The sequence below is a fragment of the Modestobacter sp. VKM Ac-2985 genome (genome assembly GCF_026967925.1).
GTDB lineage: Bacteria > Actinomycetota > Actinomycetes > Mycobacteriales > Geodermatophilaceae > Modestobacter.
Map to the genome: position 1 here is coordinate 1,040,258 of NZ_JAPVBI010000003.1, position 57,671 is coordinate 1,097,928.

Annotated in this window: 49 protein-coding genes and 1 pseudogene (2 of these 50 running past the window's edge); 27 read left to right on the forward strand and 23 right to left on the reverse strand. The window is 69.5% G+C overall.

What is annotated here, in order from left to right; translation table 11 throughout:
• On the reverse strand, positions 1–193 hold the 5' portion of the coding sequence (locus O2V61_RS20895; protein WP_269185191.1) for a putative bifunctional diguanylate cyclase/phosphodiesterase. 1,601 nt of this gene lie to the left of the window's left edge; 193 of the gene's 1,794 nt are visible here — the first part of the coding sequence; it begins with the start codon at positions 191–193; the stop codon falls past the left edge of the window.
• Between the two features lie 156 nt (positions 194–349).
• Between O2V61_RS20895 and O2V61_RS20900 the strand changes: the two genes are divergently transcribed.
• The 6 genes from O2V61_RS20900 (at position 350) to O2V61_RS20925 (ending at position 5,249) form a co-directional block, all read left to right on the forward strand.
• The gene (locus tag O2V61_RS20900) at positions 350–1,453 is read left to right on the forward strand and encodes a serine/threonine-protein kinase (protein ID WP_269185192.1); all 1,104 of its coding nucleotides are present in this window, start codon (positions 350–352) and stop codon (positions 1,451–1,453) included.
• Positions 1,454–1,470: 17 nt separating this feature from the next.
• Complete coding sequence (locus O2V61_RS20905) at positions 1,471–1,608, forward strand: hypothetical protein (RefSeq protein ID WP_269185193.1); 138 nt, start codon at positions 1,471–1,473, stop codon at positions 1,606–1,608.
• A 1-nt stretch (position 1,609) separates the two neighbouring features.
• Entirely contained in the window at positions 1,610–2,797 is a 1,188-nt protein-coding gene (locus O2V61_RS20910) for a TRAFAC clade GTPase domain-containing protein (protein ID WP_269185194.1), read from the forward strand.
• A complete protein-coding gene (locus tag O2V61_RS20915) occupies positions 2,794–4,488 on the forward strand; it encodes a GAP1-N2 domain-containing protein (RefSeq protein WP_269185195.1) in 1,695 nt (564 codons plus the stop codon). The genes O2V61_RS20910 and O2V61_RS20915 overlap by 4 nt, the downstream gene beginning before the upstream one ends.
• Positions 4,489–4,671: 183 nt before the next feature.
• On the forward strand, positions 4,672–4,875 hold the full coding sequence (locus O2V61_RS20920; RefSeq protein ID WP_269185196.1) for a ribbon-helix-helix protein, CopG family: 204 nt from the start codon (positions 4,672–4,674) through the stop codon (positions 4,873–4,875).
• Positions 4,872–5,249 carry a type II toxin-antitoxin system death-on-curing family toxin gene (locus tag O2V61_RS20925; RefSeq protein WP_269185197.1) on the forward strand — a complete coding sequence of 126 codons (378 nt, stop codon included), beginning with the start codon at positions 4,872–4,874 and terminating at the stop codon, positions 5,247–5,249. Before O2V61_RS20920 ends, O2V61_RS20925 begins: the two co-directional genes overlap by 4 nt.
• A 270-nt stretch (positions 5,250–5,519) precedes the next feature.
• Here O2V61_RS20925 and O2V61_RS20930 read toward each other — a convergent pair whose 3' ends face one another.
• On the reverse strand, positions 5,520–6,650 hold the full coding sequence (locus O2V61_RS20930) for a thermonuclease family protein (RefSeq protein WP_269185198.1): 1,131 nt from the start codon (positions 6,648–6,650) through the stop codon (positions 5,520–5,522).
• Between the two features lie 227 nt (positions 6,651–6,877).
• Between O2V61_RS20930 and O2V61_RS20935 the strand changes: the two genes are divergently transcribed.
• The 6 genes from O2V61_RS20935 (at position 6,878) to O2V61_RS20960 (ending at position 13,106) form a co-directional block, all read left to right on the forward strand.
• Positions 6,878–8,149 carry a hypothetical protein gene (locus tag O2V61_RS20935; RefSeq protein ID WP_269185199.1) on the forward strand — a complete coding sequence of 424 codons (1,272 nt, stop codon included), beginning with the start codon at positions 6,878–6,880 and terminating at the stop codon, positions 8,147–8,149.
• A gap of 28 nt (positions 8,150–8,177) precedes the next feature.
• On the forward strand, positions 8,178–8,342 hold the full coding sequence (locus O2V61_RS20940) for a hypothetical protein (protein WP_269160095.1): 165 nt from the start codon (positions 8,178–8,180) through the stop codon (positions 8,340–8,342).
• Positions 8,343–8,482: 140 nt separating this feature from the next.
• The gene (locus O2V61_RS20945) at positions 8,483–10,552 is read left to right on the forward strand and encodes a DUF4011 domain-containing protein (protein WP_269185200.1); all 2,070 of its coding nucleotides are present in this window, start codon (positions 8,483–8,485) and stop codon (positions 10,550–10,552) included.
• Between the two features lie 279 nt (positions 10,553–10,831).
• Positions 10,832–11,380, forward strand: a complete 549-nt coding sequence (locus tag O2V61_RS20950; protein ID WP_269185201.1) for a hypothetical protein — start codon at positions 10,832–10,834, stop codon at positions 11,378–11,380.
• Between the two features lie 1,076 nt (positions 11,381–12,456).
• Positions 12,457–12,708 (forward strand): hypothetical protein, encoded by a 252-nt coding sequence (locus O2V61_RS20955; protein ID WP_269185202.1) that lies wholly within the window; start codon positions 12,457–12,459, stop codon positions 12,706–12,708.
• Positions 12,709–12,722: 14 nt separating this feature from the next.
• On the forward strand, positions 12,723–13,106 hold the full coding sequence (locus tag O2V61_RS20960) for a hypothetical protein (protein ID WP_269185203.1): 384 nt from the start codon (positions 12,723–12,725) through the stop codon (positions 13,104–13,106).
• 496 nt (positions 13,107–13,602) lie between these two features.
• On the opposite strand, the gene O2V61_RS22450 is transcribed toward O2V61_RS20960, so the two are convergent.
• From O2V61_RS22450 to O2V61_RS20970, 3 genes are all read right to left on the reverse strand, one after another.
• The gene (locus tag O2V61_RS22450) at positions 13,603–13,758 is read right to left on the reverse strand and encodes a DUF6221 family protein (protein ID WP_442929186.1); all 156 of its coding nucleotides are present in this window, start codon (positions 13,756–13,758) and stop codon (positions 13,603–13,605) included.
• Positions 13,759–14,110: 352 nt separating this feature from the next.
• Positions 14,111–14,434 (reverse strand): hypothetical protein, encoded by a 324-nt coding sequence (locus tag O2V61_RS20965; RefSeq protein ID WP_269185204.1) that lies wholly within the window; start codon positions 14,432–14,434, stop codon positions 14,111–14,113.
• Positions 14,431–14,790, reverse strand: coding sequence for a hypothetical protein (locus O2V61_RS20970; RefSeq protein ID WP_269185205.1), 360 nt, complete (start codon positions 14,788–14,790; stop codon positions 14,431–14,433). Before O2V61_RS20970 ends, O2V61_RS20965 begins: the two co-directional genes overlap by 4 nt.
• A gap of 94 nt (positions 14,791–14,884) precedes the next feature.
• On the opposite strand from O2V61_RS20970, the pseudogene O2V61_RS20975 reads away from it, so the two are divergent.
• Both O2V61_RS20975 and O2V61_RS20980 read left to right on the forward strand, forming a co-directional pair.
• Positions 14,885–15,094: pseudogene (locus O2V61_RS20975) on the forward strand (transposase); the annotation flags it as partial.
• Positions 15,010–16,068: an IS3 family transposase gene (locus O2V61_RS20980; RefSeq protein ID WP_269185386.1), complete on the forward strand. Its 1,059-nt coding sequence runs from the start codon at positions 15,010–15,012 to the stop codon at positions 16,066–16,068. The pseudogene O2V61_RS20975 and the gene O2V61_RS20980, both read left to right, overlap by 85 nt.
• A gap of 101 nt (positions 16,069–16,169) precedes the next feature.
• Here O2V61_RS20980 and O2V61_RS20985 read toward each other — a convergent pair whose 3' ends face one another.
• The 10 genes from O2V61_RS20985 to O2V61_RS21030 all read right to left on the reverse strand — a co-directional run bounded on the left by O2V61_RS20985 (position 16,170) and on the right by O2V61_RS21030 (position 39,509).
• Positions 16,170–18,281: a DEAD/DEAH box helicase gene (locus tag O2V61_RS20985; protein ID WP_269185206.1), complete on the reverse strand. Its 2,112-nt coding sequence runs from the start codon at positions 18,279–18,281 to the stop codon at positions 16,170–16,172.
• Positions 18,278–19,618: a BREX system ATP-binding protein BrxD gene (brxD, locus tag O2V61_RS20990; RefSeq protein WP_269185207.1), complete on the reverse strand. Its 1,341-nt coding sequence runs from the start codon at positions 19,616–19,618 to the stop codon at positions 18,278–18,280. The genes O2V61_RS20985 and brxD overlap by 4 nt, the downstream gene beginning before the upstream one ends.
• Positions 19,615–22,419 (reverse strand): BREX-2 system phosphatase PglZ, encoded by a 2,805-nt coding sequence (pglZ, locus tag O2V61_RS20995; RefSeq protein ID WP_269185208.1) that lies wholly within the window; start codon positions 22,417–22,419, stop codon positions 19,615–19,617. The genes brxD and pglZ overlap by 4 nt, the downstream gene beginning before the upstream one ends.
• On the reverse strand, positions 22,416–26,123 hold the full coding sequence (locus O2V61_RS21000) for a hypothetical protein (RefSeq protein WP_269185209.1): 3,708 nt from the start codon (positions 26,121–26,123) through the stop codon (positions 22,416–22,418). Before O2V61_RS21000 ends, pglZ begins: the two co-directional genes overlap by 4 nt.
• A 73-nt stretch (positions 26,124–26,196) precedes the next feature.
• Positions 26,197–29,766: a BREX-2 system adenine-specific DNA-methyltransferase PglX gene (gene pglX, locus O2V61_RS21005; protein WP_269185210.1), complete on the reverse strand. Its 3,570-nt coding sequence runs from the start codon at positions 29,764–29,766 to the stop codon at positions 26,197–26,199.
• A 112-nt stretch (positions 29,767–29,878) separates the two neighbouring features.
• Positions 29,879–30,568: a hypothetical protein gene (locus tag O2V61_RS21010; RefSeq protein ID WP_269185211.1), complete on the reverse strand. Its 690-nt coding sequence runs from the start codon at positions 30,566–30,568 to the stop codon at positions 29,879–29,881.
• Between the two features lie 120 nt (positions 30,569–30,688).
• Positions 30,689–34,939, reverse strand: a complete 4,251-nt coding sequence (gene pglW, locus O2V61_RS21015; RefSeq protein ID WP_269185212.1) for a BREX system serine/threonine kinase PglW — start codon at positions 34,937–34,939, stop codon at positions 30,689–30,691.
• Positions 34,940–35,010: 71 nt separating this feature from the next.
• Positions 35,011–36,678, reverse strand: a complete 1,668-nt coding sequence (locus tag O2V61_RS21020; protein WP_269185213.1) for a DUF262 domain-containing protein — start codon at positions 36,676–36,678, stop codon at positions 35,011–35,013.
• Positions 36,679–36,802: 124 nt separating this feature from the next.
• Entirely contained in the window at positions 36,803–39,010 is a 2,208-nt protein-coding gene (locus O2V61_RS21025) for a hypothetical protein (RefSeq protein WP_269185214.1), read from the reverse strand.
• A gap of 151 nt (positions 39,011–39,161) precedes the next feature.
• Positions 39,162–39,509, reverse strand: coding sequence for a nucleotide pyrophosphohydrolase (locus O2V61_RS21030; protein ID WP_269185215.1), 348 nt, complete (start codon positions 39,507–39,509; stop codon positions 39,162–39,164).
• Between the two features lie 223 nt (positions 39,510–39,732).
• On the opposite strand from O2V61_RS21030, the gene O2V61_RS21035 reads away from it, so the two are divergent.
• The gene (locus tag O2V61_RS21035; RefSeq protein WP_269185216.1) at positions 39,733–41,505 is read left to right on the forward strand and encodes a DUF2075 domain-containing protein; all 1,773 of its coding nucleotides are present in this window, start codon (positions 39,733–39,735) and stop codon (positions 41,503–41,505) included.
• A gap of 47 nt (positions 41,506–41,552) precedes the next feature.
• Here the strand turns inward: O2V61_RS21035 and O2V61_RS21040 are convergent, their stop codons facing one another.
• The 4 genes from O2V61_RS21040 to O2V61_RS21055 all read right to left on the reverse strand — a co-directional run bounded on the left by O2V61_RS21040 (position 41,553) and on the right by O2V61_RS21055 (position 45,178).
• Positions 41,553–41,870 (reverse strand): hypothetical protein, encoded by a 318-nt coding sequence (locus O2V61_RS21040; RefSeq protein ID WP_269185217.1) that lies wholly within the window; start codon positions 41,868–41,870, stop codon positions 41,553–41,555.
• A gap of 204 nt (positions 41,871–42,074) precedes the next feature.
• Complete coding sequence (locus O2V61_RS21045; protein ID WP_269185218.1) at positions 42,075–42,743, reverse strand: endonuclease/exonuclease/phosphatase family protein; 669 nt, start codon at positions 42,741–42,743, stop codon at positions 42,075–42,077.
• A gap of 589 nt (positions 42,744–43,332) precedes the next feature.
• Positions 43,333–44,439 (reverse strand): hypothetical protein, encoded by a 1,107-nt coding sequence (locus O2V61_RS21050; protein ID WP_269185219.1) that lies wholly within the window; start codon positions 44,437–44,439, stop codon positions 43,333–43,335.
• Positions 44,432–45,178: a hypothetical protein gene (locus tag O2V61_RS21055; RefSeq protein ID WP_269185220.1), complete on the reverse strand. Its 747-nt coding sequence runs from the start codon at positions 45,176–45,178 to the stop codon at positions 44,432–44,434. The genes O2V61_RS21050 and O2V61_RS21055 overlap by 8 nt, the downstream gene beginning before the upstream one ends.
• A 639-nt stretch (positions 45,179–45,817) precedes the next feature.
• Between O2V61_RS21055 and O2V61_RS21060 the strand changes: the two genes are divergently transcribed.
• The 8 genes from O2V61_RS21060 (at position 45,818) to O2V61_RS21095 (ending at position 52,198) form a co-directional block, all read left to right on the forward strand.
• Positions 45,818–46,264 carry a hypothetical protein gene (locus O2V61_RS21060; protein ID WP_269185221.1) on the forward strand — a complete coding sequence of 149 codons (447 nt, stop codon included), beginning with the start codon at positions 45,818–45,820 and terminating at the stop codon, positions 46,262–46,264.
• Positions 46,265–46,543: 279 nt separating this feature from the next.
• The gene (locus tag O2V61_RS21065; protein WP_269185222.1) at positions 46,544–47,209 is read left to right on the forward strand and encodes a nuclease-related domain-containing protein; all 666 of its coding nucleotides are present in this window, start codon (positions 46,544–46,546) and stop codon (positions 47,207–47,209) included.
• A 355-nt stretch (positions 47,210–47,564) separates the two neighbouring features.
• Positions 47,565–48,095 carry a DUF1097 domain-containing protein gene (locus O2V61_RS21070; protein WP_269185223.1) on the forward strand — a complete coding sequence of 177 codons (531 nt, stop codon included), beginning with the start codon at positions 47,565–47,567 and terminating at the stop codon, positions 48,093–48,095.
• On the forward strand, positions 48,092–48,853 hold the full coding sequence (gene nthB, locus O2V61_RS21075) for a nitrile hydratase subunit beta (RefSeq protein ID WP_269185224.1): 762 nt from the start codon (positions 48,092–48,094) through the stop codon (positions 48,851–48,853). The genes O2V61_RS21070 and nthB overlap by 4 nt, the downstream gene beginning before the upstream one ends.
• A complete protein-coding gene (nthA, locus tag O2V61_RS21080; protein WP_269185225.1) occupies positions 48,853–49,479 on the forward strand; it encodes a nitrile hydratase subunit alpha in 627 nt (208 codons plus the stop codon). Before nthB ends, nthA begins: the two co-directional genes overlap by 1 nt.
• Before the next feature lie 14 nt (positions 49,480–49,493).
• The gene (locus O2V61_RS21085; RefSeq protein WP_269185226.1) at positions 49,494–49,889 is read left to right on the forward strand and encodes a nitrile hydratase accessory protein; all 396 of its coding nucleotides are present in this window, start codon (positions 49,494–49,496) and stop codon (positions 49,887–49,889) included.
• Between the two features lie 564 nt (positions 49,890–50,453).
• Entirely contained in the window at positions 50,454–51,746 is a 1,293-nt protein-coding gene (locus O2V61_RS21090; RefSeq protein WP_269185227.1) for a Fic family protein, read from the forward strand.
• Positions 51,747–51,946: 200 nt separating this feature from the next.
• Positions 51,947–52,198, forward strand: a complete 252-nt coding sequence (locus O2V61_RS21095) for a hypothetical protein (protein ID WP_269185228.1) — start codon at positions 51,947–51,949, stop codon at positions 52,196–52,198.
• Between the two features lie 136 nt (positions 52,199–52,334).
• On the opposite strand, the gene O2V61_RS21100 is transcribed toward O2V61_RS21095, so the two are convergent.
• Positions 52,335–52,880, reverse strand: a complete 546-nt coding sequence (locus tag O2V61_RS21100; protein ID WP_269185229.1) for a GIY-YIG nuclease family protein — start codon at positions 52,878–52,880, stop codon at positions 52,335–52,337.
• Positions 52,881–53,033: 153 nt separating this feature from the next.
• On the opposite strand from O2V61_RS21100, the gene O2V61_RS21105 reads away from it, so the two are divergent.
• The 4 genes from O2V61_RS21105 (at position 53,034) to O2V61_RS21120 (ending at position 56,668) form a co-directional block, all read left to right on the forward strand.
• Complete coding sequence (locus O2V61_RS21105) at positions 53,034–54,254, forward strand: NADH:flavin oxidoreductase/NADH oxidase (protein ID WP_269185230.1); 1,221 nt, start codon at positions 53,034–53,036, stop codon at positions 54,252–54,254.
• 626 nt (positions 54,255–54,880) lie between these two features.
• Positions 54,881–55,102, forward strand: coding sequence for a hypothetical protein (locus O2V61_RS21110; RefSeq protein WP_269185231.1), 222 nt, complete (start codon positions 54,881–54,883; stop codon positions 55,100–55,102).
• A complete protein-coding gene (locus O2V61_RS21115; RefSeq protein WP_269185232.1) occupies positions 55,099–55,482 on the forward strand; it encodes a type II toxin-antitoxin system VapC family toxin in 384 nt (127 codons plus the stop codon). The genes O2V61_RS21110 and O2V61_RS21115 overlap by 4 nt, the downstream gene beginning before the upstream one ends.
• Before the next feature lie 76 nt (positions 55,483–55,558).
• Complete coding sequence (locus O2V61_RS21120) at positions 55,559–56,668, forward strand: hypothetical protein (protein ID WP_269185233.1); 1,110 nt, start codon at positions 55,559–55,561, stop codon at positions 56,666–56,668.
• Between the two features lie 3 nt (positions 56,669–56,671).
• Here O2V61_RS21120 and O2V61_RS21125 read toward each other — a convergent pair whose 3' ends face one another.
• From O2V61_RS21125 to O2V61_RS21135, 3 genes are all read right to left on the reverse strand, one after another.
• The gene (locus O2V61_RS21125; protein WP_331254240.1) at positions 56,672–57,025 is read right to left on the reverse strand and encodes a type II toxin-antitoxin system PemK/MazF family toxin; all 354 of its coding nucleotides are present in this window, start codon (positions 57,023–57,025) and stop codon (positions 56,672–56,674) included.
• Positions 57,012–57,242: a ribbon-helix-helix domain-containing protein gene (locus O2V61_RS21130; protein WP_269185234.1), complete on the reverse strand. Its 231-nt coding sequence runs from the start codon at positions 57,240–57,242 to the stop codon at positions 57,012–57,014. Before O2V61_RS21130 ends, O2V61_RS21125 begins: the two co-directional genes overlap by 14 nt.
• Before the next feature lie 266 nt (positions 57,243–57,508).
• A protein-coding gene (locus tag O2V61_RS21135; RefSeq protein WP_269185235.1) for a nuclear transport factor 2 family protein crosses the window boundary here: on the reverse strand, positions 57,509–57,671 show its final stretch. The gene runs 464 nt beyond the window's last position; only the last 163 of its 627 coding nucleotides appear in the window; its start codon lies off the right edge, out of view — the gene reads right to left on this strand; the stop codon is at positions 57,509–57,511.

Genomic DNA, 57,671 nt, shown 5'->3' on the forward strand with positions numbered 1-57,671 from the left:
GCAGCACGACCACCGACATGCCGAGGATCGGCCCTCGGCCCTGCGCACCGGCGCCGGGACCGAGCACGCCGAACAGGCCCGCCACCCCGGCCGCGACGTAGAACGTCCCGAGGATGCGCGCCATCATGCGGGGTGTCGCCACCGCAGGTGCCGTCGACCAGCTCACCCCCCAGTGGTCGGTCCGGTGGTGCACGGAGTTGACGCTGCGTGCTGGACTGGGCGGTCTCGCTACCCCGCGCGGGTGAGACCCCGCGGTCCGGTCGGACGTGCCCGGACCTCATGGTGCCGGCACAGGTCCGGGCTCTACCGTGGGCCCCGGTCGATCCGGCGACGGGAGGGGCGCGGCACGGTGTCAGACGCCTCATCCCCCACCGAGGGCCTGGCCGACGGGCTCGGTTCCCGCCGCCTGCACCCGCTGGAAGCCGGTGACCCGCCGCAGATCGGGCCCTACCGGCTGCTGTGCCGGCTGCCGCGCGGCGGTCAGGGAGCCGACGTCTTCGTCGGGCGGGACGACGCCGCCGACCCGCTGGTGGTCGTGAAGAGCCTGCCGGGCGGCGCCGGGGAGCTGGTCCGGCGGCGGTTCGCCCGCGAGGTGGAGAACGCCGCCCGCATCCGCAGCCCCCGCGTGGCGCAGATCGTCGACCAGGACCTCACCGCGGCCAACCCGTACTACGCGCAGGAGTACGTCGCGGGGACGCCGCTGGACGAGTTCCTCGCCTCCCGGGAGGGCGGGCTCAACGCGGAGGAGCTGCGCCGGATCGCCATCGGGCTGCTGCGGGCGCTGCGGGACGCGCACGCGGCCGGGGTGGTGCACCGCGACGTGAAGCCGGCCAACATCATCATCACCGACCGGGACGTCGTCCTCGTCGACTTCGGCATCAGCCGCTACCTCGGCGCCGAGCGGCCCGCCGGCACGGTCACCACCGCCCTGGCCGGTCTCGGGTCGAAGCTGTTCGCCAGCCCGGAACAGCTGCAGGGGCTGCCGCTGACCCAGGCCAGCGACGTCTACAGCTGGGGCATGGTGATCGCCTACGCGGCCGGGGCCCGGCACCCGGTCGACCCGGACGACGAACTGGCACCCGCCGACTACTGGCTGGAGCTGCAGGCCGGCCGGCTGGACCTCTCCCCCGTGCCACCGAACCTGCTCGACCCGGTGTCGCACGCGCTGCGGGTAACGCCGGAGCGGCGGCCGACGATCGCCGAGCTGGCCCGCGACGTCGAGCAACAGACCCGCTGGCTGGAGCAGCCCTCGGAGATCCCCTCCCCCCGGGCGAGGCTGCAGGACCTGCGGTCGGTCGTCGCCGTCCGTGAGGCGGTCCGGTACCACCTCTCCCGGCTGGAGCGGGCGATCGCCGACACCCCCACCGGCTACGCCGCGGCGATCGTCTGCGCCGTCGTGCTGGGGCTGGTGGCCGCCGTGGTCCTCGGCTTCGTCACCTACATCATCTTCTGATCCCCCGAGGAGGCACGGTGGCCGGTCTGTACCAGCGGGCGAGGGCCCAGCAGGCGCTGGAGGCACGCCGGCACCGGTACCTGCGGCGGCAGCGGGTGCTGCTGCTGGTGTTCGCGGTCACGACGGTGCTCGGCTACCTCTGGGTGGTGGGCTGAGATGCCGAAGAAGGACCTGGTCTGCCCCCGGTGCCTGGAGTCGTTCCCGGTGCCGCTGCTGCGCAGCCCGATCGGCGGGCCGCAGCCGGTGCCGGTCCCGCGGCGCACCGCGTGGCAGCGCTTCAGCGAGGGGCGGTGGGGTGGCCAGCCGGAGCCCGGCCCGTCGTCCCAGGCAAGAGCGGCGGCCTCCGACGCGGTCGACGCCGTGCCGGTCTGCCCGAACGGCCACCGGCTGCCCCCGGACTACGCCACGCGGGCGACCGTCGTCGTCGGCGTGGTGGGCCTGACCGGCGCCTCGAAGAGCACCTTCCTGACGGTGCTGGTCGACGCGCTGCACGCCGGGGCGCTCGCCCCGCTGGGCATCTCGGTCGAGCTGGACGAGAACAGCGCCGACCGGTTCGAGCGGCACTACCACCAGCCGCTGCTGGTCGACCACCGGCAGCTGCCGGCGACCCAGCCACTGCTGGCGCAGGGCGAGTCACCGGAGCCGCTGACGCTGGTGCTGCGGCGGACGATGCAGGGCGGGCCGGAGCGGGCGATGAACGTCGTCCTGTTCGACGCCTCCGGGGAGCAGCTGTACCGGAAGGAGGACCTGGGCCGGTTCGGCAAGTTCCTGTACCGGGCCGACGCCGTGCTCGTCGTCCTCTCGCCGGGGATGTTCCCCGGGCTGCAGTCGGTGGCCGACCCCGGCGAGGCAGCGCTGGGCATGGCCCGGCCGACGCAGATGCTGGTCAACCTGGCTGACCTGCTGCGCTCGGCGCGCGGACTGCGCCGGGACGGCTTCCTGCAGGGGATCTCCGCCGGGGTGGTGCTGAGCAAGGCCGACAAGCTGATCACCCGGCCGGACTTCCCGGCCGACACGCTGCGCAACCCGGAGATCAGCCTCGCCGCGCTGCCCACCCTGTTCGAGGACGTGCGCCACAACAGCGCCCGCCTGGTCGACTTCCTGGAGGCCAACGGCGGCAGCAACCTGCTGACCACGCTGCTGACCCGACTGCCGGACCCGACCGTGCACGCCGTGTCGGCGACCGGGTCGGACGCGAGCGACGGCGCCTACCCCTCGATCGCCCCTGTTGGATGCCTGGAACCGCTGCTGGTGCTGCTCGCGCGGCACGGCTTCCTGCCCAGCGAGGGGCTGGACGCGGACGACGCCGACTTCCGCGCCGCCGGTGATCGGCTGGGCCGATGACCACCTGCCCGCAGCTGGTCTACACCTCGGCGAGCCGGACGCTGGAGGGACCGGGCTTCGGCGTCGTCCAGCTGTCGCCGGACTGGCCCGCGGAGGTCGGCGACAGCCGCGCGACGCTCGGCCCGCTGATCGCACTCGGCGACGGGGAGTCCTTCGGCCTGCGGCACACCGCCGGCGGGCGGATCGCCTACCGCAAGGTCCAGGCTGGGACGGACGCGTTCGGCCGGCCGGGCAACCACCTGGTGCACCTGCTCTGGGACGGCGCCGGCCGGGTCACCCCCCGGGACGTGCTGGCGTTCCGCAGCGGCGGCGGGTTCCTCGACGGGCTCCCCGCCGAGGCCGAACCCTCGCGCGGAGCACCGGCGGTGGAGGTGCCGTCGGCCCGCCGGTCGCTGCCGGCCCTGACCGCGGACGACGTCGACGCCCTCCTGCCGCACGTCGCGGCGGTGCTCGCGGCGGTGGCCGCCGGTGCGGGGGTGGTCGGGCTGCCGGCCCGGACGGCGTCGGGTCGCGACGTCGCCGAGCTGGTCTTCGGCGTGCTGCCACGGGCGCTGGCCTCGGCCGTCGCGCTGCACGTCGGGACGGCGTCCGCCCTGGGCGACGCGGCTGCGGTGCGGGTGCACGTGGGGCCGGAGGTGCCCAACGACCTCCTGTCCGAGGGCCCCGTGCCGGACGGGCAGGACACCGCACGGGCGCGCGCGCTGCTGGAGGCGGCGGCGAAGAAGGAGCTGTGCTCGGACAACGTGCGCAAGCTGGAGACCCTCGACCGGTGGCTGTTCGCCGACACCTGGACGGGGCTGGACCCGGCGTCGCTCACCCCGGTCCAGCTGGTCGCGGTGCTGGAGTCGGAGAAGGCCGGGTGGTGGCTGTCCTCCCCGGACGCCGTGGACGTCGCCTGCGCGGTGGCTGCGTCGTCCCCGGAGGTGGATGCGGCGCTGCGGACGGCGCTGTCCCAGCACCCCGATGCCTGGGACCGGCTGCGCGACCGGGAGCTCGACGCCGCGCTGACCGCCGTCTTCGGTGGCGCCGGGCAGGCGGAGGTGCCGATCGGCTTTACCGGGCTGACCCGGGCGGAGCTGTGCGAGGCGTTCACCGCGGAGCTGGCGCGGGGCCGCCGGCTCGCCGAGGTCGGCGGGGCCGCGGCCACGCTGGTCGAGGAGTCGGTGGCCCTCCCCCAGCCGGTGGCGTTGCTGCAGCTGACCGACGATCTCGCCGGGCTGGCCCGGCTGGCCACGAGCCGGCCGGTGGTGCGGGAGGCACTGGTGCGGGAGTGGGCGGGAGTGGACGAGTGGCCGGCGAGTTCTGCCTCACTGCTCGGGCATCTGCTGCTGGAGGACCCCGACTGGTTCCTGACGCTGGGCGGCGCCGCGCCGGTGTCGGTGGTGCGGGCGGCGCTGCCCTGGGCGGCGGAGCGGCTGGCGGCGTCGATGGTGGAACGACTGGCGCTCACCGTCGCGGCCAGTGAGCTGGCGGGACAGGGCTGGGCGCTGCGGGACGTGTTGTTCCGGTCCGGGCTGCCCGACGAGGAGGTCGCCGCGATCGTGGCCCGCAACTTCCTGGTGCTGGCCGGGGACGACGGCTGGCCGGGCGAGGTCGCCCGGCTCGCCGCTGGTGCGCTCGGCGCGGGTCCCGGCGGGGAATCGGCTGAGGGCCGCCGGAAGACCGGCATGTGGCCGCGGCGCCGCCGGTAGAACTCGCGCACCCGGCATCCGGCACCCGCAGCTCGCCGGCGTTGGTCAGCGACCTGTGGTCGGCGCACGCTCGTGCTCTGGCTGTACTGGCGCGCCAGAGCACGAGCGTCGGGGGACGACGCCTGGACGAACGATGCCGGGATGGCAATGCCGTTCTGATACCACCGACGGTATCTTTGCTGCATGGCCATGACCCTTCGCCTCGATGACCAGGAGACCGACGCGCTGCGCCGCAGGGCCGAGCTCGAGGGCCGATCGATGCAGGAGGTCGCCCGCCAGGCGGTGCGCGACTACATCGAGCGCACCAGCAAGCGGGAACTCCTCGACCGGGTGCTCGACACTGAGCTCCCGCGCTACGCCGAAGCCCTCGAGCGCCTCGGCCAGTGATCTACCTCGATCTCGACGACCTGCTACACGTGGCCGCCCGCACCTTGGGCGAGGTGCAGGTACGCGACGCCGGGCTGCTGGAGTCCGCACTGGCCCGGCCACGCTCGACGGCGTTCGGCGAGGAGGTCTATGTCTCGATCCACGCCAAAGCCGCGGCTCTCCTGCACTCACTGGCCCGCAATCACGCCCTTGTCGACGGCAACAAGCGGCTGGCCCTCGCCGGGACGATCGCGTTCTATGGCGTCAACGGCGTCCGGCTGACCCTCTCGAACGACGAGGCGTACGACGTGATCGTGGCGATCGCAGCGGGCGACATCGACGACGTCGAGTCGATCACCGCCCGACTGTCATCGAGCACCGAGCCCTGGACCTGAGACCCCCGCGCAGGCTGTAGCTCAACGGGTGATGCGCAGGGCCCCGCAACGAGTGCCTCGACGCGGCCACGAATTGCGATGCCCTCGAGCCGCCCGAACCGAGCCTGTACTCGGTCAACGGCTACCTCAACCGCCTGCGCAATCGTTGCTCCGACAACGACAAGGGGGACGAATCGCCCTCACTCCGCCCAGAATTTCGCTTGTCGTTGACGAGACAACGACAAGCCGAGCCGGCCGGGCGTGCACCCGCGACTGCGACGCGGCCAGGAGTCAGGAGCCCGGGCACGGCATCGGGGTCCAGCTCTTGCCGCCGGGCGCGTAGCTCCGGCAGCCGGTGTAGCCACTCGGGCCGGAGTTGCCGGACGTCGGCGGCGGCGGAGCTGCCGTCCTCGGGGCGCTCGACGAGGTCCGGGACGAGCTGGGCGACTGCGCGCGGGCCCGGGTCGCGGCCGCAGCAGCTTCCTCGGCCGCCTTCCGCGCGGCCTCCTCCTCGGCGGCCTTGCGTGCAGCTTCCTCGGCAGCCTGACGCGCCGCCTCTTCCGCAGCCAGGCGCGCGGCTTCCTCCGCGGCTCGCCGGGCCTCTTCCTCCAGCCGCTGCTGCTCGGCGGCCCGGGCCGAGTCGTTGTCGGCGACGGCGGCGTCCAGATCGGTGCGGACGCGCTCCACCCGACTCTGCACACCGCTCAGCCCCCGGCCTGCGAACGGCAGCAGTGGGAAGGCGCGCGGGTCCCCGTCCAGGAGAGCGGCGAGCGTCCGCGCCGCGGTCAGCGCAGCGACCAGCTCACCGGAGTGGGAATCGAACGCGGTCAACTCGGCCGGGGCGACGGGCTGCTCGGCGACCGTGTCGGCCGCCGTCTGCTCGAGGGCGGCCACCTGTGCGGGGACGGTGCACGTCACGTCGGCGGCGTAGAGCCCCCGGCCCGCCGCCCTCGCCTCGTCATGCGCCTGCCGCACGGGCGGGTAGAACTGCGAGTTCGATCCGACCAGCACCGCAACGCCCAAGCCCTGCCGGGCGATGTCGGCGTTCACCAGGTCGTCACCGAGGAAGACCGCGGCCAGTTCGCGGTCGTACCGGTCGTGCTTCTCCTCGTCGTGCTCGAGCCGGACCTCGGTCCCGACGGGGAGGCGGCCCTTCAGGTACTGGGTCGCCTCCGGGGCGAGGCACTCGACCGGCTTGCTCGGGTCCACCGACTCCGGGGTGTCCACGTTGAGCAGTCGCACCCGACGGGTCTCGCCGTCGTACCGGACGTCGATGGTGTCGCCGTCCACCACCTTGGTCACCGTCGCGGTGACGGGTCCGCTCACTGCCTCGTGGACGGCTCCCGCCCCGACCACCAGGGCTCCGGCGGCCACCATCGCAGCGATCTTGTGGGCCCCTACGACAGCGAGCAGGCTCTGCATGCTTCCTCCGACGACCAGGCAACAGGCGTCACCGACGGGCACGCTAGGGAGTCGGCCTGCCACTGGACGTCGGTCAGGTCCGAGCCACCCCCGGAAGGGGCAACGGCCGCGAGCGGCGTCCCCCGATCCGGTGAGAGGCGGTGCCGCGGCGCCGATCTCCGTCGGTGGCCCGTGGTCGCCTTCGTCGCAGGAGCGGGACCGCCCCGCATCCGGTCAGGAGGAGACCCGTGGACCAGGCGACGGAGCTGTTGTGGCGGGCTGCGTTGCGGCGTCCGTGGACGAAGCGGCCACTCAAGACCGACGTCGCGGCGATGGCCGTAGCGCTCGACCCGGGCGACGCCGTCGACGGGGTGTTCCGGGCCAGGTGGACGGAGACGTCCGCCGGCGCACTGGCGATCACGTCCGGTGCCCTGCTCATCGGGCAGGCGCGCCCCCGCCAGCACGTCACCGACCTGCTGCGTGCGGCCAGCCCGGAACACCGCCACGGTCCGCACGCCCTGGCCATTCCCCGCAGCGACATCCGCAAGGTCCAGCTGACGTCGGGAGGCGTCGCCGTCCACACCGATGCCCAGGTCATCGACCTGCGGGTGACGGGCGACCCCGAGCTGCGAACGGCTCTCTTCCGGCTGTCCCCTCGATCTGTAGACGTCGACAACCCGCGAAACCGGACGCGGCTGCTGCCACACGAGGCGCTGTGGAACACCCGCTACCCGCACGGCCGGAACCGGATCGAGCGCAGGGACTGGCCCATCCCGACCGGAGCGCTGTGGAACGCCGGCCACGCGTGGCGGCGCCTCCCGCCGTGGAGCCAGTGGGCGCTGGCGGTGGGCGTCTTCGTCGGGCTGCAGACGTTCGTTGCGCCCGTCGGCGTCCTGTTCGCCATCCTGTTGCTGACGCTGCTGGGGCTCACGGGCGAGGCTGCCGTCGAGCGCCGCCGGCTCGCTCTCACCGGGCCGGAGACCGAACTGGCCGAGGCCGACTGGATCGAGGGGCGGGTGGCCGGTGCGGCCTGCCGGGCGTGGGAGGAGACGCTGCGGGAACCGTCCTGGTCCTCTCCGGCACTCGACGCCACCCGCGCGGCGTTCGACGGCGACCACGAGGTCGACGCCGTCATCGACCTGGCGCTGCGCATCCACGATGCCCGCACCCAACTCGGGGCGATGCCGACCGGGCCGGCGAGGGTGATCTGGCAGCAGCAGTGGACGGCGCTGGACGCGGCCGCCGAGCGGCTGGGCGAGCGCGCCGACGCGCTGATCCGGCACCGCGAGCAGGCCGCGCAGCTGTCCCGGGAGTTGGCTCAGCTGGCCGAGCTGGAACGATTCGAGCGGTCCGCGCTGGTCGTCGACGATCTCACCATCGCCACGTCGGTGGGCGGCGAGCGCGCCGGGCTCAGCCCGGTCGCCGACGACATCGCCGGCACGCGAGCAGCGGTGCGGGAGCTCATCGAGCTGATGACCCACACTCGGGCGCCGCTGGCCACGCCCGTCGACGCCCCGTGACCGAAGACCCTGGAGAAGAGACGTACCGATGATCTGGTTCCTGCTCGGAGTGCTGCTCGTCTCCTCCATCGCGGGCGGACTGGTCGCCTGGCGTGCCCCCGACAACTACATCGCCCTGTCGGTCGCCGGAAGCCTGTTCATGGTGGCCTTGTCAGCGCTCCTCATCCCGTTCGTGCTCACCGTCCTGCAGTAGCGCGGCGCGGCCGTGGCGTGAGCACGCCGTGGCCGTCACCGCCGCAGTGAGACATATCGACTTCGTCCGCTGACGCCCCAGCTGCCACAGCCGCCACAGCCTGACCCGGAGTCGTCGCTGCCGGCCGGTAGACGGGGCGCATGACTGACCCCGCGGAGCTCCAGCCGACGTCCATCGACGGGGCGGCACCGGGGCCGCGGGTCACCGTCGAGGTCACCGCGGTCCCCGTGCTCAGCTACGCGCTCGCGCACAACGGCATCGCCGTCGTCTCCCAGCTGGTGCTGACCGGGCACGACGAGCCGGTGCGGCACGCCAGCGTGCACGTGGCCGTCCGCGACGCCGAGGGCCCGATCGGCGAGGCCGTCGAGATGTTCGCCGACATCGACCCGGGACACACCACGGTGCTCACCGACGTCGGCCTGCGGCTGGACCCGGCGGCGATGCTGCAGGTCGAGGAGCGCCGTCCCGGCTGGCTGTCGGTCCTGGTGGAGAAGGACGGCGAGGTGCTCGGCCGGGCGCGCGTGCCGGTGCAGGTGCTGGCTGCGGCGCAGTGGCTGGCCACTCCGCTGGAGCTGGCGATGGAGATGCTCGCCGCGCACGTCCTGCCCAACCACCCCACGATCCCGGCGTTGGTCGCCGAGGCCGCCGAGCTGCTGGGCACGGAGACCGGCAGCCCGTCGATCCAGGGCTACCAGGCCGGCCCCGAGCGGGTGGACGCCATCGCCGCCGCGATCTGCGCCGCCGTGCAGGCCCGCGCTGTCCGGTACAGCGAGCCGCCGGCCAGCTGGGCCGACGTCGGGCAGAAGGTGCGCACGCCCGGCGAGGTGCTGGACGAGCGGGTCGGCACCTGCCTGGACCTGGTCGTCGTCCTGGCTGCCGCGCTGGAGCAGGCCGGCATCCGGTCGCTGCTGTGGCTGGTCGAGGGGCACGCCTTCCTCGGCTACTGGCGCGAGGAGCTGTCGGCGCAGAGCTCGGCGACCACCGACGTCGCCAGCCTGGTGAACCTGGTCGACCTGGGGCTCATCCGGCTGGTCGAGACCACGATGCTCACCACCCGCACCGAGCCGGTCGGCTTCGACGAGCTGCACCGCCCGCCCTACGCCGCCTGGCTGACCGGCGACCTCGACCGGGTGATCGGCGTCGTCGACGTCTACCGCGCCCGGCGCGACGGCGTCCTCCCGCTGCCAGCCCGCACCCGGGACGCCGACGGCGCCGTGCAGGTGGTCGAGTACCGGCCGGCCGTGCACAGCACGCCGGCCCGCCCGGCCGAGAGCGGGACGGCGGCGGAGCACGAGGCCCGGGAGGTCGCCCCGCCGCGGATCGCGCAGTGGAAGAACGCGCTGCTGGACCTGAGCCTGCGCAACCGGCTGATCAACTACACGCCGCGCGCCGGGATCGCGCTGACCGTCCCCGATGCGCAGCTCGGCGCGTTGGAGGACCTCGTCAACGGCGGGACGGCGCTGACCCTGCTGCCCAGCGACCAGCTGGCCGCCGTCCAGCGCGAACGCGGGCTGCGGTCGGCCCGGGAGCTGCCGCAGGAGCAGCTGACCGAGCTGCTGCTGGACCGCCGCGGGCTGTACGTCGACGTCCCGGAGACCGCGTATCTGACCCGGATGCGGGCGCTGGCCTACAAGGCGAAGACGGTGCTGGAGGAGACCGGCGCCAACAACCTGTACCTGGCGCTGGGCAGCCTGGCCTGGGAGCTCGACGGCCGGCCGCTGCGCTCACCGCTGATCCTGGTGCCCGTCGTGCTCAAGGCCCACTCGCGGTCCGGCGCCTACCGGCTGACCGTGGACGAGTCCGGCACCAGCACGCCCAACTACTGCCTGCTGGAGAAGCTGCGCCAGCTGCACGGCCTGAGCGTGCCCGGCCTGGCCGAGCCGACCGAGGACGGCGCCGGGATCGACCTGGACGCCGCGCTCCAGGCGATGCGGGTCGCGCTGGTCGAGCAGGGGCTGCCGTACCGGGTCGAGCCGACCGCCGACCTGGCGATCCTGGCGTTCGCGAAGTTCCGGCTGTGGAAGGACCTCGACGAGCACTGGGCGACGCTGAGCGAGAACCCGCTGGTCGCCCACCTGGTGCACTCCCCCACCGACCCGTTCGAGGGGGCTCAGCGAACAGCAGATCCGCCGGGGCCTGGCACAGGTCGGCGGCGATGGAGCCGTGCAGCTGCCGGCGCGGGTGGGTGCGGTCTCCGACGGGGCTCGTAGAAGGCGCGCGCCGCGGCGCCCTGGACGCCCCCGCGGTACTGGGAGGGCCGGTCCAGCTGCGGCTTCTGCTGCGACGAGTAGACGGCGTTGAGCCGGTCCATGTCCCCACTGAGCCACGCGGACCACTGCTGGAGGTGGGTGAGGATCCCGGCCAGGGGCGCAGGCGGTCAGGCGGTATCGGACTGAGGGAGTGGCACCGGCGTCTTCCTCACTGTCGCCGGCACGGAGATCTGTCGGTGGCTCGTGCTCTGCTGAGATTTCCGACGAGAGGACGATCCTGTGACCGAGACGCAAGACGCACGGCAGAAGTGGGCAGCTGAGCTCGCCGAGCTGGTAGAGAAGCAGATCAGGGGCCGGCACCTCGCGGCGCACCTGTACGCGCGCCTGGCGCTGCTGCTGCAGACCGAAGAGGTGCGTTTCGCCCAAGTCGCCCTGCAGGAGACCCGCCGCTACGTGAACGGTGACCTGTTCGTCTGGACGGACCGGTACCTGGCGGTCGCCCAATTCAGCACCGTGGCCATCACCTACCCCCAGGAGGAGCGCAGCTTCCTCGAGGACCACCGTGACGCGTCCGTCAGCGTGCGGTTGATACCGCGCGCCACACTCCGCGGCCTCCTGCTCCCGAACCTCGCCGATGGCGTCTCGATCAACGACGGTGCGACCTGGAACTGGAAGATCGAGGGAGGCGACTGGTCATGGCCGCAGGGCGCGTCGCTGTCCCTCGACTATCGCGACTTGGACAAGCCGCTCATGCTGCCCGGCAGCGGAGACGTCGACGCGTTCGAGCGGCTGATCCCGTCGCTGCTCGATGACCTCGCGGCCAACTAGGCCGCGGCCAGCGCCGAGTCGGCGAGGTGCCCGCGCCACAGTGACTCGGTGGTGGCGACGGCGTACCGGCCGGCGTCGAGGGAGTGGTCGGCGGTCTTGATCGGCTTGTCCTCTTCGGCCTTCGGGTGCCAGGCGTAGCCGGTGACCTCGGACAGCCAGCCGGTAGTTGCCGACGACGGTGCTGGCCACGCCGCAGATCAGCGACGGGTCCTGCAGGGGACCGATGACGTTGCGCCACACCGCGTCGCGGGTGCGCACGAACATGACGAGCTCCCCGCCCGTGGGCGGGTCGGCAAGGTGAATCATCCAGCGGAGCAGTGAACCGATGGTCTTCCCGGAGCGGACGGCGCCGTCCCACACGTTGACGCGGCCGGACGCTTCGCGGCTGGAGCGGAGCTGCTTGGGGGAGAGGGTCACGTCCGCTCGGGGCCGGCGACGCCGAGAGCCTCGCCGAGCTGGCGGGGAGGGAGCGTTCGCGTTTGACACCGCCGGTGGCGTCGATGGCATCCATCTTGGTCGCTGAGAGCAGGTGGCGGGAGAGGACCTCGGCGACGTCGCGGCGGTCCCGGGAGGGGATGAACGTCAGCGTGTCCCCGACCTTCGCGCCGTACGCGCCCTTCAGGATCGTCTGCCAGCCGTTGCCGGCGCGCCCGTCCTCGATCGCGGTGAGCACCGCTTCGACCTCGTCGTATAGGCGGGCGACGAGCTTCCCGCGGCGGGCCTTGTTGTCGATGGCGGTGGCTTCGGCGGCCTTCGCGGTGCGGTGCGGTCCCAGGTGAGGCCGAGGTCGGCGGCGCGCTTGTGGACGGAGGACTTGGTCCGGTTGATCTTTTTGGCGATGGAGCGGAGGGAGCGGCCGGCGGCGTGGAGTTCGGCGAGCGCTGGTCTTCGGCGTCGGTCCAGGGGGGGTGCCGGGCATGGTCACCGCCTGCTGGTGTCTGCTGCGGGCGCCTGGCCCGTGTGGTTGTTCACCGCCCCGCCATCGTCTTCCCGTACGGCAAGCGGGGCGGGAGTGTGGCGACACGCCTGCCAAGGTAACTTGCTAGGCCATGGTTGCGGCAAGTAAACTTGCTAGCATGCAGGAGCCGGAGATCCACGAAGCAGCCCGCAAGCACTGGGTTGTCGATGCGGACATGCGGTACGTGTTCGCTAACCCGCTCCGCACTCTGACCGAGCAGGGCGTCTGGGAGCTCACCATGCACGTCGGCTTCACCGAGAACGGCAAGTTGATCGAGGTCGGCTTCGTCACCGCCAGCAACGGCCCGGTCGTCATCCTCCACGCGATGCCCGTCAACCGGCAGCGCGCCCGCAGCAAGTACGGCCTCTGAGGAGAGGTGATCTGATGCCCAAGAGCTACGAAGACATCATGAAGCACGCGGACGAACTGTCCGCGTACATGGAGAATGACTTTACTGGGGTCGAGACCCCGGAGGAAGCGGCGTTGAAGGCTGCTGCCTTCCGGCGCGCGCAGGCTGATGCCGAGGTGCTCCGAGCGGTCAAGGCTGCAGCAGAGGCCGGTCGACCCTGGCGCGTCATCGGCGAAGCGCTCGGAACGACAGGTGAGGCGGCGCGGCAGAGGTATTCCAAGCTCTGCAATCTGCATGGCGGCAAGTTCAAGGATGCAGCTCGCCAACAGCGGACCGCGAATACCAAGGTCTCATCGGTCTCCACGGCGGCAAGGAAGGTCGCAGGGAGTCGTAAGACTGGGACAACGCACAGGATCTAGCTGCTGTGTCCTCGGTCGGCATTCGCGCCGACCGAGGACACGCGCTGTTCAGTTGTCCGGCCGCGCGCGGTCCGATCTGCCGGCCCCCAGGCCTGCGTCGCCCCCGACGACGTGCACCGAGACGTTAGAGGTCGGACGCTGCCCTCCAAGGCGGTGCGCCCGGCTGTCACCTCGGCGATGCCGGGCTTCGGTGACGGGTGGCGCCTTGCCCCGACTCGGGGGCACCGCATTCCGGCCGCTCACGGCGGTCTAGGGGAGTTCGGGCGCCTAGTGACGGTGCTTACAGGCTGGTGGAGAACCAGCGCCACTGCGTTACCGGACGGCAACCGACCGTCACGGGGTGTCGCCCGCAGCTCCTCGAGCTCCGGCACCTCGTCGACGTTCACGGGCAGCCGCAGCCCGTCGCCGTGGTCGCCGATCCGGCCGGCCAGGGCCCAGCGTTGGATCGTGCGGACCGGTACGCCAGTGGCCAGCGAGGCGGTCGCGGGGTCAAGGATCATGGCCGCCACTCCTCGCGGTAGTCCGGGTGGCCGGCGTTGGGATCTGCCATCAGGCAGAGCACGGGCGTGTCGATCGGGTCCTTGCGGAACGAGAAATCCTTTCGAACTTCGGGCCGCGCTCGTGCTCCACGATGCTCCGCTTGGCTTCGCACTCGGCGAGGACACGACCCACGTTGAAGGTGTCGTGGAAGGCCCAGAACTGCGGCGAGCCAAAGTTGCGGTACTCGTGCGCACTGGCGCCTGCTGTGCAGCCCGCTCGTCTTCGTCGATGCGGGCGAGCAGGACGTTGGCGAGGTCAGTCATGGGTCGAGTTCCCCCCGGTCGTCAGCCTTGCGGATGAGGAAGTCGGCGAGCAGGAACGCCTCCCGGGTGGCCTTGGCGAGCAGGTCCCGGACGTTGGGCAAGGTGGTCACGCAGCCACCTGGTCTCGGGCTCGGGGGACCCACAGCTGGATCGTGCGCACCGGGACGCCGGTGGCCAGTAATGCGGTCGCCGGCTCGAGAATCACCGAGCCCGAGCGCCTCTCTCTTCACCGCAGTTCTGACACATGACCCGATTGCGGCCTGCGGAGTCGGTGTAGGGCTGCCACGTGTGGCCACTGCCCCAGCCGCAGAGCCGGCGGGCCGCGCGGATGCGCCCGGACGCGTGGTCGGTCTCGGCCTCGTCAGGCGCCGGGGGGGTCGCAGGGGTGGCGTCATAGCGGGTGCGTTGGTCCGCGAGGGCTCGGGCGAGGATCTCATGCGCGTCCTGGCTGGTGGTCGCGTCCATGATCGCGGCGTACAGGCCGATGGCCTGCTGTCGCTCGGATTCGGTCGGCTCAGCGCTCACGCGCTCATCCTCTCCCGCATCTGCTGGATGTGTCCTCCGATGCGGAGCCAGTCGCGGGTACCCCAGGTGTGGTCCCCGATGTCGCAGGCCATGCGGGCAGGTCGGGTGTCGGCGGGAATGAACGCGCGGATCGTGCCCTGGCAGGCAGCCTCGGGGCAGGCGCCGATGGTGATGATGGCGCGGTGCGCGGGCGCGTCGACCGCACGGGTTGCTTGGGCGTGGGCGTCGAGGATCTCGTCGCAGGCGTCGGGCAGGTTGCCGTGCGCCCGCAGGTCGGGGAGGGCGGCCAGGAGGGCGGTGGCCGCAGTTTGCGCAGTCGAGGTCGCAACGTTCGCCAGGTGGGCTGCCCAACCCATCAGCGCGTCCCGCAGCCCAGCGCCAGCCTCGTGAAGTGACCCCCGTTGGCTGAACACCTCCAAACTTGGCACCAGCCAAGGAGGGAGAGCCCGAATGGGCCGACGGAGCAAGTACCCCGAGGAGTTCCGGCAGCGAGCCGCACAGCTGGTGCTGGACAGCCGCCGCAGCGTCCGAGAGGTCGCCGGCGAGTTGGGGATCAACCACGAGACGCTGCGCAACTGGGTCACCGCCGAGAAGCGTCAGCGAGCCGATGGGCCGGCCGCGCTCAGTGCCGACGAGCGGATGGAGCTGGCCCGGCTGCGGCGCAAGGTCGCCGAGCTGGAGCTCGAGCGGGAGATCTTGAAAAGAGCCGCGGTCTTCTTCGCTCGGGAGACGGGCCGGTGAGCCGCGGACTGGTCTGCGAGTTCATCGCCGCGGAGAAGACCAGCTACGGCGTGCGCCGTCTCTGCCGAGTGTTCCGGATCAGCCCCACCAGCTTCTACGCCTGGGCCGCCCGCGCCGGCGGGCCGACGGCCGCCGAGCTCCACGACGCCTACTCGATCGAGGCCGCCCGCGAAGCCTGGATCGCCCACCGCCGGACCTACGGCGCCCGCCGGCTGACCGCAGAAGTCCGCGACCGCGGGCACGACTGGAACCGGAAACGAGTTGCGCGGCTGATGCGGCTGGGTGCGATCGAGGGCGTGCACCGGCGCCGGCGCGGCAAGTACGGCCGCCGCTCGGTCTCCACCGCGACCGCCCCGGACCGGGTGGAGCGGAACTTCACCGCGGCCGGACCCAACCAGCTGTGGGTCGCCGACATCTCCTACCTGCGCTCCTGGGAAGGCTTCGTCTACCTCGCCGTGGTCGTCGACGCCTTCAGCCGCAAGGTCGTCGGCTGGGCGATGGCCGACCACCTGCGCACCGAACTCGTCCTCGACGCCGTCGGCATGGCCATCACCACCCGCAAGCCGCCGGCCGGAACGGTGCACCACACCGACCGCGGCAGCCAGTACACGTCCTATGAGTTCGGCAAGGCGCTGCGCGTCTCCGGGGTACTGGCCTCGATGGGGCGGGTTGGCTCGGCGTTCGACAACGCGATGGCCGAATCGGTGTTCGCCACGCTGAAGACCGAACTGATCTACCGCCGCTCCTGGCCCACCCGCCACGAACTGGAGATGGAGGTCTTCTCCTACCTCGAAGGCTTCTACAACACCCGCCGCCGGCACTCCCGGCTCGGCAACCTCAGCCCCACCGACTACGAGAACATGCACCTGACACAGAACGAGGTGTCCGCCTGACGGGGGTCACTTCACCTGAGCCTTTCCGTGGGTCGTCAGCTGCTGCACCACCGACCTCACGAGCAACGGATTGAGCATCAGACGGTAAGCAATTCGCCAGCTCAGCTGACAGGGCGACGGAGTACCTGTGAGGCTCCGTCGCGGTCAGCCGACCGCTGTCCCAACGTCGCACTGGCGAGTTCGGGTGGCAGCAGGTCGGCGAACTTCAGCTGCTTGAGCGCCTCATCAGAAACGGTCAGCTGCACTTCGGTCAGGTCATCACCGAATCGGCGCCGGACCTCGCCGACCGCATCCCGCACCGCGCCGGGGGTCGCGTCACCCCGCAGCTTGATGTAGCGGTTGTCGTACCGGTCCAGCTCGTCGACCAACCCGGACTTCACCTGCGTGAGCGCGGCCGCAAGCGTCCCGTTGGCCCGGCCACCAGCCCACGTCCACCACCGCACTTGTCCACCGTCATGTGGGCGAACGAGGCTGCTACCGGCCGCGGCCGTCGGGAGGACTTCCTCCCGGACGGTCGCGAGCCGATCGGTGGCCCGACGCGTGAGCGACACCCCGGGCATGTCTGCGCCCAAGGCGACCCGCCGCATCGCGTCGGTCAAGGCGAAGGACAGCGGCTGCGCCATCCCCGCCCAACGAGACGTACCGGGCAGCGTGGTCGGTTCGACGAACGCTCGGCGGCGCTTCCAGTCGATGTAGGTCACCTGCCACGGGCGCCCGCCCAGGGACAGCACCCGCGGCCCTTCGACCTTCCGCGTCATGACCAATGGGTCGACCGTGCCCACCTCGACGCGACCGTTGAGCAGCGTGAACTGCGGGTCGGCGGTGAAGGCGGAGAGCAGTTCGAGGAAGTGCTTCTGTCCGTACCGTCGCTCCGCCTCGGGGCCGACGAACAACATCCCTGAGTCCTGGTCGACGTGGCCGCTCTCGAGCATCCAGTCAGTGATGCGCCGCGCCTCGTCGGGAGCGGCAAAGTCAAGACCGCCCAGCTCCGAGAGCCAGCTCTCGCGTCCCACTCGCCCTTGCTGGAGGCACAACGCCAGCAGCTGTTGACCGAGCAGCTGGCGGGGCGACGCCGGAGGCAGGATCGGCTCGACGTAGCCCTCCGACCACAACTGCAGGAGCCCGGCGGCTCTCAGCAACTCATCGTCATCTGTCGCCAGGAACAGCATGCTCCGCGCCGTACCGGCACGACGACCAGTCCTGCCGAGCCGCTGCAGCAGCGACGCGACCGTCCGAGGAGCACCCACCTGCAGCACTCGGTCGAGGTCGCCGACGTCGATGCCCAGCTCCAGCGTCGACGTGGACACGATGACGCAGTTGCGGGCCTCGGCGAAGGCCTTCTCTGCTTGCCGCCGCTCATCCACCGACAGGGACGAGTGCGAGACGAACGTCGTCGTCCCTCGATACAGGAGCGCGGCGGCCAGAGACTCCACAGTGCGACGAGAGTCGGCGAAGACGAGCCGCTTCTCCCCCGCGTGCAGCGCTGCGATGACTGTTGCGGCATTGTCGATGCTGCCGACGTAGTCGAGCTCCAGCTCAGGCGTCGGTCCCGGGGCGGCCGGCGGCGATACGACGGTGGCTTCACGAGTGCTCCGACCCGGCCCCTGGAGCCAGGACAACAAGGCATCGGGGTTGCCGACGGTCGCTGACAGCCCGATGCGTTGAAGAGGTCGACCAGCCACTTGAGACAGACGTTCCAGCACCGCGAGCAGGTGCCAGCCTCTGTCATCACCAGCGAAGGCATGCACCTCGTCGACGACGACTGCTCGCAGGTCGCCGAACAGCTGGGCGGAGTCGATGCGGGTCGAGACGAGCATCGACTCCAACGACTCAGGAGTCGTCAGCAGGATGTCCGGACGGTCGATGGTGAGCTTGCGCCGCACGGAGTCCGGGGTGTCGCCGTGCCACAGCCCCACCCGGCGGCCAAGCCAGGATGCGTAGCCGGCCAACCGCGGCTCGAGGTTGTTCAGCAACGCACGCAGGGGACAGACGTACAGGACTGTCAGCCCGCGCCAGTCCTCCTGCGCCATCCGGGAGAGTAGCGGAAAGGTGGCGGCCTCGGTCTTGCCGCCAGCTGTTGGCGCCAACAGCAACGCATCGTCGCCGCGCATGACCGGCTCGACAGCCTCCTGCTGCAGCGGCCGAAGTGCCGGCCAGCCAAGCGAGTTGACGATGTGATGCTGGACGACGGGGTCGAGCAGCTCAGCCGTCACAGGTCGAGATGCACGTCGTCAGCCCGAGCCGCGGGAATCACAGCCAGGCTCGCGCTCTCGCGCTCGACGTCCGTCAGCTCGGCCGCATTGACGGTCAAGGCGTAGTGCCGGCGCGGGTCGAAGTCGTCGAACTGGTCGACGCGGTCGAGCACGTCGCTGACCAACTTCTTGAGGAAGACCCGCGGCGCGACGCCCACCCGGCCGCCCAACGACCCCGTCACGGCTACCGCCAGCTCAGAGACGTACCTGTCGTCAACAACTCGTGAGATCCGAGCTGCATCGCTCGCTCCGTCCGCGAACAGGTCGCGGACTCTGGTGCCGAGTTGACCCAACGCCGCCAAGTCGAAGCCTGGGAGCCGCAGCTGCACCGCCCGCGGATTGTCAAAGCGGGTGTCGGTGGCGAAGTCGGTGGCGAGTCGTTGGGCCAGCGGAGGCAGTCGCGGTACGCCGCTCGGGCCGTCATAGAAAGCCGGCGTGCCAGTGATGACGAGGAAGAGACCGGGGAAGCGCCCGGAGTCGACCTCGTCGACCAATTGCCGGAGGGCGTTGAGTGCCTTGTCTCGCACGTCACCGCGCACCCGTTGCAGCGTCTCCACCTCGTCGAGGATCAACAGCAACCCGGGATGGCCGGCGTCCCGAAGAACCGTCAGCAGCCCCTGCAAGAAGCCCATGGCTCCAAAGTGGTCGAGCTCGCCGCGGATCCCGGCAGCCCGCTTCGCGGCGCCAGCGACGTGCGGCTGCCCGCCGAGCCAGCCGGCCAGCGCGTCAGCCGCCACTGAGTCCCCGGCGACAACTGCACTTCGATAGGCACGCAGGGCCTGCGCAAAGGCAGGAGTCCGCGTGGACACAGCAGCCAGCCGTTGTTCCAGCAGCTGTGCTACAGCCGCATCCATCGACTGTGCTCCCGCCACGGCAAGTGAGGGATCAGCAGCGGCGACGTCAGCCTCGAGCGTGTACAGCCACGAGTCGAGCACCGGCCGGAGGGCGCTCGGCGGGAAGGCCGACGTGCGCAGCGACTCCCCGATCCGGCGATAGACGGTCTCCAGCTTGTGCAGCGGTGTCTCGGTCTCCGAGATCTGCACCTCGGCGGTTGCCATGCCTCGCCGCGCAGCTCGCTCGGCCAGGAACCGGGTCACGAACGTCTTGCCTGCGCCGTACTCGCCGCGGATCGCCTTGAACGACGATCCGCCGGCGGTGACAACGTCCAGCTCGGCGTCGAGCGTGGGTACGAAGCGTTCGAGCCCCACCGCGAGGAGGTCCAAGCCGCTGGCCGGCACGGTGCCTCGGCGAAGAGCGTCGAGGACCTCACGTCGCCGCCGGGGAGAGACCTCGCTCATGAGCCGAGCTCGAACTGTTCACGCAGCAGTGCCTCGTCCAGCACCACGGTCGACCCGTCGACGTCAAAGCTCACCACGGCATACCCCTCGACGTTCAGCAGTCGCTGCACGTGCAGTACCGCCCCGCGCAATGCCACTGGTGCCACCCCCAACGCGACCGCGGCGGCCGTTCGTGGCAGGCGCCGATCGGTCCGCTCCAGAAGTACCTCGAGGAGCTGACGGACCTGCTCGTCGGTCACGGTGACCCGACCGGCCAACGTGCGCTGCTCTCGGTAGGTGGTCGACGCAATGGTCGACGCTCCGAGCGGATGCACAGCGGGCGACGGCGCCGCGGGAGGAGCCGACGGCTCGTCTACGACCTCATCGAACAACGTCATCGCTCCGGCAGCAGCCGGCCGAGCTGCGGCCGACCGACGGGCGGGTACCGATACTGGATCAGGTGCAGGAGACGCGGGAGCCGTCGAGCGCACCCGGTCCGACCACCAGGCCGGCTCTTGGGGTGTCGCTGGCGTCAGTCCCGACTCCCCGCTCGGCGCACCGGAGACGAGGAAGTACACCGGGATGACGACTTCAGCCGGTGCAGCGCCGCCGTGGTAACCCGCCTTCAGTGGGCCATACCGCAGCCGCTCATCGACAGCGAGCACCGCTCGACCATCGTGCTTCAGCACCCGCCGGCCGGCGATGCGGATCTCGCCCTCGCCTGCGGGCCCGTCGGCTCGGGAACGTCCGCTGGAGATGTCCGCGGCGCTCTGTTGCCGTCCCTGCCGCCGCTCGACGATGTGCCCGTGGTCCGAGGTGAGCACCACGACTCGACCGGCCAACCGGGCACGTTCCAGCAGCGGACTCAGGTTCTTCACGGCGTCAGCTGTCCACACGGTTCCGACCGGGTCGGAGCGGTCGAGCGCGTCGTCGATCGTGTTGAGGATGCAGGTGACGAGTGGCTGACCTGCCTGGTCGTCGATGGCAGCCCCGACGTCGTCGGCGACCGAGAACCCGGGACGGGAGCTGTCCAGCGGCTTCTTGTGGAACAGGGACGCACCCGCCAGCCCGTAGGCCCGCACCAGCTCGGCGTAGCCCCGCCGTTCGGCGTCCTGCTGCCCCGTCAAGAGCTGACCGCACAGCAGCGAAGTTCGACTGACCTCTGTGAGGCTGGGCAACACAGACACAGCACCGATTCGCCGCGGGCGTCCGTCCGGCACGTGCTCGACCCAGCCGTCCGACAGCTTGGCCGTGATGCTCTCCACGACCTCGTTGCCGACTGCCGCACTCATCCCGTCCAGCACGAGCAGCAGTACCGGAGCGCGGCGAGCGATAGGGAGGATGACGCTGGGCAGCAGCTCCTCCAGGCGCACAGCGCTCGGTGTTCCGGGTCGGTCGTCGCGGGTGAACTCGGCCAGGGCTCGAGCGAAGTCGCCGTCATGACGGTCCCGACGCCGGCGAACCAGCTCAAGGACGGCGGCGAGCGCTTCGCCAAGCTCGGGGTCCCCTACGCCGGGTGCCGCATCGTTGACCGCGGTGTCGACCCAGGCATCAGCATCCAGGTGCCGGCGATGCAGTGCTGCGAGATCGTGGCCCTCACCCCTGCTGTCGACGGCCAGCCAGCGGGTGAGCCGAACTGCAGCCCGGAATGCGTCGACGCGCCGGTCGCCGTCTGCCAGGTGGTGCCGATTGACGGCATCCCAGGCCGGCTCGACGGCGTCCAGGGAGCTGCGCTGCACCAACGGCTGATCGATCTCTTGACCAGCCTCCGAGCGCACCGCGGCAAGCAAGCCCGATGCGAGACGCGTCAGCCGGGCAGTCAGCCCCGAGGGCAACAGGTCGGATTGCTCTGCCAGTGCCGACGCTCGTACGTCGGCGAGCACTACGTCTGCTGCCGCGAGCAGCTGCTCCCCGAGCGGCCGCAGCTCTCGATGGTTGATCAGTGGCCGGACGACCACTCCAGCCTCTTCGGCCCAAGAGGCCAGCGCCCCACGAGGCGCCGAAGCCCCTCCGGTGCGCGGCTCCAGACGTACGAGGGCTTCTCGAGCCAAGACGAGGTCCTCTGCCCCTCCCGCCTGTTGGCTGCGCAGCAGCGCTTCCAGCACGAGACCGAGCGGCACGATCTCCCTGCTCTGCCCCCGCCGCAGCAGCTGCGACAACAAGGGAGCAGCCGCACCCACTCGTTGGGCGACCCAGTCGAGGACGGCATCGGTGAGCCCATCACCAGCCAGCCCGCGCAGGTCACCGATCAGTCCCACGGTCGGCGGTTGGGCAGTCCACGTCAGCGCAGCGGTCGCTGCCAGCTCACCAACCGGCAGATGCAAGTGAGCACGCGCCACCGAACCGAGGGCATGGTCTCGAGTCAGGACGCCGCCAGGTGCTGGCGGCCATCCCCCGGGAACCGGAGTGGCGGCCAACAACCCCGAAGCCAGCTCACGGTGATCCGCAGCCAGCGTCAGGGCAGGATCGAGGCCTTCCGCCGCGAAGCGGACGCGCACGGCCGCCCAGGGGTCCGGGGTACGCAGGCGGTGCCAGATCAAGTGGCTGCGGATGCCCGCGCCCAAGTCGGCATCGTCGCGATCGGTGACGATGACGACCCACCGATCACCACCTCGGGAGCGAAGCGCCTCCCGGACGGCGAGACTCGACACGCACGGCACCACGGTCACCGGCACGCCCTGGTGTTCGAAGGACGTCGGGCCACCCCACTCGGGCCGCGCGCGGATCCCGAGCGCGCCAGCGCTGTAGTTCTTCCGCACGGCTTCGTCGAGCAGCGCCCGCACCACGGGCAGCGTCGCCACACTGGTCGTGGCTGCGGTCACTCGTCCACCCGCCACTCAACCCGCACCGCGACGTCGGGGTGCTCGTTCACGAACGCCTCGAGGTCCTTGAGGACCTGCGCCGGCGGCTGGCCCGCTGACAGGGTGACCCCACGAGACGGCCGCGGCCGAGGAGGCAGCGGCGGCGGCGGGACGACGACGGGCGGACGCCGCTCCTCAAGCCACTGGAAGAGCTCGTCCTCGAATGCCCGCAGCCCGGCCGGCAGCGACGTGACGATCTCGTCGCTGCGCAGGCTGGTTCGGAGATTCGACAACGCGCCGGCTGCAGCTGGATCGCTTGGCTCGGCGTTCAACAGGGGGCTCAGCCGATCCCAGCGGTAGCTGGAGAGCGCCGAGCTGACCGCGGCAGACGTCGACAGAGATCGGGCAACCGCCGCATCTCGAGCCGGATCTCCCGTGGTGGCCAGTGCATGCACCAGGGCGACACGGTCTCTGCTCGCGCGCAGGGCGGTGAGCAGTGCCGTAGCGGCTCGTGCCGTGCTCAGTCGCTGGGCGCCCTCCGCGGGCAGCCCCACTCGGTCGTACGCCTCCGTCAGCTTGCCCTCCAGCGTGGTTGCAGCATCGAACTGTCCACGCGCCTCCGCGTACAGCTTCTCGGCCAGCTCACTCACTGTGGGCGCGGTCAGGTACCGGCTGATCGGGATGCCGAACAGCGCGGCGACGCGGCCGACGGCAACATCCCACTCCGCCGGATCAGGCAACGGATCCGGCCGCAGCTCCATGTCCGTCGTCAGGGCCCCCGGCTTCGGCGGGGGCACGACCGGTGTGCCATGCCGGTACCAGGCCCGCTGCCGCAGCGCCGCCCATGCGAGGACGACCAGGTCGGACACCTCGTCGCGTAGTCCTAACGTCGGCGTCATGCCGTCGATCCAGCTGCGCACCTGGGCAACGGTCACTGCGTCCTGTGGCCGGAGCCCGGCGCGCCCCGCTGCGCGCTCGAACTCTGCGGCCCAGAAGACGAAGCGATCGTTGCCGAAGAGGAAGTGGGTCTCCCCCGCGCTGCCCAGCTGCAGCGGATTGGCCACGCGGCGGACCGCGGCCCGGTCGCTCGGCTCGAGGAACACCCGGCCGTCGCGATCAGCGACCGCCTTGTCCACGTAGGAATACGTCGTCGCCAGGTCGCGGCCCGTGATCTCGACGTCGGCCGGCTCAAATCGCGGGTGGCCGGGGTACTGCGACGAGAATGCTTGGTCGACCAGGTGCTGGAACGCAGCCGCCAAGTCAGCGCCGACCGGCTTGGCCAGGTTGAGCCCGCGGTCCAGCGACACCAGCACGCGGTCATGTGCGGCGTCCTCCAGCAGTGTGCCGCTGCTCGGCGCGGCAGCGCCGTAGGCCTCTTGGATGGCGCGGCGCAGGCTCTCCCGAAGCGCAGTGCGCTGCGACTCCAGAATGGCCTTGGCCTGGACCCGGTCGACCTCGGAGAGGTGGTCGGCGTGCGAGGTCCACCGCTCCCCCGCGCCGGTGAGCAGCCAGTCGAGGACGACGAGCCGGCGCACGTCACGGATCCGCTCCTCGGACAGGAAGCGGGGCAGCCAGACCAGCGTGTGGTCGTGGAACCCGCTGCTGATCAGCTGGTCAAGCCGGGCGAGGTCTTCAGCGGCGGAGTGCCCGTGCTCATCGAAGGGAAAGTCGACGACGAGCCGCCAGGTCTGTGGCCGAGCCCGAAAATGGTCTTCGCTCAGCCAGCCGCTGTCCCGGACGTTGCCGAAGACGACGTCCACCTCGCGTCGGGAACCCCGCCAGACCACCGTCTGCGCATGCGCTCCGAAGACATCGGCGTCCCGTGTCTGAAGCCCGAGTGCATCGCGAACGAGGTCCTTGAGGAGCTCGCGCCGCCGACCCTCGTTGTCCTCTGTTTTGGCCTTGTCGACGATCGACTCGTAGTCGACATCGGAGAGCTGCACCCGAATGGTGGGGTTGCGCGAGTCGCCGCTGACGTGGATTTCGGGGACCTGGCGGTTCCAGTCCCGCACCTTGGCCAGCACGATGGTGACCTCGGCGCCGGGCAACGGGGAGACGATGGACCCATGGTTGAGGCTGGCCAACCGAGCAGCGGTCAGCTCCTTGAGCGCGGGGACCTTGGGTGCCACAGCCGACAGCAGAAGTGTCTTGGCCAGGCGGTCGTCAGCGAGATAGCCGGCAGGCACCGATTCACCGCTCAGAACCTGCTCAAGCGTGACGTTGTGCGTGGCCAGCAGGATCGGCCGCAGCTTGTCGCGATAGAGCGCCGTAGCTGAACGGAACAGAGCACCGACCTGGGCATCAAGGACGTCTTTGCCGTCGACGACGTACTCGAAGGCGTCACCGACGGGGATCACGTCGTCGACGGTGAGCATGTCTCGCCGGTCGACGAGGATCTGCTGCATGACCTTGAGCGCGGTGCGCTCCCGCTGCATGACGCTCGCCAGAGATCGCAGCGTGGACACCAGTGCCGGGGAGAACGGATAGGTCATGCGGAAGGCTGCTTCGTCGGCGCCGCGGTGCCGCTCGTCGGTGTTGACCCCGTCGAGGAGCACGTCCCACACGTCCGAGCGTCGATCCAGCCGGTCGAAGGCGTCGCGGAGGAGCCGGTCAGCGGCCTCGTCACGCCGCTGCAGCAGCCGCTGCCGGGCAACGTAGGGCAGGTTGTCATCCCCCAGGACGATCGGGTTCGGGAACCGTCCTTCTTGGTGCCGGAAAGCTCGGTCGAGAGCCTCTTGCTCCGCTCCAGACGCACCGGCGTCGGCGAACCAACGCCGCAGGTCCATCTGCCTGGCGACGATCGAGATAAAGGGGATCGGACGCTCACCGATGGAGGACTCGACGAGCTTGGTGAGCTTCTGCGATTCCCGGCGGAAGAACTCCCGGTCTTGCACGGAGAAGGCAAGCCAGAGCACAAGCTCGTCGAGGAAGAGGACGACGGCGTGGTAGCCGAGCGCGGCAGCGTGGCCGGAAATGGCGCTGAGCCCGGTGTCTAGGTCGACGTAGGACGCCTGCCCTGTGTACGAGGTGAAGTACGTGGTCACCAACGCGGTCGCCAGCTGCTGACGCGCGGGCGCCCCGGGCGCGGCGGCGCGGGCTGACTCGTAAGTCTCCCGGGTCCACGTGCCCGACCCAAGGACAACTGCCCACGGGTCGTCCTCTCCCCCACCTGCGTTCCCGTTGAGCCCGGCGAAGAACTTGTCGTCGCCGACGTCGGCGCGGTAGCGCTCCGCGTCGATCAGCAACGCGTCGGACTGATGAATGGCTGGCAACGGCGCACCCGGGTGCAACTCGCGAATCTGGCGTAGGTACCCGTCGAAGAGAGCCTGCTCCATCGACTCGGCACCAAGCAGGTGGAAGACCAGCGGCAAGATCTTCTTGTCCTGCAGCTCGGGGTCGTGCTTTGCCACGATCGGCTGCAGCTCGGCCTTTGCCCGCGCGGCTGGTTCGTTGCGCAGCAGGGCATGCAGCACAGCCATGAAGTGGCTCTTGCCCGACCCAAAGGAGCCGGCCAGGAACGCGCCGCGGCTGACGCCTGTATCGAGCGCTCCAGCCACACGCGAAAGGGCAGAGTCGAAGGCATCGGCGAGGGCAGGGGTGACGACGTACTCGTCCAGGGTCCGGGCCACCTGTGAGCCACCGACGCTGTCGGTGAGCCGGAGGACGTAGTCCTCGCTACCAGAGCGCTCCGGGATGATCAGGACGTCGCGAAGTAGTGCGGTCATCGGCGAAACTCCCCCATGGCGCGCAGGCTACTGTGCGGGTTGGTTCGGCCGGCGCAGCCGAAGATGGTGTGGGTCATGAGGCACTGCCGCGGGGCCTGCGGCCTCGAGCGGCCGGCTCAGGACGCCATGCTGCGAGCTCGTCGAGGGTCTTACCCACCTGACTGGCTCGTGCGGTGAGCTGCTCGCGACAGAAACCTGCCAGGCTGACGCCGAAAGCGGGGTCAACGTCGGCATGCCATTGCTCGACCCAGGGCTGCAGCTCGGCCAACCCAGCGACCAGCGGCACGAGACGGGAGTCGTCCCAGCCGTCGGCCTCACGGGCGCCGACGACTACCGACAGCGCCAGGGACTGCTGCGCGTGGTCCCAACCGGCCCACCCAAGCAGCACAGTCGGATCGGTCTCGCGACCGGCGTCCGGATAGAGGATGAACCTCTCCTTCGGGACGTCGAGCTTCCCGCGCGCCTGCCAGTAGGACACCTTCCGAAAGTCCGCAGGGGCGTACTTGGGCGGCACCGAGATCGACTGGTCCCACCGCCGTTCAGCGTCTTCACGGCGCTGCAGCGCCCAGGTTTGCTCCCACGCTTCCCGCTTACGCAGGCCGGAGTCCTTATACCGAAAGGCAGCCAGGTACGGCACAGCCTCATCGGCCAGGAGCTTCGACAGTGACTGCACCACCGGAACGTCAGGGCGCCCCTCCCACAACGCCAATACGCTAACCATGTCCTCGTCCCGGGCGACCTCATCAGCGAGCTGCGCCACGCTCCGCGGCGCCGGCCGGCCCTGCCGATCGAACCAGTACTCCCGGCCCTCCAGCCGGTCGAGTAGCCAGTCACGCAACGCAGCAGCCTGCCGCTTCTCCCACGACTCGGACGCCCACCGCCGCTTGTACTCCGGTTTCTCCAGCAGGCGAATGGCCGGGTCGCTCATGATCAGGTCGAGGCGGCGCTGCACCAGCTCGCGATACCGGGCAGGCCAGTGCATTGGAATTTCGGTGATCGGCGCGGCGCCGTGCCGGCTGAACCAAGCTGTCTTTTCCTCGCCGCGCTGCACCCTTCGAGCGAGGGCTATCTCGAAAGCCCGCTCGCCCAACGCCAGCCCGGGCAGATCCTCATCGAGGCACGTCAGATCCTCATCGATCAGCCCGTAAAGCCCGTAGACTTCCCAATCCAACTCTTCCTGAAGCGAGATCATCCGCTCACGCCTCAGCTTCGCCTGCGCGGCAACAGCCAACATGCGCTCACTCAAAGATGGCCCATGTTCGACCAGAAGCTCAGATATGGTGCGGTCCGCCTCGGTCCCGAGGGAATCCAAGCGATGCGCCCTCGAGAGCGGCAGGGCCGCCGGCAGCGGGACGTCCGCGATATTCGCACCATTAAATGCGTATCGGGGCTCCCACGCTTCATCTCCGATGCCTCCGCCGATTCCGCCATTCCCCTTGCTGAAACACACCTGCTTAAGCCAGAAACAGGCCGTGGAAGAATTCAAGACTCCCAGAAGAGCCAAATGCTCGTCTTCTGAAGCATCTGCGCGAAGCTTGATAACAGGGGCCGTCTGCTTGAAGACGCGTTCGCCACGGTCTAACGCGAAGTGGTTGTGCGTGGCCACCTCGGCGAACGTGATAGATAGCGGCTTTGAGTACCGCTCAGCAACCCACCGATACCACCCCCACCAAGGGGCGCCAGACGAGGCCTTCGTCTCGCCACCGAACCCAGTAGTACTAGCCAAGATCGTCCGGTTGCGCCATTGCCGACGTGCCCACCGGGCAGAGGTGTCGAGCGGTAGCAAATTCGCCTTAGCGTCATAAGGAGTCAGCGCATAGTCCCCCACTCCGACACCCCAGTCCCTGACGACCTCTCCGGTAATCACCGGGCGCCGCATCGAAAGAGGCACCCCGTCTCGACGCAACGCCGCCTGCGGGGCGAAGAAACAGTCGTCGGCACCAGGGAAACTGGCGAATCCGATCTTTCCGGCTATCACATCGCCGAGCGTCCCAGCACCCGCCGCTTCGACCTGCTCAACAAGCTGGGTTGCCCCACCACCGGACAGGCTCCAAGGATGTCTCGATAGCGACTCCCGTGTTAGGTCGGTTACCGAAATCCAATCGTCGTCCCAACCTGCCTGATCGACGTGATCAACGACAGTTCGCCAAACGACCCCGTTGGCGGCATCCTCGGGACGCCCGGGCTCGCCCCGAACTCCCAGCACGGCACGGACCGTCGAGCCTACCGGTCGCTGATTTCGGCCGACGAGAATAGCGGTGGGTGTGCCATGACCGGGGATGTAGGCGCCAGATATGTCAGCAACCAGTCGAAGGTCCCTAGTTACCAGAAAGTTCTCGATCAACCTACTACCGAACTCACGCTTCATGAACGAGTTCGACGTTATCTGCCCTGTCCAGCCTGCCGCCTGACTGTCGCGGCCTTCCCTAGCCAAGCGATAAAAGCGTTCCATAAACGGAACCGTCATCGCGTACGTACCTTTGCACGTGCGCGGATAGCGCTCGCGGTACTCCCGGTTGAGCTCCTTGTCTTTGACGGTGATGTACGGCGGGTTGCCGACCACCACGTCATAGGTGTCGTCCGCGAGGATTGCTCGCAGGACGGCCAGGTCCTCGGTGGCGTAGGTGAAGCCGGATAGGTCGGCGTCTTCCTGCAGGGTCTGCTGACCTGCCCCGTGGAGCAGGGAGTCGCCAACCGCAAGGTGAAAGCCAAATCCAGGGGCGTCCTCCAACGACCGCAGTCCGGACGCCTGGAGCGCCGCCACGGTCAGCCGGAAGCGAGCGATTGCGACCGCGAATGGGTTAAGGTCGACCCCGTGAATGGCGTCCAGCGCTGCCTGCACTAGCGCCTGGCGCTCCATACCGGGCGCGTGACGTTGCCAGCGGTCCAGCAGCCGGTCGAAGGCCCCGAGCAAGAAGTGCCCAGAGCCGCAGGTCGGGTCGATCAGTCGAAACCCCTTTAGCGGTCGCTCAGCGAGTGCCGGCTCCAAGGTCTGGTCGAGGATAAACTCCTCGACGAACTCTGGGGTTTGCAGTAGCGCGAACGTCGCCTTCGCATGCTCGGACAGGTCCTGATAGAGGTCGCCCAGAAAGCGGGTGTCCAGCTCCGTGTCGGTGAAGTCATGGGTGAGCGCGCCGTCGTCACCCCGCTCGCGCCAGAAGGCGACCAGCGCGCCCGCGGCATCGCCTGACGGCTGGACCAAGTGCAGAGCAGCATGCTGGTCGACCAGTGCAGTGGTTGCCTTGAGGCTGGCCAGGTGATCGACGGCCTGCAACAGCCAGTCGCGAGCCGTGACATCCGCGCCCCCCTGGCTTTGCTCTCGGTAGAAGGCCAGCTCGGCGTCCAGCGCCTCCTGCCGGCGCTCGGCCGGTCCAACGAGCCACACCGGCTCGACCAGGCGGTTGTCCTCACAGAAGCGAACGAAGACCGTCGTCAGCACCCACGCGACGGCGGCCTGCGTCACTCGGTCGTCCCGCCACGCCTGCCAGGCGGATGCGGTGCGACGTCGTGAGATCGCCTCACGGTGCCCTGCCTGCCACGACTGGCGCGTGGACTCGTCCTGCTCCACGCGCGCCCGGAGATCGTCCTCCAACCGCAGTACCTGCTTCTGCAGGGCGGCGGTCAGGCTCTTTGGTGCACTCACGTCAAACTCCTGGGTTGAGCGTTCGCTCAGCGCCCGTCGGCACTCGCACCGAGAGCAGCCTTGTTGATGGGCTAGGCGGACAGAGCCGCCGGGGCAACAGACCGGATGACACTCACGCCTGAGCGAACAGCGGTTCGGACGGGCCGAAGGCGACGGGAGGCGGTCCGAAGGCCCGTCGAGCGGCAGAGATGGTCGCTCGACCAAGGAGGGCGTTGCCGCCACCACCGATGGCCGCACCGATACCGAACGGCAGCTCACGCCCGAGCACCAAGATGCCCTGCTTCGTCCCGTACTTCGTCATGAACTGTCGGCCGAGGACTCGGTTGATCGCATCGATGCTCGTCATGGGGATGGCTTTCACGAGATTCCGTGCCCAGTAGGGGCCACTGCGCCCTGCCGCCTTCTGCACGAAGCTCGAGCCACTATTGCCGAGGAGAACCGCGATCACCAGCGTGCGACGTCGCTCGAGCTCGTCGACTCGCACGCCATGCACCTCGGCGACGGCCAAGGCGAAAACCGCGCTCGCCTCAATGAAGGTGGCCACCTCAGCCAGATTGACCGCCAGGCCAATCGCCGTTCCTGCTCCAGGCACGGCCGCAGCCGCTCCGGCCCCGAAGCCCAGCGTCGCCACGGCCGCCAGATACTGCCGCTCAAGCGAGCCGATAATCTCCGCCGGCCCGGCGTCCGGTCGGCCGCGGCGGGCACGCGTCAGGTACGCATCGACCATGCCGTGGTTGACCTGAAGCGCCCTGTCCAAGGCTCCAGTCAACGCCTGCCGGACAGGCTCCATCGAACCGGCCATGGCTCCCCCTCGTTGTGGTGCTGGGCATCCGTTCCGGTTGCGTTCCGGTGATCGTGCCATCACGGTGCGCCGTTCCTCTGGCGGCTCACCCCGAGTGGCGAGCGCTTGCGCCGCCGCGTGTCAGGCAGTGGCTGGGGCGACCGGTGCAAGCCACTCATCGTCCAGACGGAGAAACTGCCCCGGCGCGGCCAATGGCAGAGGGCGTCCATCGAGCATCGGCCCTGTGTTGCCGGCCAGCTGAGGGACGAGCACCCACACCGCTTGTCGTCGGGGGGCGGACAGATCCGTCCACCGGCTCAGCATCGACAGCTTGTCGTACCGAGATAGCGGCGACGCCTCAACCAGCAGGAGGGGGCTCTCACCGTCCATTGCCTCGATAGCCCGGTTGATGGCCGGAAGCGCGAACTCGACGAGTCGGGACAGTCCGAGCGCCTCGCGCGTGCCGGCTGGGCGGGCGTCCGCGGCCACGACGTCTGTCCAGCCGATCTTGCCCTCGGACTGGGTCCGCAGCGCGTCGATGAACACCCCGGTCACGTCGAGAACCCGAGCGCCGTGTCGCTCGACAAGCGTCGTGACGGCGCGATCGTGGCGGGGTGCGGAGACGCCCAACGCCAGGAATGACCGGGAGCGCGCGCTCTCAGTCAGCCTGCGGTCCAGTTGACCTCCGGACACGGACAACGGAGCGCCGGGCAGCGCCACCCACGTGTCCATCCGAGATTCAAGGTCGGTCGAGCTGGTGATGGCCAAAGCCCGGAACGCCCGGTGCTGCTCGTCGTAGCGCAGGTTGAGTCCGGCGTCACTGACCAGTGTGTCCAACCGCGGCCGCTCGGGTAGCGCGGGCAGCTGCGGGAAGCGGGCCCGGACTCGGTCTCGGATCTCCTGCGCGGCGATGGGTTGAGCGCCGGTGACACCAGCGAGTGCCATCCGGAGCGCGGCGACGGCGTCCAGGTCACGGTCGTGGAGCTCGCCCCGGCCGGAGACCGCTGCGGTCTGCGACAACGAGGCCGCCAGCTGCACCAACCGGGCATCGGGCAGCGGCGCACGCGCACCAATTCCGGCACCAGCGACCTCACGTAGAGCTGCGCCGGCCCGGCCGGCAGCGATCACGGGATCTGACGCCGTCCGCGCCTGGCGGATCAGCTCATCCGCACGTCGGGCCAGCGCATCTGCGAGGTCGAGCAGATCGGGCTGGGTCGCCAGCGCCAGCAGGCGCCCGTTCCGTCGACGCTTGGCCAACGGCTCCCCGCCGGCCTCCGCCCGATCGAGGGCGTCGGTGCGGTCCACCGCCACCCGGAGCAGTCCCGCGGCCAGCCGCGCCGGGTCCACCTGGTCGGACTCGGCCGGTCCCATGGACGCCAGCACGGCACCGGCCAGCTCGTCGACTGTTGCCACACCGCCGAAAGCGGCCAGCGCCTCAGTAGCGACGTCCGCTACTTCGGTGAGCAGCTGGCGGCTACCTGCGTCTGCAGCCCAGCCGTCCTGCATCTCGCCGACCAGCTGAGCCGCTCGTGGTCGGGTGACCTTGAGCGCCTCGCCGAGCTCCCCTTGGGTGACGAAGGCGTCGACGCCGTCCTCGACACCCAGCAGGAGTGCCGCCGCGTGACGCCTGCTGTCGGCCCGAGCGTTGCCGACGGTCGCGACGAGAAGGTCAGCTGCAGTGGCCGGGGTTGAAAGTGAGCCCCCGGATGGGCGTTCGGGTCGCTGCGCGCCCCGGCCGATCACGGCGACACCGAACCGGTCGCGCCAACGCTTGGCGCGCTGCTTCACCTCCCGTCGCGTGGGTTCGGAGACGCCGGAGAGCCGGTTGAGGCGGACCGGGTCGATGGCCACGAGGTCACCGACGGTGCTGACTGCGAGCGGCTCGATGGCTGACAGGGCGCGCGCCGACAGACCTGACTGCGACAGCGACGTTGACGCATCCGCACTCTCGGCTTGCGCGTCCGCGTCGTCCGGCACTGTGCTGTCGACAGGTGCGAACAACGCCTTCCACTCGGCGAGCATCTCCGCCGCTGTGTGCTGGCGATCGGCGACCCGACGCGACAAGCCGCGGTGGAAGAACGGCACCAAGGCGGCGGCGAGCGAGGAGTCGAAGAGAGACGGGTCGACCGTCGCATCGTCGGGGATCAACGCCGGATCACTCAATCCGTCCCCGTAGACCGGTGGGCGGCCGGTGGCCATCTCGAAAAGGACGACGGCCGCCGAGTACCGCTCCGCGGCGGAGTCGAAGCGGCCGCGTCCCGGGCTGTCGAGGAACGGATCTAAGTACGGCGGCGTCCCAGCCGTGACTGCCGTGGCTCCGGCCTGAGTGAGCGAGAAGTCGAAGAGCGTCAGGTGCTTGACCCGGTCCGTGCGGCTTCGTCCTTCGCGGACACCCAAGTTGGCCGGCTTGATGTCGCGGTGGTCGACACCCGCCTTGTCGAGGACGACGAGCGCCTCCAGGAGGTCGGTGCCCCACCGCTCGAGGAGGTCGAGCGACAGCCGCTGTCGGGCGCTCAGGACATCCGCCAGGGTCTGGTCGCCCGCGGGTTCGAGGACGAGGGCCCGTCGGGTGCCGACCTGGATCGGCCCGTCGACGAGCCGGACCACCCGGGGATGGTTCAGCGATGCCAGCACGGAGGCCTCGGCGTCGAGCCGAGCCGTGGCGGCGTCGTTGATGGCGACCTTGAGTACGCGTCGGGCATCGGGGCCCGTTCCGATGGTGAGGTCACTGACCAGCAGGCCCACCGCTGTGGATCCGGCGCCCAGCCGGCGCTCCAGCTGCCAGCGGTCGTCGATCACGGCACCGGCGATGGCGTCCAGCGGGTCGATGACTTCGTCGAGGGCCGTGCCGGCCCGCTCGACGGCAGCAAGGCGTTCGAGGAAAGCCCCGACATCGGCCAACCGGTCGCTCACCGAGGGCCGGGTGGCCTCCAGCACGAGAGCCCGCATGGCCGAGGAGATCTGCGGCAGGTCCGCCGCGAGATCGAGACCGTGGTCGCGCTGGATACGTTCGCGGAGACCGGCACGGTCTGCGGCCGGCGGACGGCCGGCGAGCACGAAGTAGGCAACAGCACCAAGGCTGAAGACGTCTAGGCGAACCCGATCAGCCCCGGCGTTCCACACGCCCTCTGGCGCTTGGAACGCCTCCGCCTGTCGCCGATCGAGGTCGACCGCGGCGGGCTGCAGGACGACGCCAAGGCGGTCGTTGACCAGCTCTGCTGCGACCAGTGCGGTCACACCAGTGGTCGTGACGCCGGTCAGATTCTCCCCCGTCGCTGACCCGGCGCTCTGCCAATCACCAACGAGCACTCGCAGTCCGCCACTGGGTTGTTCCTTGACCCAGATGGCGGAGGGAGTCAGCCCGCGGTGCACCACTCGGTGCCCGTGCGCGTAGCCGACAGCCTCTGCGACCTGGCGGAGGAGCGAGAGCTGGTCGGTCAGCGGAACGCCCTGCGGCCGGTCCGCCTGCCACAGGTCAAGGCGCTGGAAGCTCTCGTCGTAGGGGTAGACCAGCCCGACGCCGAGGTCGTCATCCACCAGGTCGCGGGGGCGAAGGACGGCGTCGTGGGTCAGGCGAGACATGACCCGGTACTCATGTTCGACGACCTTGCGAACGCGGGTGACCTCTTGCGACTCGGCACCCGGCGGCACGACCCGGACGCGGATGCGCGCCCGGTCGCTGCCGATGTGCCGATGGGTGGCTGACCAGTCCTGCCAGCCCTCCCCTTCACCGAGCGGCTCGTCGTCGATGACCCACGAGCCGACCTCGCGCTGTCGACGTCGAACCAGGCCGATGCGACCCATCAGCATCGCGAGGATCTCCTCGCGGTTGGCGCCAACGGCGTCCGTGGGGGTGGGCGGCTCCAGCAGCCGGCTCGCGATGCCCGGCAGGCCAGAGCTGCGCTCGTTCCCGTCGAGGCCGAACAGATCCAGCTGGGACGCCGAAGGAAGCATGGAACGCAGCCCCGGGTGATGCAGGAACACCGACTCCTGGACGAACGGGACGATCCGACGGACGTCGTCGATCGGTGTACCGGTCTCCTCCGCCCAGCGGACCAACTCGTCGCGCAGCTTGCTGGCGAGACGCTGAGCCTTCCGGCGAGCGAGCTTGAGCGGAGAGTCCTCAGCCCGGTGTCCGTCGCGGCGCCAGCGGAGATCGTCGCCGCGCAGGGTGCCGCTGTAGTACTTCAGCTCCACCAGGTGCAGGCGTCGCTGGCCCAGGACGATGAGGTCGACTTCGTGCCACTTGCCCTGGCCATCGCGGAACTCAACGTTCGACCACGCCCGGTAGGGCGAGGTCTGCGGGAGCAGCTCGCGGACCAGTCGCAGACCCTCTGCCTCATGCGGGAAGGGCGACGGCGTCACCTCAACCCATCGGGGCGTCTGCGGCACTCGTTCTCCTTCGCGCTTGCGGCTGATCGGCATCAGTCTGACAGCCGTGTGCGATCCACCCGACTGTCTGGCTACAGGTCCCACTCGTCCGAGAGCGTGGAGAGGAGCTCCTGCTGGCGCTTCTCGAGCAGCTCCGGCGTCCACGCTGCCTCGGTGACGACGCCCACCGTCAGCGCGAATGGCGCGACACCGGTCTTGCCGGTGAAGTAGCGCGCCTTCTTGGTGTCGAAGTCGTAGTTCTGCGCCTCGGAGTTCTTGGCACGGTTGAGCAGGACCAGGTTCCCCAAGCGGTGCGTCCACTGCAGGCGCTCGTCGTCCGTGAAGTCCTGGACCCACTTCGAGGTGGTGGAGGGGTTTTGCGGCAGGACGTGCTCGACGGTGATGATCGCGTGGTCGTACGTGACCCCGGGATTGTTGGCCAGGGCTTCGTCCAGCCGCAGGAGGACGTACTTGCGCACCTTGGTGACGAGGTAGATGTCGCCGTTCAAGCGGTCGACGGTCTCAGCGCGCTCCTCGGGTGTCAGCTCGAAGCCCGGCGCGTCAAGGCCGACCCTTTCCAGATCAGCCAACAAGTCCGCGTACCGCTGTGCTCGTGGGGTGGCGTAGACGCGCCGCAAGAGCATGCTGGCTGCTAGCCGCTCGAGCTTTTGGAAGAACTCGTTTAGCCAAGTGGCGTCGTCCGAGTGGTGGCGCAACGCCCAGAGCGCCGGCGGCCGCCAGTCGTTGTTGTCCAGCTGGGACAAGCGCGTCAGCCAGCGGTTGACCTTTTCCGCACTCGCGCTGGCTGAGTACGACTGGTCGCGCAGTTGCTCGTACGCGTCGGCGTACGGCAGCAGCACCTGATCGATGAACGCTGCTGATTTTCCCTTGAACTGAGCCAGCACCTGCTCGGGAAACTCTTTGAGCAGCTCCCTGCGCGCGCGTTCCTTGGAGAAGATCATGCGCAGGTGCAGGAACAGGTCGGCGAAGTCGTCGCGTCCGAGCGCCTCTTCCGCGTCCTCCCACTTGGTGGCGTACTCGCTGGATGCGCCGTCGGGCAGCTCGCCGATGATGAGCGACTTGAATATGTCAGCCGGCGACAGATCCAGTCCTCGGGCGTTCATCACACTGAAGATGCGGTGTGCGCTGTCGAGGTCGGGCGTGCTCACCACGACCAGGAAGGTCCGCTCGCTGAGCATCGCAACCAGCTCGAGACGTCGATCCTCGTTCCAGGTCTTCAGCTTCTCCCGAAGGGCGATGGCGTTCTCTCGGACTGACCGCTGCGCGTCGGTCTTGAGGCTGTCCTTGTTCACCGCGACCAAGGTGGTGGTCGCGCCAGTGACCTGGATGTGGTCCTGGAAGAAGCCAGCGTCACGTGCACGAAGCGCCAGACGAGGCTTGGGCGCCAGCTTCCGGATCTTGCTGCCCGGCTCGACGATCAGCGTCTCCAGGTTCTGACGCAGCTCGTCGTCCTCGGTCAGGTCGCGGAGGACCGCCAGGAGGATGGTGAGCGTCGTCAGCCGCTGCTGGCCATCGATGACCTCAGCCTCCGACACGCCCTTCCGCTTGACCAGCACGATAGAGCCTAGAAAGTACGGCTCTTCGTCACCGCGGTCTAGCGCATCGACCAGGTCCTCCAGCAGCTGGGTGGCCTGCTCCCGCTCCCACGCATACGGGCGCTGGTAATCGGGGATGCGAAAGTCGTAGTCACTGCAGAAGATCTTGTGCAGTGGGACCTCGTGGGCTTCCAGCTGTTGCATGCCCGCAGTCTGCGTGATGCCCGCCTCCGCCCGGACGATCCGGCCGACCGCGTGTCGGCTCCCTTCCGTGTCACTCAGCACAGGGCTTCCACGGAAATCATGAGGCGCGTGCCCGTCACCGTGGCTACGACGGTCGGTCGGCAACCAATCTCGGGGCCGTGGAGTCGAAGCCATCTGGCGTCTGCCAGATGACTGCGACATGCTGACTGGCCGCAAGATCCTGCAAGTCAGGTCGGGGCTTCTCGGGCAGGAGAACAGCTCGATGCGTGGCGGCTACGAATCGGCTGTAATCGGCGAGCTGCCCCAGTGCCATCCGCACAGCTTCCCGTGACGTGGTTCCCTTCGCCTCCACCAGCGCCTTGACTGTGTCGTCGTAGAGGTCCGTGTACATCGGCTTGTGCTCCCCAGGCGGAAGGACTCTCTTACGGGACACAGCTCGTCCCCTCGCCCGTAGGTGGGCTTCGAATGCGATCACCAGCTTCGCCTCTCGACGTTCGGCCTCGATCGGTTCGGCTTTCGGGTTGATCCAGGCTCTCTCCGTGTGCTGCTGTTCGATGGGGACGTCAGCAACGATCGGACCAACGGTGACTGACGCAAGTGGCGAGCGCTCCGCTGGTGCACGTGCCGTGAGCGGGCGAAGCCGGAAGACGATCACCTTGCGAACAGGCCCGTCGCCCGTCTCGGGGGCGTCTGTCTCGTACGAGGGCTCGCGCTCGTCGAGTTCGAACTGGCCCATGTACCGGATGACGTCCTTCGAGCCCTCGAAGACCTGAAGCGCCCGACCGGCCGCCCGATGATCCACGATGGCCCGGTTTCCCCGGATCATCTGCTGATCCCCTCGCTGCCCCTCGCCGGTGTAGTGGAACAGGCCATCCGCCTGCCAGCCGTCGAAGTAGCCGTGCTGCTCCCCGGTTTTCGGGTCCGTGAAGATGAGGATGTTCGGCGACTGCGACGACGGGCTGATGCCACCCTGTCCGCTGCCTCCATACCGCTCATGCAACGCAGTGCGCTTGATCTGTTCGCCCGGCTTGAGGTGCAGGCCGCCGCTGTCCTGCGCCTTGCCGCCGGCGCCCCTGCTGTCAGCATCGTGTAGCGAGACGACCGGCGGGGCGCCAGCGACGACGACGTCCTCCCGGCTGGCGAGAACGGCGCCGACGAACGAGCTGCGGTGCCCGAGGGTCGGGACGTCGATGGTGACCTGACCGTCCCGACCAAGCAGGTCGAGGGCTGTCTGCACCTCGGCGATGGGGACCAGCTGTCCTTGGGGAGACTTCGACGTTGCGACCAGGACGTTCGGGGGTTCGACGGCGAGGACCTCATTGACAGCGCCATTCGTCGTCGTCTCGAGCCTGCGTCCGATGAGCACGGTCAGGAGGTCGACAGCTTCCTGGTTCTCGTCCCCACCGGCGTAGACCTCCGGCGCTGGAGATTCCGCTGGGAACAGCGAGCCCAGGGCGGTCTGCAGGGCGGGATGCTCCGCGACCGGCGCGGTGAGCAGCTCGATGGCGCGGCTGCGGAACGCCCGGTCGTCTCGCACGCGGTCGTGAGCCGCCCGGGCCAAGCCCGCGACCGGGTCTTCGGTGCGGACGAAGTCTCTGCCTCCTCGAGACACGGGACCGTCTGGTGCGCCGAACAGCTGCCACCACGGCGACTTTCGGAGCGCGAACCACGGCAGCTCCGGGTCCGGCTGGCTGTCGCCGACCGCGAACGGCGTCAGCAGACTGCGAAGCTCATCCCGGACATCGGAGAAGGGCTGCATCCGCTCTCGGCCGTGTATTGCCTTGTTGATCGCCCACAGGAGGACCAGCTGCTGATAGGGCGCCGGCTTGCCCAGCTGCCGGTCTACCTTCAGCTCGGTCAGCGCCGCGAGCAGCGGCTCGTCCGTGTCGACTGGGGAAGGCACCGGCGTCCTGTCCCAGTCGCCGTGGCGCTCGAATTCGTCGGCCAGGAGGACCGTCAGACGCTCGGCTCGCTGGAGGTCGATGCGCGGGAACTGAGGCAAGCGGACGGTGTCGATGCCGACGGTGCGCTTGAGCTCTGGGCCCGCCATGGGGACCGGCGCGGCAGGCTCGTCGAGGACCTCGACCGGGATGAGCGCCTTGTAATGCTGTGGATCCGGCCAAGGGACTTCTTCGATCCCGGCGGGGCGACGTGCATCTTCAGTGACCCGGCAGCGCGCCAGCCACCCCTGCTTCGAACCCCAGATGAAGAGCTCATCTCCCGCGCGCACGCCCAGCGCGGTGGGGGTGTTCGAGCCGAAGAGCGATTCGCGCTTGCAGATCTGCCAGTTGTCACGCTGTTCGAAGGAGATCGAGCCGACCCAATACGTCACTCATCCGCGCCGTCCGGTGTTCGCAGCGGGTGAGGGCATGTCCTGAGGGAAGCCCGTTGGGCCGTGCTCGCTGTGCCGACGCCCATCGCGCCGGCCCGTTGACTATGCGAGGCCGTCGGCAGGAGCGGGGAACGACACTCCGACGTCGGCTTCAGTCGCGGACAGGAGCGACGCCCAGGTTGGTGGTAGCCGGAAAGCGCTGGCTGTTCGCTTCCAACTTGGACCGAGCCGCAGCAGCGAGATCGATACCGGACACGTCGGCCAGTCGCACCAGGTAGAGCAGGACGTCCGCCAGCTCCTCCCCCAACCGTTCACGCAGGTGACTGCCTTCCGCTGTCCCGCCTGCTTCCTCAGCGGGCAGCCACTGCACGAGCTCGGCGACCTCCCCCACCTCGCCGACCAGCGCGAGCGTGAGGGACTTGAGGTCGTGGAAGCGACCCCAGTCGCGTACCTCGGTGAACTCACGCATCTGGGCGGTCAAGTCAGCCAGGTCGCTCACCGCTGGAGTATCGGTCACCGGGTGTGACCGGCGTCCCGTCTAGGGTGATGACTACGCGGTTCGACTGGCTTCCGAACTCTTGGACATGCCCCCACCCGCACGTTCATTCGTGCTGCCCGGGGACAGGTCCTTGCCACTTCTTCGTACGTCCGGCCATGGCCTCAAGACGCTCGCTGACGCCGGCTCGCTGGCGTCCACGCTGGCGACTCAAATGTCGCATCGCATGAACCGCTCGCCCTCCGCGGCCGAGATGCGCTCGTGGGACGCGAGCCTCACCGCTCTCGCCGCCGACCTCGAGCAAGCCGGTCTGGGCGGCGTCGAGGTGCTGCTCGAGTACCAGCTCCCCCTGTCCAGCAAGCGGATCGACGTCATCCTGGCCGGCGAGCACCCGCAGCGCGGCGGGCCGTCCTACATCGTCCTCGAACTGAAGCAGTGGACGCAGGCGACCCTGTTCGAGGACGAGCCGGAGCTCGTCGTCCAGCCGACCTACGGCAACCGTCCCGTGCTGCACCCGGTCGCCCAAGTGCGCTACTACGGCGAGTACCTGCTCGACTTCCTCGGTGTCCTGCACGGCACGAACGACGTCCTCGCCGGAGCCGCCTACCTGCACAACGCGACCGATGACCGCGTCAGTGCGCTCCGCGGCTACCCGCAGGACGAGCTGGGCCGCCTGTTCACCGGACGCGAACGCGGCGACTTCCACGACTTCCTCCGGTACCGCCTCTCCCCCGCCAACGCCTCGATTCACGCCGACCGGTTGCTGCGGTCCTCTGTCGCCCCGAGCAAGCAGCTGCTCGCCGTCGCGGCGGAGGAAATCCGTACGCGGGAGCAGTTCGTGCTCCTCGACGAGCAGCGGGTCGCCTTCGATCTGGTGCTCCATGAGGTGGAGAAGGCCCGCGGAGGCGATCACAAGTCGGTCGTCATCGTCTCGGGCGGGCCGGGCAGCGGGAAGAGCGTCATCGCGCTTTCTCTGCTCGGTGAACTCAGTCGGCGCGGCGTCCGCGTCGCGCACGCCACCGGCTCTCGGTCGTTCACGCAGACGCTGCGCAAGGTGGCCGGTCGCCGAGCGCCGCGCACGGCCGCTCTGTTCCGGTACTTCAACCAGTTTATGGACGTCGCCAAGAACAGTCTCGACGTCCTCATCGCCGACGAGGCGCACCGACTGCGGGAGACCTCGGCCAACCGTTGGACGAAGGCCGAGCTGCGCAGCGACAAGCGGCAGATCGACGAGCTGATCGACGCAGCCTTCGTGTCGGTGTTCCTGCTCGACCAGAACCAGGTCGTGCGCCCCGGAGAGATGGGCACGGTCCAGGACATCGAGAAGCACGCCCGCGAACGCGGCATCGACGTCCACGAGATCGACCTGTCGACCCAGTACCGCAGCGGTGGCAGCGCCGAGTACGTCGAATGGGTCGAGCGGCTGCTCGGTCTGGCTCCGGGGGGTCCGGAGAAGTGGGGCGGGGACGAACGCTTCGAGGTCCGGACGGCGCCGTCGCCGTCCGCCATGGAGGCAGCACTCGCGGAGAAGCTGGCCCAGCACCAGAACGCCCGGATGGCCGCCGGCTACTGCTGGCCCTGGAGCGACCCGAGGTCCGACGGGTCGCTCGTCTCGGACGTGACGATCGGCGACTGGTCCCGCCCGTGGAACCTCAAGCGCGAGCGCTCAGTGGGTGACGCCCCGCCGGCCGCCCTGTGGGCCAGTGACGACCGCGGCTTTGGCCAGGTCGGCTGCGTCTACACCGCACAGGGCTTCGAGTACGAGTGGAACGGCGTCCTGCTCGGCCCCGACCTGGTGTGGCGCACAGATCGCTGGGTCGCCGTGCGCAGTGCCAACCGCGATCCGGACTTCCGCAACAGGCAGCGGGTCAGTGATGCGGACTTCGACGTGCTCGTGCGCAACGTCTACAAAGTGCTGCTGACGCGCGGTCTGCGTGGCGTCTACCTGCACTCGACCGATCCGGAGACCCAGCAGCTACTGGACGACCTCGTCAACTGAACTGCTTCGCGTTGACAGCGCTCGGTGGAGCTGCGGCCAGCCGGCACTCAGAGTCGGTCGATCCAGGTGTCTTCGTCGCGGCCGTCCCACGCCGACGTCGACCCCGTCTGAGCCGCTGGCTCGGGAGTCAGGTGGTTCAAGACGCGCAGCGCTTCCCCGCGGGTCAGCGAGCGCACGGACTCAACGGGCCGCCCGGCGACGGACTCAATCGTTTCTTGTCGCTCGGCCATGGTCACCAAGCCGCGCGCAGTCAGAGCTTCTCTGATCGCATCGACCAGCCAGTCGGCGATGGATGCCTCAGCAGGGACTGGCTGAGCCGGCTCATCCGGTGGGTCGTCGCCGAAGAGTGAGAGGTCGCCTGACACGGCGCCATGCTAAGAGGTCATGCCAGGGGACACCGGGAGGACGACTACACCGGTAGGGACGCCCAACGGGTCGGTGCGCTACCCCGCGGCCCGCATCACCAGAGCGGGAGCCGACTTGAGCCGAATCAGTCCGCGGACATCACGTTCGGCGCGATGAACATGGCTTTCAGGTGCCGCCGCCGCAGCAGCCAGAGGAGGAGCGCGTCAGGACGACGGCGCCCCGGGCTCCACATCGATCACGTAGCAGTCGTGGTCACTGAGACCCACCGCCGTCCGACGCTCGACAGCCACCACTCGGCATCGATGCGGGACTGCGATGTGGTCGATGCTCAGGTGGCCCTCCAGTCGGTGGGGCAGGCCGGCCGTCGGCACGTACAGGCCGAGCCGCTCAACCGCGGCGACGACGTGCGCCCGGCCGCCCTTGCTGCCCGCCCACTCTGGGCCGTACAGCGCCTGGTTCCAGTCGCCACCCCACACCAGACCGGTGCGCGGCAGACCAGCGAGCAACTCCTCCAAGGCGTACCGCATCCGACCGGAGTGCACGTTCCGCGGGGGCTCGGCACCCGGCCACGTGGGCTCTCCACCCGCCCCCTTCCACGGCAAGATCGTGGCGCAGTACGTGACCCCGTCGACCACCGCGGCCGCGCTGGCCACGTGCGGGTCTGGCACGGGGGTCATGTGGGATCGGCTGTAAACGCCTGCCCACCGACAGCCAGGCCTCATCCGCGCATCGCCGAAGTGCTGGTGATAACCGGGGAGCTCGACTCTCTCGTTGACCTCCGTCAGCAACCAGACATCGCAGTTCGCATCAGCCAGGAGCGCCTCGTGCTCCGGCTTCCACCGACCCTCCAGGTTCCACGTTCCGATCCTCATGCGTCGGCGCTCCTTGCCCGGGGGTTGTGCGCAGGTCCAACAGTGCCCAGGACCGGACATCGCTCGGCCTCGACAACCACCTCATCGCCCGTCATCTGTCGTGACTCGGGTGCTCCCATGCTGCTCTGGGCCACCGGTTCACTCATCGCGCGGCACTCCGCTGGCGACGGCGTCTCACTCGCGGCGGCAGCGTATTGGGCAGTCGCCAACAGATGATGTCGAGCAGCCGAACGTCGGAGATGGCTGCGAGCTGCGCGGCAGGGGCCCCGTGGTCGGCCAGCTCTATCCTGTGGCGGTCGAGGGCAGCCTTGTTCGCGAGGACATGAGCCGGATGGCGCCCCAGTAGTTCCGAAGTCGGTGGGGACCTGCCGGCCGATCAGCAGGAGCCGTGTCCCGAGGATCCCCGGATCGGCTTCGATCATCGTCTCCAACTGGGATTCCAGCGGGACGCCCTTGGCTGCGAGCTCCACCGGCTTGTCCCGGTCGACCCGCCACAGCCCTACTTCCTGCGGCACCTGGTCGCTCCCCTCACGCTGCGGTCCGGACCCGAGCGGTCCGACGGGACTGCGGCCAGTGAACGCTGCTTGCCTCAGTCATCGGTGGCCACCTCGACCGGCACCAGGACTCGGTCGGGCATCCCGGCTGCTCGCTCGAGTGGGAGGGACGGCCATCCGCTCCACCCGCGGGCACGGACCTGCTCGACCTTGCCGACGAGTTCGTCGATCCCAGCCACCGCAACGGCAAGACTGTCGATGCGGACGGGGTGCCGGGATGCGTACTCCGGTAGCAGGAAGTAGAGCTGTCCTCTGGTGGACCCGTCTCCGACGTTGATGTTCCAGACCGGGGTGTCCTTGCCGTCCACCGAGTACCAGCCGGTCACCCCTGCAGTTCCACCCGACCCCCAGGAGAAGCGCCCACCCCGCGCCTTCACGTGCGCGATGAGCCGCTCGACCAGCGCTCGCACGATTGGCTCACGCTGCTCCAGTGCGGCGATCAACGTGGCCTCGGTCCACGGAGCCCGTCTCGAACGTCGTTGCTTGGAGTCCACCGCCGCAGCTGTCCGACCGACGACCCGCGGGACGTAGGCGACCTGATCACCCTCGCCCGTGTACTGCGGGAGCTCCACTCCGAGCACCTCGACGTCCCGCATCTGCTCATTGAGAAACTCGATGATCCGTACGAGGCCGGGTGCCAGCCGGTCGGCCAGGAAGATCAAACGAATGCGGCCAGCACGCAAGTTGTCCTCGACGGTCGACCAGAAGGCCTCCGCATCGCCGACGCCGAGCTGTTGTTCGAGGTACTGGGCAGGATCCAACGTGCCGGCCGCCTGAGCGACGGCATCGCGGAGGTCGTTCTGCCACGTGGTGATCCCGTTCGCGGCGTAGTCCAGCATCTGTGCGACGACCTCACGACGGGCTCGTGTGTCGCTGGCGCGCTTGACCTCCACCAGTACTGGTGTCCCCGCCTGGTCGATGAACAGGTGGTCCAGGGAGAGGCCGACGCTGTCCGAGGCGGTGACGGGCATCTCCCGCCGTACGAGCAGGAGTCTCGGGCGCTCATCTGACGTGGCAACTCCCGCGATCAGCTCGGGGAATTGGGCCAGTACACGCTGGAGCACGTCCTCGTTGTCGTAGTCAGTCTGCCGCAAGGCGATGAGCTGCCCTTCGATGGCGAGGAAGATGGCCTGATCAGTCACCCGAGGTCTCCGCAGCGATCGTGGTCGGCAGTGCTGCCCTGCGGCGATGGGCCCAGAGAGCGTGCTCGAGGCGTGTGGAGCTGTCGCCGCGTGCGGCGGCGGCAGCCAGGACCACGTCTCGCGCTTCATACGGGGAGACGGGCCGTGCGACGGCGTCGGCCACCGCGGCGATAACCCACCGATCCGCTTTGACACCAGGCCGGCCGAGGAGCATGCCGAAGTACTCCCAGGTCACCCAACCGAGTCCAGTGACGCCCGTGTAGGCCCGCCGCTGGTCGTCGTCTTCCAGGTTGAGCTGACAAGAGGACGTGACGCCGCAGCGCACCAGTCGCTGGGCCGCCTCCACGATGGCCGCCGCCTTGGGCACGCCACTCGTGACCTGGCGACCCACGGCCTTCTCCACCTCGCGCCAGTCGAACGAGGCGAGAGCCCGGAGGTCGTCGAGAACCTCAGTCGGGGCGCGCAGCTCCCGGTAGGCGGCGACTGCCCGGTGGACCCCCGTCGCCCGCGACCCGTCACGGGCAGCCCGCCCATAGCGTGCGCGGATCGACAAGACAGCGTCGACCAGCGCCACCTCAATCTCACCGGGCCGGCCGCCAGGCCATTCGGTCCACCCGTCGCCGATCTGGTCGTCGACGTAGCGCAGCAGCGCGCACACATCCGCTTCCGTAACCGGAGCCGTGTCGTCCGCCTGAAGACTGCACGAGTGCATCGACGTGCTCGCTGGTGTGGTCGTCACCTGGTACTCCCTTTGCCGTTCGCTGGAACCAACCACGAGGGGAGATGCTCGTGTGGCAGCCACCCGCGATGTCGTGGCCAATGTGGCGTGAGGGGTCCGTGATCGCCGTCAGGCGCCGATCTGCCCTGGGCGCCATGAGGCTGAGGCGTCACCAGGTTCCCGGAGCGCCGAGGTGGGGCTCAATTCCGACAGGACATGCAACGCCTCGGCGCGGGTGAGCGACCGCAGCGACTCCACCGACCGCCCAGCGACAGCCTCGATTGCCTGCTGGCGTTCCGCCATGGTCGTCAGCCCACGGGCGGCCAGTGCGTCCCTGATCGCATCGATCAGCAGTCGGCGATGGGAGTCTCGGTGCGGACTGACTGAACCGGCTCCCCCGGTTCCTCGTCGCCGAAAAGTGACCGAAATGTGAGACGTCGCCTCACACAGCCGCAACGTCATGAGGTCGTGCCTGGGACGCCCTCCGAAACTGGCCGCGCGCCCCTCGTACACCTGGCGCCAGGGTGATCCGTGATGCGCTGGTGGCTCAGAAGTCGGCGTGCTGAAATCCGGATCGAGTTTCGGCACATGTGCGACTCGGATTCGGGTTCGGGTGGTCATAGCGTTCCCTCGCCCAGCAACCGCACGTGAGGGATCCCTTTGAAGCGTCACACCAGCATCGCGTTCCTCCTGGCCGCCGGCCTACCGCTCCTCGCCGCCTGCGGCGGAGGGGACGAGGCGGTCGCCAGCCCGGCGACCGTCACCGTCACGAAGGAGGCACCGGCTCCCGCACCTGCACCGGTTCCGACCACCGTGTCGCCGACGACGCCTGCGGAGGCACCGGTTGCGCCGGCGACTACCGCAGCAGTGGTCGACTTCCCCATGCCCGACATGACCGGGCAGGTGCTGCAGGACGCACAGGATGCAATGCAGACCCTCGGCGTCATGTACAGCACGTCGCACGACGCCCTGGGCAGCCGCATGCAGGTCCTGGACCGGGATTGGCTGGTCTGCGACCAGAACATCCCAGCTGGCCAGCAGGTCACCGGCGAGGTCGAGGGACAGATCGACTTCGGTGTCGTGAAGCTGTCGGAAAGTTGCCCCTGACGTCCTCCCGTGCCGTCTGACATCCAGACGGCACCGGGTCGCGCACCATGCTCGATGAACACCTCCGTCGAGTGACGTCCTCATTCCGGCCGTCCGGCTCCCCGAGCACCTGGTCGAAGAAGCAAGGTGAGCTGTCTCAGGTATCAACGGCGTCACGGCGCACTCCGCCTGCGGGTGATCCATCGCCGTCATCAACGCGCCTCCTGGCTCGACAGAGATCTTCGGACCCGGCGAACGGAACTGCTTCGTAACCGCTGGAAGGACTTGACCCTTGTCCTGGTGGCCTTGGTTGTGTCCGCAGCCGGCGCAAGCTTGGTGGTACGCCACTCCCCGTTGCTGACGGGCCTCGTGATCGGCGTCTACGTCGGCGCGACCGCGGTTGCGGCGATCGTCCTGCTTTCGGTCGTCGATGGGACTTTCCACCCGCGTCTCGGCCGGCTCGTTGAGCGCAGCGTCGGCACAGACCTCCGGCGGATCCCCGGCATCCACGGCGTGGTCAGCGACGTCTCGTTCGAGCACGGGAACGTCGACCACGTCGTCTTGACGCCGCGCGGATGTCTGGCCGTCGAGGTCAAGAGCTCGTTTTCCCGGCGTCGGGACCTGGCCAAGGTCGCCGACCTCGCCGGCAAAGTCGCGCAGACGCGAGACGGCGCAGTGCGGGTGCAGCGACTGCTGCGCAGTAGGGGCGTCGACGTCCCGGTACGGCCAGTCCTGCTGTTCACCGGCCCGGGAGCACCGTTCATGCCTCCCGTCGTCCACTACGACGACGTGACCATCACCGGCTCCGCCGACTCGACGACTTGGGTGGAGGGCGCCGTTCGGGCCAACGACCAGCTCGACTTGGACACCGCCAGGCGTGCAGCTGATGTGCTGCTGGCCTACCGAGAACAGCGCACCGACTACGAGCAGGTTCGCGCCCAGCTACAGGCCGAAAAGCTACACTGATCACCTCTTTGACGGATTGGGCTCACGGCGATCCTGCGGCGTGCGGCGTGCGGCGCGCCAAGTGATGACGCGGCGGGTGGTGTGGACGACGGCGTCGTGGATTAGCTCAACGCACCGCAGATGACGGACCCAGATGGGCCCCGGTCCTGTGTCGCCAGGTTGCCATCGGCCAGCTGCCCAGCGCCGGCCATTCCGGGCTTTCTCGTCCGTTCCTGATCCCCGCAAGGAACTTCCTACCGGTCCCGTGAACGTGATTCGTGCGCAACGGCACGGCAACACGGCACCCCCACGATCCACGGCAGAACGTTCCAGCGCGGGCCCGACGAACGGGAGACGACCGGCATGGACACAGATCATGAGTGAGAAGAACGCGCTCACGGTGAGCATTGGGGTGCTGGGCGCCCTCTCCGTCCTCTTGACCGCCGAGGTCATCGAAGTCCCGGTCTGGGTGGTCTTCATCGCCTGGGCGTCGTTCTTCATCCTCGGCGGTGGCGTCAGCGGTCTCGTGCAGTCGATCGCCAGTAACCTGACCGGCGTCGTCATCGCATCGCTGTGCCTGCTGCTCATCCAGCAGGCCACGCTGGGCGTGCTGCTCACCGCCATCGTCGTGGGTGTCGGCAGTGCCGGGATGGTCGCCGTCTCCCGCGTACCGCTGCTCACCGCGATTCCCGCGATCGTCTGGGGCTTCGCCACCACGGTGGGCACGTCCGCGGTCACCGGCCGGGACGTCACCTACGCCGACAGCATCGGGAACCCGGTCCTGATGGTGGCCACCGCCCTCGTCCTCGGCGGCCTGTTCGGCATCGCATCGGAACGGCTCGCCGGCGTCCTCACCGGCGGGAAGCACCGTGATCCGACCATCACCACGGAAGGAGCCTCGACGTGAAACTGCAGCACGCCCTCGGTGGCCTAGAAGGGCTCGAGACCACACCGGTCAACTTCGAGAAGCGCGTCTTCGTCGAGGACTGGGAGAAGCGGATCTTCGGGATCCACGCCGCGATGATGGGCCTCAGCGATTCGCTGCGCGACGCCGGCTACGACATGGAAGCGGCAGGCGCGGCCGTGAACACCACCTGGACGTGGGCGGACCTCCGCAAGGGCGCCGAGGCGATGAACCCCTTCGAGTACTTCCAGTTCCGCTACTACGAGAAGTGGCTCGGCGGGATCACCGCCTACTTCCTGCAGCACGGGTACCTCACCGCCGACGAGCTGGCCACCACCACCGCCAAGTACGCGCAGACCCCCACCGCCGAGTTGCCGGTCCGCCCCAGCGACTCGATCGATGACCAGGTCATCCGCTACCTGCGGCAGGGCGACACCCCCTTCCGGGGCCCCGGCGAGCCACGCTTCGCCGCGGGCGACGCGGTGACCGTCGGGAATCCACCGCACAGCGACCACACCCGGCTGCCCGGCTACCTGCGCGGCCGCGACGGCGTGATCGAGCGCGTCTGGACCGGCAGCTACGCCTACTTCTGCTCCACCGGGCCCGACGGCCTCGGCGACCAGCCGGTGCCGGTGTACGTCGTCCGCTTCGAGCCGCAGGAGATCTGGGGTGCCGCCGCCGAGCCGAACGCTGGCCCGATCTACGTCGAGCTCTACGAGACCTACCTCAACCCGCCCGCCAGCACCGAGGACGCCGCCTGATGAGCACCCCGTTCAGCTACCCCTCCGACCGAGAAGAGCAGAGCGCCGCCCAGGTCCGGGCGCTCGAGGCGCTGCTGATCGAGAAGGGAGTCATCACCCACACCACGGTCGACAAGGTGCTGGGCTACTTCGAGTCGGAGATGACCCCGCTGAACGGCCAGAAGATCGTCGCCCGCGCCTGGGTGGACCCGGACTTCGCCGCCCTGCTCGCCACCGACGCACCCGCGGCGGTCGCACAGCTGGACCTCCCCGACGGCATGGCCGGCGCGGAGGGCGAGCACCTCGCGGCCGTGCTCAACGAGCCCGGCGTGCACAACCTGGTCATCTGCACCCTCTGCTCCTGCTTCCCGTGGCCGGTGCTCGGGCTGCCGCCCTACTGGTACAAGGACCCGGTCTTCCGCGCCCGGGCGGCCCGCGAACCGCGTGCGGTGCTGACCGAGCTCGGCGTGCCGCTGGACGACGACACCGAGGTGCGCGTCTGGGACTCCAGCGGTCACTCCCGCTGGTTCGTCGTCCCGGAACGCCCGGCCGGCACCGAGGGATGGACCGAGGATCAGCTCGCCGCGCTGGTCACCACCGAGTCGATGATCGGCGTCGCCCTCGCCGACGTCCCCGCCCCGGTCTGAGTCGAGGAGATCCGATGAGCAGCGACGTCGTCGACTTCACCTACGACGCGGACGGCAAGGCCGTCTTCCACGACTCCTGCGTCACCGACCTGGACCAGCCGACCTTCGACGCCGAGTGGCAGCGCCGCGCGTTCGGCCTGGCGGTGGCCCTGTCGGAGTTCCGGCACTACGAGTGGACGGACTTCCAGCAGGCACTGATCGGCGAGATCGGTGCCTGGGAGAAGGCGCCGGCCGACGCCCGCGGCCGTTGGGAGTACTACGAGCACTGGGTGAGCGCGCTGCACGAGGTGGTCGCCGGGCACGGGCTCCTGGAGGAGGGCTACGTCAACCCCGAGGACCGCGACGAGCACGACGACCACCAGCCGCCAGCGCCCACCGTCCCCAGCACTCCGACGCCACGACCTTCGTGACCCCTGCCTTGCCGGTCGAGGGCCTTCACCCCTCGGCCGGCGACCGGCCCCGCGACGCGCACTCCCGACGCCGCCGCCTGGGCGCCACGAGTGCGACGCAGGTATGGACGAATCGATTCATACCGACTCTGTGCTGCGCGACGTCACCGTCGAGGTGATCGAACGGCTCACCCGGCTGGCCGAGCGGGAACACACCTCGGTGAGTGCGGTAGCGGTCGGTGAGTTGGCGGACGTCAGCCGGCGAGCGGACAACCCGACCGATGATCGCCCTCGACGGCGCGGTCGACGCCCTACTGAACGACGGAGCAGCGCAGAGGCATGGGCCCGGGTGCAGCGTGACGCGCCGCACCTGATCGACGCCGAGGTGCCTCAGGTCTGCGCCGCCTCGTTGCCGTCGGCCGCCTGCCGGCGTCCTCCGGTCAGCGGCTGCCCTCGGTGACGACGGCCGGTGCGACCGTGTCCAGATCGTCTCGCGCTGGGACTTACCCCTGCACACTCTTCCCGGACATCAAAGGATCGCGTGTGATGCTTTAACGGAAGCCGATGTCATGAAAGGTTGTGCTCATGGCGACCTGGCTGGATGCGGAGTGGGAGCACTCGGACCTCAGCATGGTCCCTCGTTCCGACCGACTGTTCGGCTCCTACCGGCAGTACTCACCCGACATGGTCACCACACGTCCGCTGGGCATGTCCCGCAGCACGACGCAGCGAGCCACCGTCGCAGAGCGAGCCGTCCGCGAACTGGGCGCCGGACCCGGAGCCCAGGGACTCGAGGGGTTGTCGCGCTTCCTCCTCCGCTCCGAGGCCATCGCCAGCTCGCTGATCGAAGGGATCGCCCCCTCCCCGCAGCAGGTTGCCCTGGCCGAGCTCGCCCAGGACGAGGACGTTCGTGGCTTCAGCGACGAGGCCCGGCTGGTGGCGAACAACATCACCATCCTCCGCCGGGCCGGTGACGACCTCGCGTCCGCCGCGGAGATCACGGTGGCCGACATCGAGGCGCTGCACCGGGCACTGCTCCCCGAGGAGAAGCACCACGGCCTCCGCAGAGTGCAGAACTGGGTGGGCGGGTCGAACTGGCACCCGCTGTCCGCCGACTTCGTCCCACCGCCACCCGAGCTCGTTCCCGAGCTGATGGCCGACCTCGTCGACTACATGAACGGCTCGGTGCACGCACCACTCGTCCAGGCCGGCATCGTGCACGCGCAGTTCGAGACCATCCACCCGTTCACCGACGGCAACGGCCGCGTCGGCCGGGCCCTCATCCACACCGTGCTCACCCGCCGCGGCCTGACTCCCAGCGCCATCCTCCCCGTCAGCCTGGTGCTGGCCACGCTGCGCCGCGGCTACGTCGACGGCTTGACCGCCTACCGGTACTCGACATCACCCGACAGCCCGGAGGCCGCTTCGGCCGTCGCTGCCTGGCTGGACGTCTTCCTCGACGCGACCACGGTCGCCGCGGAACAGGCACGGACCTTCGCCGGGCAGGTCGCTGAGCTGCAGGCGGAGTGGGAGATGAAGCTGGCCGACCACCGGACTGCGCATGGCCTCCGGGAGACGCCGCGAACCGACTCAGCGACGTACAAGCTGCTCCGCACACTTCCCGAGGTCCCCATCCTCACCGCACGCACGGCGCAGCGACGGCTGGGGGTCTCGTTCCCACCCGCCCGCGCCGCCTTGGAGGAACTGGCGGACGCCGGCATCCTGGCGCGCCGGTCAGTCGAACGCGGGACGACCGGCTACACCGCCACCGACGTCTTCTCACTCGTGACGCACACCGAGCGCCAACTGGCGAGCACCTGGTGGGACACCAGGTGCTCTGGACCCAACCGGCCCGTCCCAGCTCCACCCGAGGGCTGACCAGCCGGCCATGACGCATGGGTCGCGCCGGGCTGCTGCAGGAAGTGGAGCAATCCGCTCGCGGACGGATCGCGGGTGGCCGACGTCAAGATCGGTGGTTGGTCGCGACCGTAGGAGCTCACCAGCGAACAGGCGGGCTGCGGGGCGTCTGCCTGCACTCGACCCGCGCGGAGACACAGCAGTGCCACACCAACCGGCCGGTGACCTCAGCTGAACAGATGGCGGCGGCCTGCCTGCCGTGCGCGTGGCACCTGTGGCGGTCGCCCCCCGGGTCGGTGTGGCGGTTCGCCGCCCTGGTGGACGCCGCGATGCTGGGGCTGCACGCGCAGCTGATGGGCGGCTCGGGCCATGTCCACCACGCGGCGGGGCCGGGCGCGCTGATGTGGCTGGGCCTCGGCCTGGTGGCCGCCCAGCTCGCCCTCGCCGGCGCCGCAGCCCTCCGCCGCCTCTGACCGCTCGGTGATGTGCGCCGGTGGCGGGTTCTCGGCCCGGAACCCGCCATCGGCGCACATCACTGGACCCTGAGCCGGTCAGGAGCGGCGCGGCGCCATGCGCAGCGCGGCGCCGAACGCCTTGACCACCTTTGCCTCACGCATCACCCCGGGCTCCTGCCCGCCAGCGCCGTCGCGCCTCCAACACGTACGGGTGGAGCGGATGTGTGGCGTTGTCGGCCTGATTGAGCGGTGGCTCCAGCTCAGCGATCACTGCGGCCTCGACCGTCCACGGCTCCGGGTGCTCGGCCCACGTCAGTTGCAGCTTCTCCCCCATCCACTCCGACAGCGCCAACTCGTCCCGGTTGACCAGCACCGGCCGGGTCGTCCATCGGCTCTGCCAGCCCTGCTGCTCGCTCAGCAGTGCGGCCAGCGACCGACGCAGCGTCGAGGATGCCGTCGTCCCGCGGATGTGGTCGCCCACCACCCGGCTGCGCAGCGTCGCCTTCGACGCCGCCCCGTTCGGCGCGATGCCCACGTACAGCAGCTGCAGGTCAGCGGCCTCGTGCCGCGGTCCGGAGATGCCGGGCAGCGCACCGAACCGCCCCCACCACGCGTAGACCCCCGGTGCGGCAGGCATCCCGGCGCGCGCCTCGTCCAGCGACACGGGGAGCGAGCGCAGCGCGGCGACCACGGAGTTCATGCCGACAGTCAAACGCCCGCAACACCCCGGACCCAATCCGCACGGCGGCGGCAGAGCACCGTGCGGAGAAGTTGACCGACGTCCCCGGCGCTCGTAACCGGAGCGGAGCGCGAGCGAGGTGTCGTGAGGGCACCGACTCCGAGAGGACCGCCCGTGCCCGACCTGTTCTCCCCCTTCACGCTCAAGGGCGTGACGCTGCGCAACCGCATCGCCATGTCGCCGATGACCATGTACGGCTCGGTCGACGGCCAGATGGACGACTACCACGTCATGTACCTCGGGGCCCGCGCCGCCGGCGGCTTCGGGCTGGTCTTCCCCGAGCAGATCGCCATCACCCCCGACGGCCGCACCACCACCTCCTGCGCCGGCATCTGGGACGACGACCAGATCGCCGGCCACGCCCGGGTCACCGCGATCATCAAGCGCTTCGGCGCTGTCCCGGGCATCCAGCTGGGCCACACCGGCCGCAAGGGCAGCGAGGTCCCGCCGCACAAGGAGACCAACGCCCAGGGCTCCTGGAAGGCCCTCCCACCGGACCACCCCGACGGCTGGCAGACCGTCGGCCCCTCGGCCATCCCCGCCGGCGGTGACCACTCCTACCCGGTGCACGAGCTGACGGTCGACGAGATCAAGGGCCTGCACCGCAGCTACGCCGACGCCGCCCGTCGCGCCGCCGACGCCGGCTACGAGTGGCTGGAGATGCACTTCGCGCACGGCTACCTCGCCGCCAGCTTCTTCTCCCCGCTCGCCAACCAGCGCACCGATTCCTACGGCGGCAGCAACCGCAACCGGGCCCGCTTCCTGCTCGAGGCCCTCGACGCCGTCCGGGAGGTCTGGCCCGAGCACCTGCCGCTGACCATGCGGCTGGGCTCCGACGACTTCCACCCCGCCGGCACCCAGTTCGAGGACTCCCTCGAGGCGATCGGCTGGATGAAGGAGCACGGCCTCGACCTCGCCGACCTGTCCATGGGCGGCAACACCGACGACATGGTCAACCCGTCCTTCTTCAACGAGCCCGCCGGCTTCGTCCCGCGCGCCACCCGGGTCCGCCGCGAGGTCGGCATCCCGGTCGCGACCAGCTGGAACCTCGGCGTCCCGCAGACCGCCGACTCGGTGATCCGATCCGAGCTCATCGATGTGGCGATGATCGGTCGGCCGGCGCTGTCGAACCCACACTGGCCGGTCTGGGCCGCCCGCGAGCTCGGTGTCGAGGCCCCCTTCGACCTGCTGCCGGCGGACTGGCGGTGGTGGCTGTCCAACTTCCGCGGCCACGCCCCGAGCATCGGGCTGCCGCCCACCCCGGCCGAGGTGCGCGCCGCCGCCGAGGCCGACGTTCCGATCGCCGAGTTCGGCGAGGTGCCGGTCAGCGTCTGACCCTGCGGGCGGTCGACGTGACCACGTCGGCCGCCCGCACGGCTCCAGGGCGACCCGGTGCAGGTCACGCACGCCCGCACCCGGCCTGTGGACGACGCGAGCGGCGAGGGGCCGCTGCGCGGCAGAGTCCCCCGCCATGAGGACCCGGCCGCACCCCGACATCCCCGTGACCAGCGACGCCGAACTGACCGAGCGGTGGCGCGACCTGCTCCACCTCGACGGGCCACCGTCCTGCCGCCGACTGTTCCTCGCGTGGCTGCGAACCGACGGCACGATGCTCCACCTGCTCATCCCGGTCGAGGAGCTCCCGCTCGAGCCCGATCGGGGGGCCATCGGCAACCTCGCCGAGCTGCACACCGTCGTGGCCGATTCCGAGGACGTCGATCCGACCGGCCTGCACCTGGCGATGTGCCTGGAGCGCCCCGGGCCGGCGACACCCACCCCGGACGACGCGCCTGGTGCAGCGCGATCGAGTCGATCATCCGTGGCCGCGACGGTCTCGACTGCAGCCTGCACGTGCACGACGGGCGCACCGCTCTGCCGGTCCTCCCCCGGCCGACGTGGCCGGTGCCGTGAGCGTCGAGCGCCTGCTTGCAGACTGCGACAGCCCGGTGGACGATCGCGGCATGCCGACCCTGTACCTGCGCAACGTCCCCGTCGACGTGATCGAGCGCCTCACCCGGCTGGCCGAGCGCGAGCGCACCTCGGTCAGCGCGGTGGCGATCCGCGAGCTGGCCGACGTCAGCCGCCGGGCGGACAACCCGACCCTGCTGGCGGCCCTGCCGGACAGCGTCGTCGGCCTCGACGAGATCGTGGACGCCGTGGACGCAGGCCGCGCGGAGCGGTGATCGTCCTCGACGCCTCGGCCGCCGTCGCAGCCCTGCTCCGCGATGGATCGGCCCGGGAGAGCGCGGCCCGCGAACAGCTGCATGCGCCGCACCTGATCGACGCGGAGGTGGCCCAGACCCTCCGCCGACTCGTCTCAGCCGGCCGTCTCCCGGCGCACGCCGGCAAACACCTCCTCCTCGAGTGGTCCGCGCTGGCCCTCGTCCGTCACCCGGCCCATCCACTGCTCCCGCACATCTGGGCACTCCGGGAGAACGTCACGGCCTACGACGCGACCTACGTCGCCCTGGCCGAGGCGCTGGGCTGCGCCCTGCTCACCGCCGATACCCGACTGGCGCGCGCACCCGGAACCACCTGCCCGGTCACCGTCGTAGCCAGCTGACCGAGGTCGCGGCGGCCGCAGCACAGCCGCCATCGACCGGACGTTCCTGTCAGACGATCGAACTGGTGTTCGAATCATGACGACCGCGACTGGACCCACCACTGCCCCGAGCGCCGACCAGCTCCGAGCCGAGTTCACCGAGAGCCTGGGTCAGGGACTGCGCGAGGGTCTCGACTCGCCCACGCCTGGGACGTTGCTGGGCATGGCGTCGTCGATGCTCGACATCTCCAGCCATCCCGACGCCGATCCCGGGAGCACGGCGCAGGTCGTCCGCCACCTCACGACCTGGGACCGCCCGGAGACGTCGGCCGGCGCACTCGCCATCGCCACACTCGCCGACGAGCCGGGCCTGCGCCGATGGGCCCGCCGGGACATCGCCGATCGTGGGCACACCGTGCCGCGCTGGCTCGCCGACCTGCACCTCGCCACCCCGGCCGCCCGGACAGTCGAGCTGATCGGCCCTTTCCGCGAGGCGGACGATCTCGTCCTCGGCGTCACCACCCCGAGCGGGCATGCGCTCACCACCCTCGTCCGCGTCGACAACGAGCTGGGCGCCCGAGCCGTCGACGGCGCCCTGTTCGAGCACCCGATCGAGACGGTGCTGCGCTCGCTGAGAACGGATGCCGACCCGGATCTCCGCATCCGCGACATCAGCGCGGCGGACGCCCGCGCCCGGCTCACCGCTGCGTTCACGGGAGTGAGACTCGACGAGGTGCTGAGAACCAGCACGAAGTGGCGGAACCAGCGCTGCATCGTGCGGTGGATGCTGTCCCGCTTCCCCGACGGCGGTGACGCCACCGTGCCCGGAAGACTGGACGACGTCGACACCGACGAGCTCACCGCACGGTTCCTGGCCTCACCGTGGGGCCGCCCTTGGACACGAGGTGCACTCCCGCTGCTGGTCGAGCGAGTCTTCGCCAGCGGCCTGAGCAACGGCGTGGGTGACCCACTCCTGTGGGCCCCGCGCCACGTCGGCCGACTGCTCGACCCGCGGCTGCACGACCTCGACCCCGATGAGCTCGACCTCGATCGCGCCCCCGAGCTGCTGCGCGACCTCATCCGGTACGGCCACGACGAGCGCGGTGTGCGCGTCGGGCTCACCGACGCATCGCTGCACGCGGTCGACCGGTGGGCGCCTGCCTTCCGCACCGCTGTCCGAACGTGGGACGACGAGTTGACCGCATAGCCGTTAGTCCGACAGCTGCAGGTGCACTCGCAGTGCGTCGTCGAGCTCGCTCATCAGGTCCAGCGGCACCCGGCCCAGCACCGGCCCGATGCGCTCCACGGCCACCGCTCGGACCTGCTCGGCCTGGGCTTTCGAGTCCACGGCAAGTCCGGTGCGGTCAGCTGGGAGCAGTGCCTGGAAGGGGAACACCCGGGACACGTTGCTGGTCACCGGCACCACGGTGACCACGCGCCGCCCGAGCCGGGGGGCCGTGGCGTTGGCACGGTCGTCTCTCACCAGCACAGCAGGCCGCTGGTTGCTCTCCTCACGGCCACGGACGGGCTCCAGGTCGGCGAGGCACATCTCACCGCGGCGCATCGACCAGGCCGTCCCCCGCGGTCACGTCCCACACCGATTGCTCGCCGATGCTCTCCCACTCCTCCCACGCCGCTGCGTAGTCCTCCTCGAGTACCGCCTGCCGCAGCAGTCGGAGCGCGTGCTGGATCACTGCGGAACGCCCCTTGAGGCCGGCGGTGCGGGCGTACTCGTCCAACAGTGCGACGTCGTCATCGGACAGGCTGACGCTCAGCTTCACAACGAGATGCTGCTTTCGGTAGCACCCAGGTAGCAACAACGTTCCGCCTCGATGTCGAAGCGCGTTGCCGGTCGACCGGCCGGTGGATGACGCCAGCGGCGAGGGGCCGCCGGCCTCGTCGACGCCGTGGACGCAGGCCGCGCGGAGCGGTGACCCTGCTCGACACATCACGGGCGCGACGACGACCACCTGGTCATCCGGTCCTGGGTACTGGCATCGTCAGGCAGACATCGAGGAAGACGAACGTCGGCACCGCGACTAACCGATCACGTCGGGTCGTCGATGGCCCCGTCGCCGGCGAGCCAGGCGTCCTCACGCTCGTGGAAGGCGACCAGCTCCGCCCACCGGTCGTCGCCGAGCAGGTCCGCGTTGAGCTGCACACCCCGCGTGGTCTGCAGGTAGCCGAGATACCGGTACGACGGGCGCAGC

Coding starts and splice junctions, on each gene's coding strand:
- O2V61_RS20920 (WP_269185196.1), top strand. CDS start 4,672: ATGGCCATGACCCTTCGCCTCGATGACCAGGAGACCGACGCGCTGCGC.
- O2V61_RS21120 (WP_269185233.1), top strand. CDS start 55,559: ATGACGACCGCGACTGGACCCACCACTGCCCCGAGCGCCGACCAGCTC.
- O2V61_RS21035 (WP_269185216.1), top strand. CDS start 39,733: ATGAACCGCTCGCCCTCCGCGGCCGAGATGCGCTCGTGGGACGCGAGC.
- O2V61_RS20945 (WP_269185200.1), top strand. CDS start 8,483: ATGACTGACCCCGCGGAGCTCCAGCCGACGTCCATCGACGGGGCGGCA.
- O2V61_RS21110 (WP_269185231.1), top strand. CDS start 54,881: ATGCCGACCCTGTACCTGCGCAACGTCCCCGTCGACGTGATCGAGCGC.
- O2V61_RS20960 (WP_269185203.1), top strand. CDS start 12,723: ATGCCCAAGAGCTACGAAGACATCATGAAGCACGCGGACGAACTGTCC.
- O2V61_RS20910 (WP_269185194.1), top strand. CDS start 1,610: ATGCCGAAGAAGGACCTGGTCTGCCCCCGGTGCCTGGAGTCGTTCCCG.
- O2V61_RS21100 (WP_269185229.1), bottom strand. CDS start 52,880: ATGAACTCCGTGGTCGCCGCGCTGCGCTCGCTCCCCGTGTCGCTGGAC.
- nthA (WP_269185225.1), top strand. CDS start 48,853: ATGAGCACCCCGTTCAGCTACCCCTCCGACCGAGAAGAGCAGAGCGCC.
- O2V61_RS21070 (WP_269185223.1), top strand. CDS start 47,565: ATGAGTGAGAAGAACGCGCTCACGGTGAGCATTGGGGTGCTGGGCGCC.
- O2V61_RS20940 (WP_269160095.1), top strand. CDS start 8,178: ATGATCTGGTTCCTGCTCGGAGTGCTGCTCGTCTCCTCCATCGCGGGC.
- O2V61_RS20970 (WP_269185205.1), bottom strand. CDS start 14,790: ATGGGTTGGGCAGCCCACCTGGCGAACGTTGCGACCTCGACTGCGCAA.
- O2V61_RS21000 (WP_269185209.1), bottom strand. CDS start 26,123: ATGACCGCACTACTTCGCGACGTCCTGATCATCCCGGAGCGCTCTGGT.
- O2V61_RS21090 (WP_269185227.1), top strand. CDS start 50,454: ATGGCGACCTGGCTGGATGCGGAGTGGGAGCACTCGGACCTCAGCATG.
- O2V61_RS21045 (WP_269185218.1), bottom strand. CDS start 42,743: ATGAGGATCGGAACGTGGAACCTGGAGGGTCGGTGGAAGCCGGAGCAC.
- O2V61_RS20955 (WP_269185202.1), top strand. CDS start 12,457: ATGCAGGAGCCGGAGATCCACGAAGCAGCCCGCAAGCACTGGGTTGTC.
- O2V61_RS20930 (WP_269185198.1), bottom strand. CDS start 6,650: ATGCAGAGCCTGCTCGCTGTCGTAGGGGCCCACAAGATCGCTGCGATG.
- O2V61_RS21125 (WP_331254240.1), bottom strand. CDS start 57,025: ATGCGCCGCGGTGAGATGTGCCTCGCCGACCTGGAGCCCGTCCGTGGC.
- O2V61_RS21010 (WP_269185211.1), bottom strand. CDS start 30,568: ATGGCCGGTTCGATGGAGCCTGTCCGGCAGGCGTTGACTGGAGCCTTG.
- O2V61_RS21020 (WP_269185213.1), bottom strand. CDS start 36,678: ATGCAACAGCTGGAAGCCCACGAGGTCCCACTGCACAAGATCTTCTGC.
- O2V61_RS21085 (WP_269185226.1), top strand. CDS start 49,494: ATGAGCAGCGACGTCGTCGACTTCACCTACGACGCGGACGGCAAGGCC.
- O2V61_RS20915 (WP_269185195.1), top strand. CDS start 2,794: ATGACCACCTGCCCGCAGCTGGTCTACACCTCGGCGAGCCGGACGCTG.
- brxD (WP_269185207.1), bottom strand. CDS start 19,618: ATGAGCGAGGTCTCTCCCCGGCGGCGACGTGAGGTCCTCGACGCTCTT.